The organism is Arthrobacter glycogeni (assembly GCF_054510815.1).
On record NZ_JBTNDV010000010.1, the window covers coordinates 114723 to 157919 of the forward strand.

The 43197-nt window shown below is 64.2% G+C and carries 43 protein-coding genes, 2 tRNA genes and 1 riboswitch (1 of these 46 cut by a window edge); of the genes, 30 read left to right on the top strand and 15 right to left on the bottom strand.

The window, feature by feature from the left end:
- On the bottom strand, positions 1-734 hold the 5' portion of the coding sequence (locus ACX80G_RS12000; protein WP_459307871.1) for an extracellular solute-binding protein. 514 nt of this gene lie to the left of the window's left edge; the window shows 734 of its 1248 coding nt (coding positions 1-734); the start codon lies at positions 732-734; its stop codon lies off the left edge, out of view.
- A gap of 298 nt (positions 735-1032) precedes the next feature.
- Here ACX80G_RS12000 and ACX80G_RS12005 point away from each other — a divergent pair, with 298 nt between their 5' ends.
- Genes ACX80G_RS12005 through ACX80G_RS12030 form a run of 6 tightly spaced genes read left to right on the top strand, consistent with a single transcriptional unit; the run spans position 1033 to position 6439 of the window.
- Positions 1033-1962 carry an SIS domain-containing protein gene (locus ACX80G_RS12005; RefSeq protein ID WP_459307872.1) on the top strand — a complete coding sequence of 310 codons (930 nt, stop codon included), beginning with the start codon at positions 1033-1035 and terminating at the stop codon, positions 1960-1962.
- Positions 1963-1969: 7 nt separating this feature from the next.
- Positions 1970-2932, top strand: a complete 963-nt coding sequence (locus ACX80G_RS12010; RefSeq protein WP_459307873.1) for an ROK family protein — start codon at positions 1970-1972, stop codon at positions 2930-2932.
- The gene (locus tag ACX80G_RS12015; protein WP_459307874.1) at positions 2929-3930 is read left to right on the top strand and encodes a 1-phosphofructokinase family hexose kinase; all 1002 of its coding nucleotides are present in this window, start codon (positions 2929-2931) and stop codon (positions 3928-3930) included. The genes ACX80G_RS12010 and ACX80G_RS12015 overlap by 4 nt, the downstream gene beginning before the upstream one ends.
- Positions 3927-4811, top strand: coding sequence for a class II fructose-bisphosphate aldolase (locus ACX80G_RS12020; protein WP_459307875.1), 885 nt, complete (start codon positions 3927-3929; stop codon positions 4809-4811). Before ACX80G_RS12015 ends, ACX80G_RS12020 begins: the two co-directional genes overlap by 4 nt.
- Complete coding sequence (locus ACX80G_RS12025; protein WP_459307876.1) at positions 4808-5608, top strand: DeoR/GlpR family DNA-binding transcription regulator; 801 nt, start codon at positions 4808-4810, stop codon at positions 5606-5608. Before ACX80G_RS12020 ends, ACX80G_RS12025 begins: the two co-directional genes overlap by 4 nt.
- Before the next feature lie 30 nt (positions 5609-5638).
- On the top strand, positions 5639-6439 hold the full coding sequence (locus tag ACX80G_RS12030) for a CPBP family intramembrane glutamic endopeptidase (protein WP_459307877.1): 801 nt from the start codon (positions 5639-5641) through the stop codon (positions 6437-6439).
- A gap of 45 nt (positions 6440-6484) precedes the next feature.
- Here the strand turns inward: ACX80G_RS12030 and ACX80G_RS12035 are convergent, their stop codons facing one another.
- Positions 6485-7126 carry a VOC family protein gene (locus tag ACX80G_RS12035; RefSeq protein ID WP_459307878.1) on the bottom strand — a complete coding sequence of 214 codons (642 nt, stop codon included), beginning with the start codon at positions 7124-7126 and terminating at the stop codon, positions 6485-6487.
- A gap of 118 nt (positions 7127-7244) precedes the next feature.
- A riboswitch (SAM riboswitch) is annotated at positions 7245-7379 on the top strand.
- Between the two features lie 81 nt (positions 7380-7460).
- Between ACX80G_RS12035 and metX the strand changes: the two genes are divergently transcribed.
- The gene (gene metX, locus ACX80G_RS12040; protein ID WP_459307916.1) at positions 7461-8564 is read left to right on the top strand and encodes a homoserine O-acetyltransferase MetX; all 1104 of its coding nucleotides are present in this window, start codon (positions 7461-7463) and stop codon (positions 8562-8564) included.
- A gap of 47 nt (positions 8565-8611) precedes the next feature.
- On the opposite strand, the gene ACX80G_RS12045 is transcribed toward metX, so the two are convergent.
- Entirely contained in the window at positions 8612-9457 is an 846-nt protein-coding gene (locus ACX80G_RS12045) for an SGNH/GDSL hydrolase family protein (RefSeq protein ID WP_459307879.1), read from the bottom strand.
- Positions 9458-9548: 91 nt separating this feature from the next.
- Here ACX80G_RS12045 and ACX80G_RS12050 point away from each other — a divergent pair, with 91 nt between their 5' ends.
- Positions 9549-10259 carry an alpha/beta hydrolase gene (locus ACX80G_RS12050; protein ID WP_459307880.1) on the top strand — a complete coding sequence of 237 codons (711 nt, stop codon included), beginning with the start codon at positions 9549-9551 and terminating at the stop codon, positions 10257-10259.
- Here ACX80G_RS12050 and ACX80G_RS12055 read toward each other — a convergent pair.
- Positions 10246-10491, bottom strand: coding sequence for an RNA-binding S4 domain-containing protein (locus ACX80G_RS12055; protein WP_459307881.1), 246 nt, complete (start codon positions 10489-10491; stop codon positions 10246-10248). The genes ACX80G_RS12050 and ACX80G_RS12055 overlap by 14 nt on opposite strands.
- A 106-nt stretch (positions 10492-10597) precedes the next feature.
- Here ACX80G_RS12055 and ACX80G_RS12060 point away from each other — a divergent pair, with 106 nt between their 5' ends.
- From ACX80G_RS12060 to ACX80G_RS12070, 3 genes are all read left to right on the top strand, one after another.
- Positions 10598-11566, top strand: coding sequence for a DMT family transporter (locus ACX80G_RS12060; RefSeq protein ID WP_459307882.1), 969 nt, complete (start codon positions 10598-10600; stop codon positions 11564-11566).
- A 207-nt stretch (positions 11567-11773) separates the two neighbouring features.
- On the top strand, positions 11774-13162 hold the full coding sequence (locus ACX80G_RS12065; protein WP_459307883.1) for a glycine--tRNA ligase: 1389 nt from the start codon (positions 11774-11776) through the stop codon (positions 13160-13162).
- On the top strand, positions 13162-14085 hold the full coding sequence (locus ACX80G_RS12070) for a GNAT family N-acetyltransferase (RefSeq protein WP_459307884.1): 924 nt from the start codon (positions 13162-13164) through the stop codon (positions 14083-14085). The genes ACX80G_RS12065 and ACX80G_RS12070 overlap by 1 nt, the downstream gene beginning before the upstream one ends.
- A gap of 253 nt (positions 14086-14338) precedes the next feature.
- On the opposite strand, the gene ACX80G_RS12075 is transcribed toward ACX80G_RS12070, so the two are convergent.
- The 3 genes from ACX80G_RS12075 to ACX80G_RS12085 are packed head-to-tail and all read right to left on the bottom strand — an operon-like array spanning position 14339 to position 16791.
- Positions 14339-15178 (bottom strand): lysophospholipid acyltransferase family protein, encoded by an 840-nt coding sequence (locus tag ACX80G_RS12075; RefSeq protein WP_459307917.1) that lies wholly within the window; start codon positions 15176-15178, stop codon positions 14339-14341.
- On the bottom strand, positions 15178-16005 hold the full coding sequence (locus tag ACX80G_RS12080; RefSeq protein WP_459307885.1) for a DUF1295 domain-containing protein: 828 nt from the start codon (positions 16003-16005) through the stop codon (positions 15178-15180). Before ACX80G_RS12080 ends, ACX80G_RS12075 begins: the two co-directional genes overlap by 1 nt.
- Before the next feature lie 33 nt (positions 16006-16038).
- Positions 16039-16791 carry an alpha/beta hydrolase gene (locus ACX80G_RS12085; protein WP_459307886.1) on the bottom strand — a complete coding sequence of 251 codons (753 nt, stop codon included), beginning with the start codon at positions 16789-16791 and terminating at the stop codon, positions 16039-16041.
- A gap of 159 nt (positions 16792-16950) precedes the next feature.
- On the opposite strand from ACX80G_RS12085, the gene ACX80G_RS12090 reads away from it, so the two are divergent.
- From ACX80G_RS12090 to ACX80G_RS12115, 6 genes are all read left to right on the top strand, one after another.
- Complete coding sequence (locus tag ACX80G_RS12090) at positions 16951-18315, top strand: YibE/F family protein (RefSeq protein WP_459307887.1); 1365 nt, start codon at positions 16951-16953, stop codon at positions 18313-18315.
- A 74-nt stretch (positions 18316-18389) separates the two neighbouring features.
- Positions 18390-19571 (top strand): tRNA dihydrouridine synthase DusB, encoded by a 1182-nt coding sequence (gene dusB / locus ACX80G_RS12095; protein ID WP_459307888.1) that lies wholly within the window; start codon positions 18390-18392, stop codon positions 19569-19571.
- A complete protein-coding gene (locus ACX80G_RS12100) occupies positions 19555-20862 on the top strand; it encodes a deoxyguanosinetriphosphate triphosphohydrolase (protein WP_459307889.1) in 1308 nt (435 codons plus the stop codon). The genes dusB and ACX80G_RS12100 overlap by 17 nt, the downstream gene beginning before the upstream one ends.
- A gap of 97 nt (positions 20863-20959) precedes the next feature.
- Positions 20960-22906, top strand: coding sequence for a DNA primase (dnaG, locus tag ACX80G_RS12105; RefSeq protein ID WP_459307890.1), 1947 nt, complete (start codon positions 20960-20962; stop codon positions 22904-22906).
- Between the two features lie 55 nt (positions 22907-22961).
- A tRNA-Asn gene (locus ACX80G_RS12110) sits at positions 22962-23037 on the top strand.
- Positions 23038-23120: 83 nt separating this feature from the next.
- A complete protein-coding gene (locus ACX80G_RS12115) occupies positions 23121-24590 on the top strand; it encodes an SDR family oxidoreductase (protein WP_459307891.1) in 1470 nt (489 codons plus the stop codon).
- A gap of 30 nt (positions 24591-24620) precedes the next feature.
- Here the strand turns inward: ACX80G_RS12115 and ACX80G_RS12120 are convergent, their stop codons facing one another.
- The gene (locus tag ACX80G_RS12120) at positions 24621-25841 is read right to left on the bottom strand and encodes a multidrug effflux MFS transporter (RefSeq protein WP_459307892.1); all 1221 of its coding nucleotides are present in this window, start codon (positions 25839-25841) and stop codon (positions 24621-24623) included.
- A 309-nt stretch (positions 25842-26150) separates the two neighbouring features.
- Between ACX80G_RS12120 and ACX80G_RS12125 the strand changes: the two genes are divergently transcribed.
- From ACX80G_RS12125 to ACX80G_RS12145, 5 genes are all read left to right on the top strand, one after another.
- Positions 26151-26957 carry a phage holin family protein gene (locus ACX80G_RS12125; RefSeq protein WP_459307893.1) on the top strand — a complete coding sequence of 269 codons (807 nt, stop codon included), beginning with the start codon at positions 26151-26153 and terminating at the stop codon, positions 26955-26957.
- Between the two features lie 75 nt (positions 26958-27032).
- Positions 27033-27677, top strand: a complete 645-nt coding sequence (locus ACX80G_RS12130) for a CDP-alcohol phosphatidyltransferase family protein (RefSeq protein ID WP_459307894.1) — start codon at positions 27033-27035, stop codon at positions 27675-27677.
- Positions 27678-27710: 33 nt separating this feature from the next.
- Positions 27711-28604, top strand: a complete 894-nt coding sequence (locus ACX80G_RS12135; RefSeq protein ID WP_459307895.1) for a DMT family transporter — start codon at positions 27711-27713, stop codon at positions 28602-28604.
- A 57-nt stretch (positions 28605-28661) separates the two neighbouring features.
- A complete protein-coding gene (locus ACX80G_RS12140) occupies positions 28662-29858 on the top strand; it encodes a glycosyltransferase (RefSeq protein ID WP_459307896.1) in 1197 nt (398 codons plus the stop codon).
- 135 nt (positions 29859-29993) lie between these two features.
- Positions 29994-30067: transfer RNA gene (locus tag ACX80G_RS12145), tRNA-Ile, on the top strand.
- A gap of 90 nt (positions 30068-30157) precedes the next feature.
- Here ACX80G_RS12145 and ACX80G_RS12150 read toward each other — a convergent pair.
- The 3 genes from ACX80G_RS12150 to merA form a co-directional block, all read right to left on the bottom strand.
- Positions 30158-31045 (bottom strand): tyrosine-type recombinase/integrase, encoded by an 888-nt coding sequence (locus ACX80G_RS12150; RefSeq protein ID WP_459307897.1) that lies wholly within the window; start codon positions 31043-31045, stop codon positions 30158-30160.
- A 456-nt stretch (positions 31046-31501) separates the two neighbouring features.
- Positions 31502-32677 (bottom strand): MFS transporter, encoded by a 1176-nt coding sequence (locus ACX80G_RS12155; RefSeq protein ID WP_459307898.1) that lies wholly within the window; start codon positions 32675-32677, stop codon positions 31502-31504.
- Between the two features lie 51 nt (positions 32678-32728).
- A complete protein-coding gene (merA, locus tag ACX80G_RS12160; protein WP_459307899.1) occupies positions 32729-34117 on the bottom strand; it encodes a mercury(II) reductase in 1389 nt (462 codons plus the stop codon).
- Between the two features lie 99 nt (positions 34118-34216).
- Between merA and ACX80G_RS12165 the strand changes: the two genes are divergently transcribed.
- The gene (locus tag ACX80G_RS12165) at positions 34217-34606 is read left to right on the top strand and encodes a heavy metal-responsive transcriptional regulator (protein ID WP_459307918.1); all 390 of its coding nucleotides are present in this window, start codon (positions 34217-34219) and stop codon (positions 34604-34606) included.
- A gap of 15 nt (positions 34607-34621) precedes the next feature.
- Here ACX80G_RS12165 and ACX80G_RS12170 read toward each other — a convergent pair whose 3' ends face one another.
- The 4 genes from ACX80G_RS12170 to ACX80G_RS12185 form a co-directional block, all read right to left on the bottom strand.
- The gene (locus tag ACX80G_RS12170) at positions 34622-35371 is read right to left on the bottom strand and encodes a cytochrome c biogenesis CcdA family protein (RefSeq protein WP_459307900.1); all 750 of its coding nucleotides are present in this window, start codon (positions 35369-35371) and stop codon (positions 34622-34624) included.
- Positions 35372-35440: 69 nt separating this feature from the next.
- Positions 35441-36355 (bottom strand): F510_1955 family glycosylhydrolase, encoded by a 915-nt coding sequence (locus tag ACX80G_RS12175; protein ID WP_459307901.1) that lies wholly within the window; start codon positions 36353-36355, stop codon positions 35441-35443.
- Positions 36356-36510: 155 nt separating this feature from the next.
- A complete protein-coding gene (locus ACX80G_RS12180) occupies positions 36511-38511 on the bottom strand; it encodes a bifunctional copper resistance protein CopD/cytochrome c oxidase assembly protein (RefSeq protein ID WP_459307902.1) in 2001 nt (666 codons plus the stop codon).
- Complete coding sequence (locus ACX80G_RS12185) at positions 38508-39137, bottom strand: copper resistance CopC family protein (RefSeq protein ID WP_459307903.1); 630 nt, start codon at positions 39135-39137, stop codon at positions 38508-38510. The genes ACX80G_RS12180 and ACX80G_RS12185 overlap by 4 nt, the downstream gene beginning before the upstream one ends.
- Positions 39138-39414: 277 nt before the next feature.
- On the opposite strand from ACX80G_RS12185, the gene ACX80G_RS12190 reads away from it, so the two are divergent.
- From ACX80G_RS12190 to ACX80G_RS12220, 7 genes are all read left to right on the top strand, one after another.
- Positions 39415-39768 (top strand): hypothetical protein, encoded by a 354-nt coding sequence (locus ACX80G_RS12190; protein WP_459307904.1) that lies wholly within the window; start codon positions 39415-39417, stop codon positions 39766-39768.
- Positions 39768-40010, top strand: coding sequence for a hypothetical protein (locus ACX80G_RS12195; protein ID WP_459307905.1), 243 nt, complete (start codon positions 39768-39770; stop codon positions 40008-40010). The genes ACX80G_RS12190 and ACX80G_RS12195 overlap by 1 nt, the downstream gene beginning before the upstream one ends.
- A gap of 403 nt (positions 40011-40413) precedes the next feature.
- Complete coding sequence (locus ACX80G_RS12200; RefSeq protein ID WP_459307906.1) at positions 40414-41442, top strand: cytochrome c biogenesis CcdA family protein; 1029 nt, start codon at positions 40414-40416, stop codon at positions 41440-41442.
- Positions 41442-42104, top strand: a complete 663-nt coding sequence (locus ACX80G_RS12205) for a peroxiredoxin family protein (protein WP_459307907.1) — start codon at positions 41442-41444, stop codon at positions 42102-42104. Before ACX80G_RS12200 ends, ACX80G_RS12205 begins: the two co-directional genes overlap by 1 nt.
- A 92-nt stretch (positions 42105-42196) precedes the next feature.
- Positions 42197-42352, top strand: coding sequence for a hypothetical protein (locus ACX80G_RS12210; RefSeq protein WP_459307908.1), 156 nt, complete (start codon positions 42197-42199; stop codon positions 42350-42352).
- Positions 42353-42439: 87 nt separating this feature from the next.
- Positions 42440-42823 (top strand): BlaI/MecI/CopY family transcriptional regulator, encoded by a 384-nt coding sequence (locus tag ACX80G_RS12215; RefSeq protein WP_459307909.1) that lies wholly within the window; start codon positions 42440-42442, stop codon positions 42821-42823.
- Positions 42820-43197 (top strand): hypothetical protein (locus ACX80G_RS12220; protein ID WP_459307910.1); only part of this gene is annotated, 378 nt, incomplete at its 3' end. The genes ACX80G_RS12215 and ACX80G_RS12220, both read left to right, overlap by 4 nt.

Sequence of the window (43197 nt, forward strand, 5' to 3'; positions counted from 1 at the left end):
GCCTGGGTCAGCCCGTCGTCGATCATGCGTTTCATGAACTCGGCTGCCTCGAGGTTCTCGGGGGTGTTCACGGTGATTTCCTCGGCGTCCCCGAACCCGCCGCCGTTGCCGGCCATCCAGATCAAGGCCTCGCCCTGGGCTTCTTCCGACCCGAGCGGCATGCCATAGCCGGGAGTGCCGGTTGCGGTGATGGCTTCGGCGGCGTCGTACAGCTCGTCCCAGGTGGTGGGGGGCCCGTCAACTCCGGCTTCCTCGAACAGGTCCTCGTTGTAGAAGAGTGCCCGCGCCGAGGCGAGCAGCGGCAGAGCATACTGGGTGCCGTCGACCTGTTCGTTGGCTGCGAAGGATTCCTGGAAGTCACTGAGCGTTTCGGGCGAAGCGATTTCCTCGGCCGAGTACAGCAATCCCTCGGTCGCGAAGGCAGAGAAGGCGCCGCCGTTGTAGATGTCGGGAGCTTCGCCAGCCTGGATCTGGGTGTTCAGCACCGACTCAAGATTTTCCCACGATTCGACCTGAAGATTGACGGTAATGCCCTCGTTGGCTGCCTCGAATTCCTCGATCACGCCTTCCCACAGGGCCTTGCTGCCGTCCGAATAGCTGGGGACCAGGAGGTCAAGGGTGGTGCCGCCCTCGGCATCTCCGCCGGATTCTCCGCCGCCAAAGCCGCAGGAGGTGAGCAAAAGGCCGGCCGCCGCAACACTTGCGACTACTCCGGTCCGAATGGATTTCTTCATGGTTTCCTCGTTTTCCCAAAGGTGGTGCAGCTGCTCCAGCTGACACAGGAATACTTGCAACAAGTTGACGGTATTGCGCCTCGAATGAGCAATACTGTTCATGCGTAGTGGAATGATACTTGCGTGATCCACGTCTCACGTCAAGCTGCCGCGCTGATCGATACCTGAGCGTTATAGCGCCCGACCTGCCGAAATCGCGTGGACAATGGTTAGATTGATGCTGATTGCTTTACCCCTGTAAACGTCATCCCTAATCAGTCGCGGATCAAGCTGCGGTTATACCGTGAAGGAGCGCTCGATGTCCCAGCCCATTCCCCAGGTACCTGGATCCTCAGTTTCTGCCGGGTTGTACATGGACAGCGAGCTGCAGTCACAGCCTGCTGTCTGGCGCCAGGCGATCGATCAGGCGAGCGCGGAGGACATCCTGCCCGCGGCTGGTGAGCGGGTTGCCGTCGTCGGCTGCGGCACCTCCTGGTTCATGGCGCAGAGCTACGCTGCCGCCCGCGAAAGCGCTGGCAAAGGTCTCACCGATGCGTTTGCCGCCTCTGAAGCATCGGTCGTCGCCAGCCGCGGCTACGACGCAGTGGTTGCCATCTCCCGCTCGGGCACCACCACCGAGGTACTCGACCTGATGATAACGCTCAAGGGCACCCTCCGGGTGATTGCTGTGATCGGCGACGTCGATTCGCCCGCCACCGGGTTGGCCGACGACGTCGTCGCCCTCCCCTACGCTGACGAGCAGTCTGTGGTGCAGACCCGTTTCGCCACCGCGGCCCTCGCCTACCTCCTGACTTCCGTGGGCGTCGACCTGGAGCAGGCGGTGACGGACGCCGAGGCCGTCCTGGCGGAAGAGGTCACCGCTGCACTGCTCGACGCCGAACAATTCACCTTCCTCGGCACCGGCTGGACCGTGGGACTAGCCCACGAGGCCGGTTTGAAAATGCGCGAGGGAGTGCAGGGGTGGACCGAGTCCTATCCCGCCATGGAATACCGGCACGGACCCATCTCGATCGCCGCCCCAGGCCGGGTGGTGTGGCTCTTCGGTGACGACGTCCCGGGACTGGCCGACGACGTCGCCCCCACCGGAGCAGACTATGTCCACACCGGGCGCCACCCGCTCGCAGATCTTGCCCAGATCCACAAGATCACTCTGGCGAGGGCCCGGGCACGCGGGCTGGACCCCGATCTGCCGCGCAACCTGACCCGCTCAGTCATTCTTGGCCCGTAACCCGACCATGACGTCACCGAGGGCGGAGGCAACGCCGGACCCCACTCCGGACCTTCCGCCGCGCCTGGTGCTCGCCATTGACGTGGGTGGCACCGACATGAAATCGGCGCTGGCGGACCCGACCGGAGCCCTGCTCGACGTCCGCCGCACACCAACTCCCGCCAGGACTGAAGTTCCGGGGGAGAGCATTGTGCGGCAATCCGCTGAGCTCCTCGCCCAGTATCGGGCGGCCTGGCCGGACCACGACATCGGGGCCATCGGACTGATTGCGCCGGGCCTCGTCGATGAGGTCAACGGCGTCGGGATCTACTCGGCGAACCTGGGGTGGCGTGACTTTCCCTTCGTCGATCGGCTGCAGCGTGCGGCCGGGTTGCCGGTCACGTACGGGCACGACGTCGGGGCCGCCGGCGACGCCGAGATGCGCTTCGGCGCGGCCCGCGGGTTTGCCGATGTGGTGGTGATGATCATCGGCACCGGCATTGCCGGCGCCGTGTTCACCGGCGGGGAGCGGGTGCTCGCCGGTGGGTACGCCGGTGAACTCGGGCACGCCCTCGTGCCGGGCGGCTTCGATTGCACCTGCGGCCTGCACGGGTGCCTGGAAACCGTCGGCTCCGCCGGGGCGATCGCCCGCCGCCACTCCGAACTCAGTGGCCGGACGGCCAACGGGGCGCGCAGCGTGTTTGCTGCCGCAGCGGCCGGGGAGACCATCGCCCGGCAGGTGATCGACGACGCCGTCGCCGCCCTCGCCTTCAACGTTGCGCAGCTGACGGCGATCCTCGGCACCGAAGCGGTGGTGATCGGTGGCGGCCTGGCCCAGGCCGGCGAGGCGCTGTTCGGCCCGCTACGGCTGCAGGTTGAGAAGAACCTTTCCTTCCACCGTCGACCGATACTCCTTGAAGCCCGGATGGGCCAGGATGCCGGGCTGATCGGTGCCTCCCTGCGGGCCCGCCGCCTGCTGGACGCGCGGTGAACGCGCCGGGGCTCCCCGAGTCGGAGCTGCGGGTCAGCGGACCGATCCTTACTGTGACAGCCAACCCCGCCGTCGACCTGACCTACGGCATCCCGCGGCTCATCCCCGGTACGTCCCACCGGGTCTCCGCTCCGCTGCTGCGGGCCGGTGGTAAGGGCGTCAACGTCGCGCGGGTCGTGCATCAGACGGGACGACCGGCGATCGCCGTCGCACCGGTCGGGGGTGCGGTGGGGGCCGAGTTCAGGGCCGAGTTGGCCGCCTCAGGCGTCCCGCATGCACTGACCGGGGTCGCCGCAGCCACCCGCCGCAGTATGGCCTTCGCCGACCGTGATGCCGGCCAGACAAGTATTTTCAACGAGACCGGACTGCCCCTCACCCCCGCGGAGTGGGAGGACCTGTTCCGTCTGGTGGACGCACACCTCGCGGGGGCCGGTGTACTGGTGGGCTCGGGAAGCCTTCCCAACGGTGCACCGCCCCACTTCTACGCTGACCTGGTGCGCCGCGCCAAGGCTCATGGCATCCCCAGCATCATCGACACTTCGGGCGAGGCGCTGCTCGCCGCAGCCGAGGCCGGCGCCGACGTGGTCAAGCCCAACCACCACGAACTCCTGGCCGCCACCGGCGCACCCACCGTCGACGGCGGCGCCCGGCTGTTGCTTGACCGTGGTGCCCGGATTGTGGTGGTCAGCTGCGGGGAGCACGGCATGTACCTCTACCGGCTGGAGGAACCACCCCTGAGGGCAACCCTGCCGCGATTCGACGGGAACCCGACAGGAGCCGGGGACGCAGCGGTAGCCGCGATCGCCGTCGCGCTGGCCGCCGGCATCACCAGCGCGGAAACCCTGCTTCGGCTGGCGACCGCCTGGTCGGCGGCTGCTGTCCTGATGCCAGCGGCCGGCGAACTCGACGCCAGTTACCGGACCCTCGAACCAGCAGTAACTCTCAGCCAGACTCGATTACCGACCACCGACCCACCACGGCAGGAGACCGGCTCATGACCCTTACCCCGACACGTGATCTGATGGCGGCGGCGGCGGCGGCAGGCACAGGCATCGGCGCCTTCAACGTCGTCCAGCTGGAAACCGCCGAGGCCCTGGTCGCCGGCGCCGAGACCGCCGGACTGCCGGTGATCCTCCAGATTTCCGAAAACTGCGTCAAATACCACCGAGGGCTGGAACCCCTCGCGCTTGCCACCCTCGCGATCGCCCGGTCGGCCCGGGTCCCGGTCGCCGTGCACCTTGACCACGCCGAGGACCCCGAGCTGGCCTTCGCCGCCATTGACCTGGGGTTCGGGTCGGTGATGTACGACGGTGCCGCCCTGGACTACGACAATAACCTCGCCGCCACTACCCGGGTGGCCGCCTACGCGCGCGAACGCGGCGTGTTTGTTGAAGCGGAGTTGGGCAAAGTCGGGGGAAAGGACGGCGCCCACGCGCCCGGCGTCAGGACCAACCCGGTGGAGGCGGCAGCGTTTGTGGCGGCCACAGGTGTCGACGCGCTCGCCGTCGCCGTCGGCTCCTCCCATGCCATGACGCAGCGCAGCGCCGAACTGGACCTGAATCTTATTGCCGCGCTCAAGTCGGCGCTGGACGTGCCGCTGGTGCTGCACGGATCCTCCGGGGTTTCCGATCACACGCTTGCCGCGGCGATCCGGTCCGGAATGACCAAGATCAACGTCTCAACCCACCTGAACAGCCTCTCCACGCGGGCCGTTCGCCTCTACCTCGAGCACAACCCCTCGGTCGTCGACCCACGGAAATACCTGGGTGCCGGGCGTGCTGCTATCGAATCGGAAACGGCCCGCCTGCTGACCCTGTTCGCCGCCGGGGGGCGGGCCGCGACGCCGGCCCCGATAATGGGGAACGGACCGGCGGGATGAAACGCGCAGAACGGCTGGGCGCCATCCTCGACCTCCTCTCCGAAGTCAGCCAGGTGGACGTCGAGGAGATTGTCACCAAGCTCAAGGTCTCACCGGCCACCGCACGGCGGGACCTCGACAGCCTTGCGGAGCAGCGGCTGCTCACCAGAACCCACGGTGGGGCCACCATTGAGACCGTCGCCTATGACCTGCCGGGACGCTACAACCGGGATGTGCACGCCGAGCAGAAGCGGGCGATTGCCCGGGCCGCCAGCGATTTGATTCCGAAGGGGGCGGTAATCGGGCTGTGCGGCGGAACCACCAGCACGGCTATTGCCTCGGCCCTGAGCAAGCGCAGCGACCTGATGGAACCTTCGAACAAGCCCACCCTCACAGTGGTGACCAACGCGATCAACATCGCTGCCCAGTTGGCTGTTCGACCGAACTTCAAGATCATGGTCACCGGTGGGATCGTCAACCCCCGCTCCTACGAACTGGTGGGATCATACGCTGATGCGGTGCTGCAGCGGGTGGCCCTGGACTTTGCCTTCGTGGGAGTCAACGGACTGGATCCGGTGGTAGGGCCCACGATCAGCGACGAAGGCGAGGCTGCGGTCAACGCGATGGTCGCGAGGCGGGCGTCCACCGCGTACGTGGTCGCCGATTCGTCGAAGATCGGCACCCGGCGCTTCGCCACCATGACCGGCTACACCTTCAGCAATCTGATCACCGATTCGGGGATTACCGCTGGGCAGTTGCAGGCCTTCGAGGAGCACGGTACAGCGGTGATCGTGGCGCCCGCGGTGGGGGCCGACTAGCCCCAAGGTACGCCCACTAGGATGGCTGGCATGCCCACCGAACTACCCAAAGCGTCAGCCACTCCCGCCGGCGACCGCTCCGCACCCGTTCAGCGCCGGCGGATCACCGCCGAGATCGCCATCGTCCTGGGACTGTCCCTCGGACAGTCCGCCGTGTACGCCGTGGTGAACCTGCTGGACAAACTGAGCCAGGCACCGCTCGCGGCGCAGACCACCCGGCTGAACCCGGTCCTCAATGACCGCCAGTATCTTGATTTGACCTACCAACTGCTGGGCATCTTCTTCGCCCTGATCCCGGTCTTTCTGGTTCTGTTCCTGCTCACTGAGCCCGGCAAATCGGCGTTCCGCACCCTGGGATTCACCTTCAGCAAACCAAAGGTCGACTTCGGATTGGGCTTCGGTCTTGCGACTGTGATCGGCGCCGGAACGCTGGGTGTGTATGCGGCGGGACGTGCGCTGGGAATCACGACGGCGATTGAACCCGCTGCGCTCGACGCCTACTGGTGGACGGTGCCCGTCCTGATCCTTTCAGCGGTGCGCTACGCGGTGCTTGAAGAAGTCATTGTAGTGGGCTACCTGTTCCACCGGCTGCAGCACCTCGGCTGGTCGACTCCGGTGATCATCGTCACGAGCGCCGTACTTCGAGGAAGCTATCACCTGTACCAGGGCTTCGGGCCGTTCATCGGTAACTTCATCATGGGTGTGGTGTTCGGCTACGCCTACACGAAGACCAAACGGGTGATGCCATTGGTGATAGCCCACGCTGTCCTCGATATTGCCGGGTTTGTGGGCTTCGCCCTCTTCGGCCCGGCGATTGGAATCGGCGCGTAGCACCATACCCCGCGGCACCCTCGACGGGCCGATAAAAACAGCTGGCTAGATTTCCACCAGGCCATTGTCCGTCTGGAAGGTTACCGACATGATGCCGGGGGTACCATTCGGCGCCACCCAGTGCACTGCAACGCCATCAAGAGGCTCGGTGGCGGGGGTGCCCAGCCACTCGGCGATCCGATCGGGGGAGCCTGCGATCGTCAGTGAATCGAGACGGGCCGACGCCGGTTTCGCCTGCGACGGATGAAGTGCCTCGGTACCGTCATCCCACCGCAGCATATAGGGGACCTGGGGGTCGGCGATGAGCCCCTTGATCCCAATCTGCTGCCAGGTCAGTTCTTGCCCATCAGGGAACTTGCGGTTACCTGGCACGGCGCTCCGCCCCAGCCGCTGCTCAAACGGGGCCAGATCGTCTACCGCGACGCACCAGCCCATCCATCCGCCACCGGCTTCGGAACGGGCTCGAACCGCCTGCCCGAAGGGAGCTTTGTCGGAGGCGGGGTGATTCAGCACTTCAACCACTTCCAGGTACTGGCCATTGAGCATCGGGAAGATCATGTTCCTGGTGCCGAAGCGGGGGTGCACACCGCCCTTTACGGGATCCACGCCGAGGGCATCAGAAATCCTCCCAGCAGTCGCTACGAGGCCGTCGGGTTCACAGGCATATGAGACATGGTCCAAGCGCATGGCCCTAGTTTGGCACTTTGTGATCTGTGTCTCGACTTAGGGTACCCTTACCTTATCTTCGGGCCACAGAGGTTCACATATTTGCGCCCGAAGGTTCTTTTCGGGTTATCTAGGAACAGGTCACGAGTGCCAGCACGGAGCGGAACGCCCGCTCCACCAAGCCCCGGCTTGCTGGACGGCAACCCTCCTTCGCGGCGGGGTGCCCCGGGTGACGACCGGGCGGCGGGCAAGGTGTCAGGCGCAAGCGCTAACTCCGAGGCGGGCAATACCAGTGGCAACTATTCACACGACGCAGCAGGACCCCGGCCCAGGGGCACTTCATGCCGTCCAGTCAATCCCTGGAGAGTGTCCCGACGGCGTCCTCCGCACTCTCAGCCTCGGGGCCTTCACCTGCGAAACCGGGGGACACCTCCCCAACCTGACGCTCGCCTACGAGACCTGGGGCGCCCTCAACGACGACGGATCCAACGCCGTCCTGATCCAGCACGCGCTAACCGGCAGCACTCACGTCGCCCGGGGCGATTCGACCGAGGACGGCTGGTGGGACCAGCTGGTCGGCCCCGGAAAAACCATCGACACCACCCGGTATTTTGCCGTGTCCATCAATATGCTCGGCGGGTGCTATGGGTCCACCGGTCCGGCCACCGCCGATCCCGACGGCATCCCCTGGGGCTCACGGTTCCCCTACCTCACGGTCAGGGACTCGGTCCGCGCTGAGGCGCTCCTCGCCGATGCCCTGGGTATCGGGCAGTGGCATTCGGTAGTCGGCGGATCACTCGGCGGGGCCAGGGCACTGGAGTGGGCCCTCCAGTACCCAGACCGGGTCCAGCGCTGCGCGGTGATTGCCTGCACCGCGGCCAGCTCGGCCGAGCAAATTGCCTTTGCCCAGGCGCAGCTTCGATCCATCCGGTTGGATCCCGGCTTCGCTGGCGGTGACTATTACCCGGGCCCCGGGCCGGTCGACGGACTGGGTCTGGCGCGACGCATCGCCCACATCACCTACCGGTCCGAACCCGAATTGGAGCACCGGTTCGGCCGGGCCGCCCAGGGCAGGGAGACGCCTTTCGGCTCGCCGGATCCTGCGGCCCGCGGTCGCTACCAGGTGGAAAGCTACCTGGATCACCAGGCCGACAAGCTCGCGGAACGGTTCGACGCCAACAGCTACGTCCTGCTCACCGAAGCCCTCATGGGTCACGACGCCAGCCGCGACCGGGGCACCCTGCAGGACGCCCTCGGCCAAGCCAGCGCCGAGTTCTTCATCGCCGCAGTGGATTCGGACCGGTTGTATTACCCCAGCCAGTCCCATGTCCTGGCGGCGGCGCTGCCGGGTGAGGTACCCGTGCATATGATCAGCTCACCGATCGGCCATGACGCTTTCCTGACCGAGATCCAGCAACTCGGCGGACGGCTGCGGGAGGCCTTCTATCCCGCGCCCTGACGCGAGGTCGCCATCGTCGTGGCCGGTGATCCAGGCAGGGTAGGAGCCTAGCCCCCGATGCCCGGCGGTATCCCCGGACCAAAAATGGGGGCAGCGTCGGGGCGTTTGGCCAGGATCCCGTCCCCGGAGGACTGGCGCCGCAACCGGCGCAGTACCCAGGGTACGAAATAAACCTTGGCCCACACCAGATCCTCCGTCCGGGCCGCGCGCCACCTCTTGGGGGGGAGCGGCTGCGGCTCAAGGGGCATCAGGGAGTGGGGCACGGCGAGGGTTTCCAGCACCATCATGGCGATGGTGTGGTGTCCCAGCGGCGAGAAGTGCAGCCGGTCGCCGTCCCACATCTGCGGGTTCACCAACTGGCGCAGGGCCCACATATCGGCGATCAGCGCGTCGTGGTGAGCGGCAATGATCCTGAGGTTCTCGTTATAAATGGCGGTCCTGGACCGGAAGTTGCCGAGCACGGACTCGCGGGCGTCCGGGCCGGCGAACAGCACCACGGTCGCGTGATCGGCACGCAATGCCCCGACGGCATCATCCAGGCGCGCCGCCAACAGGTCCGGGTCGCCGCCCGGGCGGATCAGGTCGTTGCCGCCAGCCGAGATGGTGATCAGATCCGGTTTCAACGCGAGCGCCGGCCCCACCTGCTGAGCCACAATTTCGTGCAGCAACCGGCCGCGGACGGCGAGGTTGGCGTAGGCGAAATCCTCATGGCCCCTGCTGAGTTCTTCGGCCACCCGGTCGGCCCACCCCCGGTTGCCGCCCACGCTCCCGGGATTCGGGTCCCCGATGCCCTCGGTAAAGGAGTCGCCCAACGCCACATACCGCGTCCAGGGGTGGGGAGTGGTGTTCTGCGCAGGATGGGACTCCGCGGGTGGGGATAGGTTCCGGCTCATCCCCCTATCCTGTAACAGACGGTCACCGAACGCGACCCCCGACCGCTACCCCCGCTGGGTGCCGCCGGCCGGTGCGTGCCAGAATACTCCAATGACCCTTTCGGAAACGCCCCACCCACCAGCCGCCGAGCAGCCCACCGCGACGGCCTGGGATCCAGTGGTCCTCTGGTCGCGCCCCGAAGCGGAACGGCAGGGCACAGCCCTGCTGGTGATGTTCCACGGGCACCTCGCCAACGAGGAGGACCTGATGGGCCTGGCGGACCATCTGCCATCCGATCTCACGGTGGCGTCGGTCAGGGCGCCGCACGTACAGGGGCCGGGGTTTACCTGGTTTCCCCTGTCGCACGACACCGGATATTCGGTGGACCTCGTGACCGACTCCGTCGCCCGGGTGGTGACCTGGCTGGACTCGGTCAAGGGCGCGCATACCAGCGTGTCGTTGCTGGGGTTCTCCATGGGAATGGCCGTTGCGACCAGCCTGCTGCGCCACCGCCCGCGGGACTTTACCGCCGTCGTCGGCCTCTCAGGGTTCGCGGTTCCCGCGGAGGGGAGCCCGTTCTTCAACGACGAGGACGCCGCTGCCCACCCGGTGCCGCTGTTCTGGGGCCGCGACCAGGAGGACCCGGTCATCACCGCCGACCGAATTGAGTTCACCCACCGCTGGGCGGTCGGCCACACCACCCTCACCAAGGTGCTCTACGCCGGGATCGGCCACAGCATCAGCATGCGGGAACTGGCGCACGTGAAGGAATTCATCGAGCTCACCGTGTTTGGGATCGAGCCGCAGCCTAGCCGCGGGTAATCCGCACCGACGCACCATTGACTGTGACCACATCGCCGGGATGGAGCTGGGCGCCGCGCCGCTCCTCGATCGCACCATTGACCTTCACGAGCCCGTTATCCACGAGTTCCTTGGCCTGGGCGCCGTCCTCGGCCAGGTGGGCCAACTTCAACAGTTGGCCCAGCCGGATCATGTCATCGGTGATCTGGACGGTGTCGCCTACGGTCGGGTCAACTTCGTGGGATTTGCTCATGGGACCATTCTGCCCGACTGGGACCATCCTGCCCGAACCGCTGGCTGACAGGACATCAAGCCCTGCCAGTACCAGGCCGTTGATCAAGCTGCCATAGGATCAATGGGTGTCACACCACCCCCGGCTTCCCCTGGTCCTCGGCCTGCTGCTCGCCGTCACAGCCGGAGTAGCCATCCCCCTGCAAGGCCGAATCAACGGCGCCCTGGGCACCCACCTCAACGACGGCGCCGGCGCCGCCCTGGTCAGTTTCACCACCGGGCTGGTGGTGATGGTGCTGATCACCTGCGTGTTGCCCGGGGGGCGGGCCGGTTTACGGCAGATCCTCCCCTCCGTGCGGGAACGACGCTTCCCACCCATCTATTTGGCAGCCGGAACCATCGGAGCCTTCTTCGTGTTCTCCCAGTCCCTGACCATCGGGGTGCTGGGCGTGGCACTTTTCACCGTGGCGGCAGTGATGGGGCAGACCCTCAGCGGGCTGCTGGCCGACCGTGCGGGAATCGGTCCGGCCGGCAAACGACCCCTGACCACGATGCGGCTAATCGGGACAGCGCTCGCCGTCGCCTCGGTGGTGTGGGCCGTGTCGCCACGGTTTGGTGCCACCGGCGACCTGCAGTCCTGGCTGATACCCGTCCTGCTCCCGGTGCTCGCCGGGTTCCTGATCAGCTTCCAGCAGGCCATGAACGGCACCGCGGCGGTCCACTACGGGACCCCCATCATCGCCACTTTGGTCAACTTCATTTCCGGAGCCTCGGTACTGCTGGTGGCGTGGCTGATCAAGACACTCATCGCCGGGCCGGGCGAGGCGCTGCCCACCGAGTGGTGGTACTACCTCGGCGGCCCCCTGGGGTGTGTCTTCATCGGGCTCGGCGCGGTGCTGGTGCGTAGCATGGGGGTACTGCTTACGGGACTGGGCATGATCGCCGGACAGTTGGTGGGTTCGCTGGTCCTCGACCTCGCGTTCCCCACCCCGGGCACGGTGGTGGAACTAGCCACAGTGGCAGGACCCATCCTCACCCTCGTCGCCATTGTGCTGACCACCCTGCCTTGGCCCAGACGTGCCCTGCGTTTCCGCTAGGACGACGGTCCCCGGCCCAGCGGCGACGGCTCCCGACGGGCCCCGCGCGACCGCGGCGGGGGCTCCTCGGTAGGCTAGGGTTGTACCTTCGATTCGAGCAGGCATCGGCCCATCACCGGACCCGTGCCCTGGCTCATTCCCTGAGCCAGTTCCTGCCGGACACCACCACGGACCGCACCCAGCGGCCTGTAGAAATGGAGAACCACAGTGGCCAAGAACCAGTCCGCACTCGACCCCATCATTTCCCTCGCGAAACGCCGGGGCTTTGTCTTTCAGGCGGGGGAAATCTACGGTGGCTCACGGTCGGCCTGGGACTATGGTCCCCTCGGCGCCGAGCTGAAGGAAAACATCAAGCGCCAGTGGTGGCAGTCAGTGGTGCGGGGGCGCGACGACGTCGTCGGCCTCGACTCCTCGGTGATCCTCCCGCGCAAGGTGTGGGAAGCCTCCGGTCACGTCGACGTGTTCAGCGACCCCCTGGTGGAATGCCTCAGCTGCCACAAGCGGTTCCGTGCCGACCACCTCGAGGAAGAATACGAGGAGAAGAAGGGCCGTCCCGCCGAGAATGGTCTGAAGGACATTGCCTGCGCCAATTGCGGTACCCGCGGCGAGTGGACCGAGCCGCAGGAATTCTCCGGCCTGCTCAAGACCTACCTGGGTCCTGTCGCCAGCGAGGAGGGCATGCACTACCTGCGGCCCGAAACCGCCCAGGGCATTTTCGTGAACTTCAACAACGTCCTCAACACTTCCCGGAAAAAGCCGCCATTCGGCATCGGCCAGATCGGCAAGAGCTTCCGCAACGAAATCACCCCGGGCAACTTCATTTTCCGGACCCGCGAGTTCGAGCAGATGGAGATGGAATTTTTCGTCGAGCCCGGCACCGACGACGAATGGCACGAGTACTGGATCAAGACCCGCCTCGACTGGTACACCGACCTCGGCATCAAGGCCGACAACCTGCGCCTGTTCGTGCACCCGCTGGAAAAGCTCAGCCACTATTCCAAGGGCACCACTGACATCGAATACCGGTTCGGGTTCCAGGGGTCGGAGTGGGGCGAGCTGGAAGGCATCGCCAACCGCACCGATTTCGACCTGTCGACCCACTCGAAGCATTCGGGCACCGACCTGAGCTACTTCAATCAGGGCACCAACGAGCGGTACACGCCGTACGTGATCGAACCCGCCGCCGGCCTGACCCGGTCCTTCATGGCCTTCCTGGTGGATTCCTATACCGAGGATGAGGCACCCAACGCCAAGGGCGGTGTCGACAAGCGCACCGTCCTGAAACTGGACCCGCGCCTGGCCCCGGTCAAGGCTGCCGTCCTGCCGCTGAGCCGCAACGAGGACCTGTCGCCGAAGGCCAAGGATCTCGCCGCCCAGCTGCGCCGGACCTGGAACATCGACTTCGACGACGCCGGTGCCATCGGCCGACGCTACCGTCGCCAGGATGAGATTGGCACCCCGTTCTGCATCACCGTTGATTTCGACACCCTCGACGACCAGGCGGTGACCATCCGCGAACGGGACACCATGGCCCAGGAGCGGGTATCACTGGACAAGGTTGAGGGCTACCTCGCCGCCAGGCTGATCGGCTCCTGATGGCGTTGCACTACCGTGAATGGCGCGACGGCGACGACCTGGAGCTCATCCAACTATGGGGTGGACCCGAAAACGCCCAGGTAGAGCAGGCCAGGGCATTGTTCCGTCCGTCCTCCAACCACCCGTGGCTGCGCTGCATCGTGGCCGAGGACATTGTCGGTACCGATGCGGGGGTTCCCGTCGCGGCGGCGTACGTCTTCGAGCCGAAGCTCCACAATCAGAGGCTGTGGGCCTACGTCGAGGTGGCAGCCGACCACCGGCGCTCGGGCGTCGGGTCAACCCTGTTGGGAATGCTTCGCAACGAGGCCAGCGGCTCGCCGTCGGGCGCTACGAACCTGCGGGCGAAGGTGATCCCGGGCAGTACCGGCGGGGACTTTGCTGCCGCGTCGGGGTTCGGACAGATTCAGCGGTCGCGCATCGTGAAGGTGGAGCCCGGTGCGCTGTCCCTGCCGGTCTTTGACGACGCCGGTGGTCCGCAGCTCGATGAGGCGGCGACCGGTTCGGTGGAACTGACCACCGCCGTCGTCGCCTGGTACAACTCGGTCCATGGCTGGGATCCGGCGGACATGACCCTCGGTCAGGCCCAGCAGTACCTGCTCGCCGACAGCACGGGGGCCGGGGGAGCGGTGGTGCTCAGGGACAAGCCCGGTGCCGAGGGCGGCACGATCGCCGCGTTCGCGATCAGCTACACCCAGGCCCGGACCGACGATCCGGCCGACGTGCTGGTGGGCTATAACCCCGAGCTGGCGCCGGCCGAGCAGGAAGCCGCTGTGGCGTCCCTGCTCGCGATGCTGGTGCACGAGTTTCCGGTGCTCCTGGAGGTGGACGATTCGATGACCGCACTGGTCAACGTCGTCGAGCCGCTGCTGGCCATGGGGTCGGCTACGGTGAGCGCCCCCGAGACCCAGGTCATCAGCGACTAGCTCGCCCCTGGTATCTCTCGAAGAACGGGGACGCTGCCTCAATATTGTGCAGTTATGGCGGGTGGCCCCAAAGAAGTGTGCAGGTCTGGCGGGTTGGCGCGATCCTCACCCGCCAGACCTGCACACTTGCTTCCGGCGGCGGGGCGCCTGGAGGAGATTACCCGCCATACCTGCGCATAAGTTCGCCGGCGATCGGGGGGGGAGTGAAGCGTGCAGTCCGTGCCTGCCCGGCTACTGTCCGTGCCTGGCCCGGCTACTGCCGCTGGTACCGGCCCGTTGCTGCGTCGTGGGCGTCCGCAGCGATGCGTTCCTCCTCGGTCATCGCGCCACCACCGAGGTGGGCGGGCTGCCACCAGGCATCAGCCTCGGGTACCAGCGGGAAGTCGGCGATGCCCCGGTCAATGCCGTCCTGGAGTTCGGCCCGCAGTTGCTCGGTCTCATGGACGACGTCGGCATCCGCTCCATGCCAGATCGGCTCACTGACGTGGACCCGGACCGGCGCCCGGAAGACCGTCGCGAGGGACAGCTTGTGGCCCCGGCTCATGAGACGGTGTGACCCCCACACCGACACGGGGATGATCGGCACTCCAGCCTCCGCCGCCAGACGGACGGCACCCGTTTTCAGTTCCCGGACGGTGTAGCTGCGGCTGACACCGGCCTCGGGCAGGATCGCCACGTACTCGCCGGCCTGCAGCTTCTCCAGCGCACGCTGATAGGCGGCACCCCCGGCGCTACGGTCGACGATCACGTGGCCCGCAGCCCGGATTGCTGGCCCGGCAAACCAATGCGACCCGGCGCCCTTGGTGATGAGGAACCGCATCTGGGCGCGCGTGTGGTGCCAGAGCACCAGCTCCGCGAACGCGAAGTCCAGATACCCGAAGTGGGTGATCGCGACGACGGCGCCCTCGCCCGGCACGGGGCGCCGGGACTGCCCGTTCCGGGGTCCGGGAGGCAGCAGGTTCTCCTGGCCGGTGACGATCACCCGGATGCGAAACACCAATCGCAGCGCCTGGCCGGTGCGGACGATCATGCGGTAGAAACGATCGTTGGGGCGGGGCTGCCAGCCGCCAATTTTCTGAGTGAGCCGACTCATCATGATGCACCTCGTCCGGGTTTGGGTGGGAGCGGAAAGAAGCCGCTGGTGTTCTCGATGTACTCCCGGTAGCCGGGCCGCGTGCTGAGGCGCTTCTCGGTCAGCGGCTTCCCGGTTTTGTTGGACAGGGTCCAGAACATCAGGGCGGGGGAGAGGATGGTGAGGACACCCGGCCAGGAATCCGCTGCCACCAGGAACAGGCCCACCCAGACGGCGGCGTCACCGAAATAGTTGGGATGGCGGGTATAGCGCCACAAGCCGCGGTCCATCACGGTGCCCTTATTGGCCGGATCATTCCGGAACGCCGCCATCTGGTAGTCGCCGACCGTCTCAAAGAAGAAGCCAACCAACCAGATGAAGGCTCCCACCCAGGCCAGCCAGCCGAGCGGGCCCGTCGCGTACATCGCCACCTGGATGGGGAGGGACACAAAGAGCATCACCACCCCCTGCGTCAGGTAAATTTTCCGCAGCGCAAACATATTTCGAGAGCCGGGCGCCTCGCCGAGCATATCCTCGTAGCGCGGGTCTTCGGCTCCGTCACGGGCCCGCCACCCGATGAAGCCCGCAAGTCGCAGCCCCCACGCAGCGGTAAGAACCAGCATCAGCCAGCGGCGGGCGTCGTCGCCCCCTGACTCTCCCGAAGTCTCGGCGGAGGTGACGAAGGTGACCGCAGCGATCACCACAAAACCAAGCCCCCACGCCGTATCGATGACGGAATGGCGCTTCTGGACCTGCGCGAGGGCGAAGGTGGCAGCGAGGAGCACGACGACGCCTAGCGCCGCCCAGCCGAAGCCCTCAACAAAGCGAAGAAACGGAAAATCAGGCATCGCGCACCTTTGATGGTTAGTTAAAGCCGGTTGTTAGACGGTGATGGACAGGGGTTGATCACTGGCCAGCAGTTCCCGGGCGGGCAGGGTGCCGTCGGGATCCACCGCGGCTCCCGTGTCCGCCGCGAAGGACTGGAGCACAAACGAGGCGGTGAGTTCATGCCAGAGGCTGGCCTTCTTGACCATGAAGTGTCCGGCGTTCGTGACGGTGACATAGTGCAGTTCGGTGGCCAGCACGCGGGCACGGTGGGCATAGCGCAGCGATTGCCGGTGCGAGGTCCAGCGGTCCGAATCGCCATGCAGGATCAGGACACGCCGACCGGTCACTGGCTCTGCGGGGGTGGTCTCGCTCAGCCACGGCGCGAGGGAGACCACAGCACGGACCTGGGAATCGTCGGCGACGCAGAGCGCAACGAGCCCGCCCATTGAATGGCCGACCAGGTAGATAGGGACGCCGGGATGGCGTTCCCCGATTGCTGCCAGGGCCCAGCGGGCATCGTGGAGCGGCGACATTTCCTGACCGTTCCAGCCGCGCACCCGGTTGCGCAGTGACCACACTTCAAGGCCGTGGCTGGCGCCGCGGCGGTGGATCAGCGCGGCGAAGGGGACCATCCGCGCCGGGCTGAGGTGACGTGCGCGCACCGGTTCGAAGCTATTGGCGCGGCCGCCATGAAGTACCAGTACCACCCCCCGGACCGGTCCCGACGCTCCCCGGACGGAGATCTCCGGCGCATGCGCGACCGTCCCGGCGGGAACCTCGTCCGATTCACTGAACCGCTCTTTCATCTGCTCTTTTCCGCCTACTGCGTTGTCTCCGATAAACCGTGGTTATAGCTTATGTCCCGAGGAGGGCGCGGCCCGACCCCGCGTAGGGTCCGCCCCCGTAGAATTCCGTACAGCGCCGAACCGGTGCGGAGGAACCGACCAAGGACAGCTGGGAATCTCGTGGGCCACAGCCACACTCATCACACAGTCAATTCGGAGCCGAGCGCAGCGACGATTGGCGCTCGGCAACGGGCCAACCTTTTGCTCGCCGCTATCCTGGTCCCGGTAGGAATCCTGACGGTCATCGGCATGATCCTGCTCTGGCCCAGCGGCGACCGCAGCAGTGTCACCATTGCCAACCCGTATGCCACGGCCGATGGGGTGTCCATTGAGGTGGGGCAGGTGGAACGGGTGTCGCTTGAGGACTGTCCCTCGTCCCAGCCCACCGTCGACGCCGGCGGCGAAGCGCTCCAGTGCCAGGTGGCATACACCGTGCCCGACGCCGGTGGCGCGCCGATCCCCGTGGAGGTCACCCCCGAACTGGCGCGTGCCGGCGCCGTCGAGGTGGGGGCCAAGATCCGCTACCTCAATCTCGACGGCGTCATCCAGGGCGGCAGCGCACCGTATATTTTCATTGACTTTGTCAGGACCGTGCCGATGATGTGGCTCGCCGTTCTTTACGCGGTGGTGGTGGTCGCCGTCGCGCGCTGGCGTGGACTACGCGCGATGATCGGCCTGGTCGGTGCCCTGGTGGTGCTGGCCCAGTTCATCCTGCCGGGCCTGGTGGAGGGCAAGCCGCCGTTGTTGCTGGCCCTGGTGGGATCGGTGGTGATCATGATCGGGGTGCTTTATTTTGCCCACGGATTCTCCGCCCGCACCTCAACAGCGCTGCTCGGCACCCTTTTCGGCCTGTCGATCACGGCGCTGCTGGCCGCCTGGGCCACCGAGTCCATCTACCTGTTCGGGGTGGGCGACGAAAACGCGTACGTGCTGGTCAACGCCTCGGGGGAGGTATCGATCTCCGGGATCATCATGTGCGGCCTGATCATTTCCGGGCTGGGCGTCCTCAATGACGTGACCATCACCCAGTCGTCGGCTGTCTGGGAGCTGTACGAACTGGCTCCCAACACCTCGGCCCGCCGGTTGTTCACCGGGGCCATGCGGATCGGGCGGGACCACATTGCGTCCACGGTCTACACGATCGCCTTCGCCTACGCCGGCGCTGCGCTGCCGTTACTGATCCTGGTCTCCCTGTACGACCGGACAGTGCTGGAGAACCTCACAAGCGGCGAGCTGGCCGAGGAAGTGGTGCGCACCCTGGTGGGTTCGATCGGCCTGGTGCTCGCCATCCCCGCCACCACCCTGATCGCCGTCCTCGTGGTCAAGTCGGTGGGCCTCCGCCCGCAGGCAGCGCCCGACGACGGCGTCCCGACTCCCGGAGTCCTGACCGCCGAAAGTGCCGCGCCCCGGCCGCCGGCTGAACTGGTCGCTGTCGCCCTGACCCGCCGGGCCCGCCGGGACGACGCAGACCGCAGCGACGGCTAACCACCCGCCGGGGGAGAACACGCCGCAAACCTGTTGCCCCTTCCCGATTTGCCTCAGCTTGCGACAATGGACAGGTGACTGTTGTATCGACCCTGCCCGCCGACACGCGCCTTGACCTGCCACCACTGCAGCTCGGCGGAATCACCGTCAAAACACCGGTGGTCCTCGCGCCGATGGCCGGCATTACCAACACCGCGTTCCGCCGCCTCTGCCGCGAATACGGTGGCGGCCTGTACGTCTCGGAGATGGTGACCTCCCGCGCGTTGGTCGAACGAAACCCCGAGTCCCTGCGGATCATCTCGCACGACGACGACGAAGCGGTCCGCTCGGTGCAGCTCTACGGCGTCGACCCGGTCACTGTGGGTGCCGCCATCAGGATTCTCGTCGAAGAGGACCACGCTGACCACATTGACCTCAATTTCGGCTGCCCTGTCCCGAAAGTCACCCGCAAGGGCGGCGGCGCGGCGCTGCCCTGGAAACTCGACCTGTTTACCGGAATCGTGCAGACCGCCGTCCGGGAAGCGTCGAAGGGCGGGATTCCCCTCACCATCAAAATGCGCAAGGGGATCGACGAGGATCACCTGACCTTCCGCGAAGCCGGGAAGATCGCCCGGGACAGCGGCGTCGCAGCCGTCGCCTTGCACGGGCGCACCGCTTCACAGTTCTACTCGGGCAAAGCCGACTGGAACGCGATCGCTGAACTCCGCGAAGCCTTGCCCGACATTCCGGTCCTGGGCAACGGCGACATCTGGTCGGCGGAGGACGCCATCAGGATGGTGCGCGAGACAGGCGTCGACGGCGTCGTCATCGGCCGCGGTTGCCAGGGCAGGCCGTGGCTGTTCGGTGACCTGATGAACGCGTTCGAGGGAGACAGCACCAGGCACCAGCCCGGCCTCGGCCAGGTGGCTGCGACCGTGTACCGCCACGCCGAGCTGTTGGTGGATACCTTCGGCAACGAGATGATGGCGCTGCGGGACATCCGCAAGCACATGGCCTGGTACTTCAAGGGTTACGTGGTGGGCGGGGAGTTGCGCGCCAAACTTGCCGCCGTCCCCACCCTTGAGGTGCTGCGTGAGCTGCTGGCCGAGCTCGACGCCGACTCCCCGTACCCGGGGGTCGACGCGGAAGGCCCGCGCGGCCGTGCCGGCAGCCCCAAGAAGACCTCCCTACCGCAGGACTGGCTGAACTCACGAGCCCTCAACGATGCACAGCAGGCGGACATCTCCGCCGCGGAAGTGGATGTCTCAGGTGGCTGAATCTCCCATGAGCTTCCCACATGCGCCGGTGACCGCCGGGTACACCGACGCCGACAGGCAGCGGTGGGTCGACGAACCCGCGAAGAGCACCCATCGGTCCCATTTTGAGCGCGACCGTGCCCGGGTACTGCACTCCTCCGCGCTCCGGCGCCTCGGAGCCAAAACCCAGGTGGTGGCCCCGGACACCGACGACTTCGTCCGGACCCGCCTCACCCACAGCCTTGAGGTCGCCCAGGTGGGCCGCGAACTGGGGCGTGCGCTCGGCTGCGATCCGGACATTGTCGACGCCGCCTGCCTGGCCCACGATCTCGGCCATCCGCCCTTCGGCCATAACGGCGAATCAACGCTGAACGATCTGGCGCATTCGGTCGGCGGTTTTGAAGGCAACGCCCAGACCCTACGCCTGCTGACCAGGTTGGAACCGAAGGTGATCCGCGGCGACGGCACCCCGGCCGGCCTGAACCTTACCCGGGCGAGCCTTGACGCCGCCTCGAAGTATCCGTGGACCGCGACCAACGCGCCGGTGCGTCACGGGCAGCGAACCTCCAAGTTCGGCGCCTACGAGGACGACCTGCCGGTCTTCGAGTGGCTCCGCGAGGGCGCCCCTGCCAGCCAATCCTGCCTGGAAGCCCAGGTGATGGACCTCGCCGACGACATTTCCTACTCCGTTCACGACGTGGAAGACGCCATCGTCGCCGGCCACTTCCAGCTCAAACAGCTCGATAGCTCCGACCAGCGCGCCCGGGTGGTCGGCTACACCCAGCAGTGGTATCTGCCGGACAGCGACCCCGCAGCGGTGGAAGCGGCCCTCGCCCGCCTCGAGGCGACCGATATCTGGGTGCGCGGCGCCGACGGCAGCAGGCGGTCCATGGCCGCCCTGAAGAACATGACCAGCCAGCTGATCGGCCGGTTCTGCCTCAGCGCGCTCGCCGCCACCCGCGCCCGCTACGGCCACGACCCGCTCACCCGGTACCACGCGGAAATGGTGGTGCCCGAGGACACTGAACTGGAAATCGCCGTCATGAAGGGCCTGGCCACCACCTTTGTGATGACCACCGAGCGGCGCCAGCCCGTCTACGAACGCCAGCGGGAGGTACTCAGCTCGCTGGTCGCCCAGATGGCAGCGGCGGGAGACAGGTTCCTCGAACCCACCTTCGCCGGGGACTGGAAAGACGCGCCCGACGACGACGCCCGGCTGCGGGTTATCATCGACCAGGTCGCCTCCCTTACCGATGCCTCGGCCCTGGCCCTGCACCGACGGGCGGTCGGGCCGGTCCCGTCCCTCTGGTAGCTGGTAGCTGGTAGCCGGCCGTCCCGCGTGGGGCACTTCTCCTGCACAAGGGGTCCCGGCGGAACCTCAGGGCAGCGGCGCCGCATAGACTGTTTTCATGGCCGGACTCATCAAGCGCGAAGACATCGATGAGGTACGCCAACGCACTGACATCAAGGAAATCGTCGACGGGTACGTCACGCTGAAATCCGCTGGCGTGGGCTCCTACAAGGGGCTGTGCCCGTTCCACGACGAGCGCTCGCCGTCGTTCCACGTCCGTCCGCAGCTGGGCTCCTACCATTGCTTCGGCTGCGGCGAGGGTGGGGACGTGATCTCGTTTGTCCAGAAAATGGACCACACCTCGTTTTCCGAGACGGTCGAGAAACTTGCTTCAAGGATCGGCTTCGAGCTCAGGTATGAAGACGGCGGGACTGGCCCACGCCGGGAGGACATCGGCAAACGCCAACGCATGCTCGACGCGCACAAGATCGCCGCCGAGTTCTATCGCGATCAGCTCCTCACCCAGGGTGCCGCCGCGGGCCGCCGGTTCCTGCAGGAGCGCGGCTTCGACCGGGGCGCCGCCGAACTGTTCGGGGTGGGCTACGCCCCGCAAGGTTGGGACGGCCTCCTGACCCACCTCACCGGCAAGGGTTTCACCCAGGACGAACTCAAGCTCACAGGCATGTTCAGCGTCTCCTCCAATAACGCCCAGCGGATCTACGACCGGTTCCGTGGCCGGCTGATCTGGCCAATCCGTGACATTACCGGCGACACCGTCGGGTTCGGGGCGCGGAAGCTATACGAGGAAGACCAGGGACCCAAGTACCTTAACACCCCCGAAACCTCCCTGTACCGCAAATCCCAGGTCCTGTACGGCATCGACCTGGCCAAACGGGAGATCGCCAAATCGCGTCAGCTGGTAGTGGTCGAGGGCTACACCGACGTAATGGCCTGCCACCTCGCCGGGGTGGGCACCGCCGTCGCCACCTGCGGCACCGCTTTCGGGGCCGACCACATCAAGATTGCGCGCCGGCTTCTGTCCGACGACGGGTCCGGCGGGGAAGTGGTCTTTACCTTCGACGGCGATGCCGCCGGCCAGAAGGCGGCCCTGCGTGCCTTCGAGGAGGACCAGCGGTTCGTGGCGCAGACCTACGTCGCCGTAGAGCCCAGCGGCGCCGACCCGTGCGAGCTACGCCAGGCCAAGGGCGACGATGCCGTCCGCGGCCTGATCTCGTCCCGCAGGCCACTGTTCGAGTTTGCCATCAAGGCATCCTTCGGCAACTACGACCTCACCACCGGCGAAGGGCAGGTCAACGCGCTCCGGCATGCCGCGCCGATCGTCGCCCGCATCCGCGACGTGTCACTACGGTCCATCTACACCCGCGAGCTGTCTCGCTGGCTGGGCATGCAGTTCGTCGGCGAGGATCAGGTGGCCCGGGCGGTGTCCACTGCTGCCCGGAAGGGCACCGGGGTGAGCGGTGGCCAGGGAGCCGGATCGGGTATCGGATCCCGCGAGCACGATGCGTCGTCGTTTTCCTCCTCCGGCGCGGCATCACCCGCTGGATCGGAGCACGGCGGCGAGGTGCAGCAGTTTCCGCGGCCGGACCCCAAGGACCCGATCGGCAGGATGGAGCGCGAAGTCCTTGAGGTGGTCCTGCAATACCCGAACCTGCTGGAGCCGGTGCACTGGGAACGTTTTACCGAGTCGGAATTCTCGGAGCGCGTCTACGGCGTGTTGAAGGACGCTGTACAGGCGGCCGGTGCCGCCGGGGTGGATCCGGCCCAGTGGGTGGAACGGGTCCGCCAGGAGGTCCCTGAGGTGTTGCGGGGGCTGGTGACCGAATTGGCTGTCACGCCGCTGCCGTCGAAAGCCGAGGACGCCCTCGCCCTCTACTGCCGGGACATCCTGAACCGGCTCTACGAGCTGCGCATCACCCGGCTCAAGGCCGAGATGCAGGGTCGGCTGCAGCGGGTCGATGCCGCCGCCGACCCCGAGCAATACGTGCAGTTACAACGGGATCTTCTGGAACTGGAAATGCGCCGTCGGCAGTTGCGCTCGGACTAGTTGCCGGCCAATTTCACTTCCCCGCTCTTGGTATGTAAAGTTGGATTTGCTGCTTTCCTCCGTAGCTCAATTGGCAGAGCATTCGACTGTTAATCGAAGGGTTACTGGTTCAAGTCCAGTCGGAGGAGCCACCAAACCCCTTCCCATCAGCTTCGTACTGGCGGGAAGGGGTTTTTTGTCCCTCGGATGCCGGGGTAAAGCGTAGGCTGAGGAAATGGAACAAGACAGCAAACTGATCTTAGTCACCGGTGCGACCGGATACATTGGCGGCCGGCTGGTGTCCCGCCTCGTCGCTGAGGGTCACACAGTGCGTGTGCTGGTGCGGTCGCCGCAGAAGCTCAAGGACGTCCCCTGGGCGTCGTCGGTGGAGGTAGTGAAGGGCGACCTCGAGGACGAGGCATCTCTCACCGAAGCCTGCGCAGGGGTGGACACGTTGTATTACCTCGTCCACTCGATGGGTACCGGCAAAGGCTTCGAAACCAAGGAATCGAAGATCGCGTCGATGGTGTCGAAGGCAGCCACCACCGCCAGAGTGACGCGGATGGTCTATCTAGGCGGCCTGCACCCGGAAAATGTAAAGCTGTCCACCCATATGCGCTCCCGCGAGGAAGTGGGAAGGATTCTCCTGGAATCCGGAACTCCGACCATCGCCTATCAGGCCGGTGTGGTTATCGGGTCCGGGTCGGCGTCGTTCGAGATGATCAGGCATCTCTCCGATGTGCTCCCGGTGATGCCGGCACCGAAGTGGGTCCTGAACCGGATTGAGCCGATCGCCGTCCGGGACGTGCTCCACTACCTGATTGGCGCACTCACCCTGCCGACCGACCTGAACCGGACCTTCGACATCGGCTCACGGAATGTGCTGTCCTACGCCGAGATGATGAACCAGTACGCCGTCGGGGCCGGACTGCCGCGCCGCAAGATCCTCGCCCTGCCGGTGCTGACGCCCCGGCTCGCCGGCCACTGGGTCAACCTCGTCACACCCATCCCACGGGTGATGGCGATGCCACTGATCGAGTCGCTGCAGCACGACGCGATCACCGCGGAACACGACATTGATGGTTATCTGCCAGTGCCCGACGGCGGGCTCACCAACTACCGCACAGCAGTCGACCTTGCGCTGGGCAAGGAACGCGGGGGAGAGGTGGAAACCAGCTGGGCGGGAGCCTCACGCGTTGACACGGCAGCCGATCCGCTGCCCACCGACCCCGAATGGGCCGGACACACCGTGTTCACCGATCTGCAGGTCTACCAATCCAAGGCCACCCCCGAGCGGCTGTGGAAGGTTATTGAGGGCATCGGCGGGGACAACGGCTGGTACTCGCTGCCGGTTGCGTGGGCCGCCCGCGGCTGGATGGACAAACTGGCTGGCGGGGTAGGGCTCCGACGGGGACGGCGCCACGCCGACCAACTGCTGACCGGCGATCCGCTGGACTTCTGGCGGGTTGAGGAAATTGTCAGAGGCGAACGGCTCCGGCTGCGCGCCGAGATGAAACTTCCGGGTCGCGCCTGGCTCGAAATGTCGGTGAGCCCCGACGGCGCTGGCAGCGAGTACACCCAGCGTGCAGTGTTCTTCCCCAAGGGTCTCGCCGGGCGGCTGTACTGGCTGGGAGTGCTCCCGTTCCACGGAATCATCTTCAAGTCGATGGCCCGCAACATCTCCAGCAAGGCCGAACGGAACTGAGTACCGCCCCCAGCTGGGCCGCCGTGCTGGCTAGCGCAGGGGCGGGACGGTCCGTGGCCTGACCACGGTCCACAAGAAAACTACTCCGGCGCCGATGCAGGCGGCCATCACGCCGCCCATGGTGGTCGCGGAGACGCCCAACAGGCCGACCACGGGAGAGATCGCCCCGGCCAGGCCAAACGTGACAGCCCCCAGTAGCGACGCCGCGGTGCCCGCCTGGGCACCGTGGTTGGTCAGTGCGAGCACCTGCACGCAGGGGAAGGTGAACCCAGCCGACATAATGTAGAACCAGAGCGGCACAATGATCCCCCACAGCCCGAGTCCCAGTTGCGCGAAGAGGACAATGAGCAGGGACATCAGCAGCATCGACGCAGTGGAGAAGACCATCACCCACTGAGGGCCGATCCGGCGCAGTACTCGCGAGCTGATCTGCACGCCCGCCACAATGCCCAACGAATTCACGGCGAACAGCAGCCCGTACTGCTGTTCGCTGAAGTCGTAGGTGCCCTGGAACAGGAACGGTGACGCCGAGAGGTAGGAGAACAGTCCGGAGAAGTTCATGCCACCCACCAGCAGCACGCCGATGAAGATCCGGTCGGTGAGGACCGCCCGGTACCGTTGCAGGGCGGTGGCGCCGGAGGTTCCCCGCCGCTCCGCGGGGAGCGTCTCCACAAGGAACACCGATACGGCAATGATGACGAGCAACCCGTAGGCGGCAAGGAACCAGAAGATGCCCGGCCACGGCATGACGAGCAGCAGCTGCGATCCGATGACTGGCGCGAAAATCGGGGCCAGCCCATTGACCAAAGCCATATAGGACAGCATCCTGACCAGCGGATACCCGCTGAACAGGTCGCGCAGCATCGCCATTGCGACGACGCCACCGCCGGCCGCCCCAACGCCCTGGAGCACGCGGAAGACCATCAGCGTGGTGATGTCGGTCGCCATCGCGGCACCCAGCGATGCGAGGATATGGACGCTTGTCGCGAGAATCAGGGGGACTCTGCGGCCCACCTTGTCGCTGAGCGGACCGACAATCAACTGTCCGACGGCAAACCCGACGATAGTGCCGGTGAGCGTTAGCTGCACAGCTGCCTCGGTCACCCCGAGATCGCTCTGTAGTGATGGGAACGCCGGGAGGTATAGATCGATAGTGAACGGACCGAGTGCGGTGAGGGAGCCGAGGATCACCACGTAGATCAGCTTCTGACGCCGGGACAGTGAAGCGCCGGGGTGAATTACTGTGCTCAACTGGTGCCTATCCGACCAAGGTTTTTCCCTGTGTCACGGGGCCCCTGAGGCCTCAAAGAATGGATAAATGACTACTGGTGCCTGGCGCGCTGAATCTCATCCGGGATTGGGGGAGGGACAACGCACCACGCTGCCGTCGAGATCCATCTTAGGCGGCTTCGCCAACCGGCGGGCGATAAGTGTGCTTGCTATTGAAGTAGGCTTTACACAGAATCGGCATTAGCCACTCAATGGTAATTTTAGAAAAACATTAACGCAGCTTGCAGGTCCGCTCACGCGGCTTGTTAGACGAGGGATGGAGGCAGGGCTATGGACAGCTCCGCTAGCACACGTGGCACAAGGACTTCCAGCAAGCCATCAGTCCTCGGACTGGTCAAGCTTCTAGCCAGGCTCACGCCTCGCCAGTTCGGCGACGAGTTCTCGATGGCACTCGAGCAGATGAAGCAGAAGGGCATCAAGGCGGGCATCGCTGCCGCATTCCTTGTTGTCGCGGTTGTCTTCCTCGCCTTTCTCGCTGTTGCATTGATCGTCGCCGCGATTCTCGGCTTGGCTACCATCATGGACGGCTGGCTGGCAGCGCTGCTGGTGGCGGTTCTGTTCCTGATCGTCATTGCCATCACGGCGCTGATCGGTGTTTCCAGGTTCAAGAAAACCCTCCCGCTGCTGCCCGAGGATGCGATTCGTGGCATTCGCTACGACATCGGCGTCCTGCGTGAAGGCCGAAGCTTTGATCCAGCGACCCTCGATGTCAAAAAGCCCAAGGAAGAAAAGCCCGACGACAAGCCGGAGGATTCCAAGCCCAAGGAGCCGACGCCGTCGTACGGCGAATTGCGCAGTCGGTCCGGGTCGCGTCGGGACCACCTGGCGGATCTGCGCGACGATCTGGGGCGCGGACTCGACGTCAAGTCACGTTGGAACCACGCCAAGGCCTCGACCAAGACCAGTGCCAACCGGCTCGCCGAGCAGGCACGGTCAATCATCCCGGAGCGCAGCCCCGCCGGACCGCGGGAACACGTGCACAATGTCACTCTGGCCGACCGGTGGAAGCCGCTCTCAGTGGTAGCCGGCTCGGTAGCGGCGATTGTTGTCATGGTGAAGAAACTGGTCTCACGCTAGGAAACGCCCCGACTCGATCGGACCCGACGTCCGGGCGATTCCGCCCTGCCTGCATAATGGTGGGGGGAGGGGAAAATGATCAGACTGATTGGGGCCGGTGCCAGACCGGGACACGAGAACGACGAACTGGCGACCTTCTGGACCCTGCCCAACATCATCACGGTCATCAGGTTCCTCGGGGTCCCGCTATTCGTTTACCTGATCGTCGCCAACGAGGACGCCCTCGCGGTCCTCACCCTCGTCGTCCTCGGTTCCACCGACTGGATTGATGGATATATTGCCCGGCGGTTCAACCAGGTGTCGTCGGTCGGCAAGTGGCTCGATCCCATTGCAGACCGCACCGCGCTGATCGTCATTGCAGTGGTTTTTGTGGTGGATGGCATCGCACCAGCCTGGTTGGTCTGGACTATCGTCATCCCGGACACGATCCTCATCCTTAACGCGCTGATCCTGTTCCGCGGACCGTTGCACCTTCCTGTCACCAACGTGGGGAAAATCCGCACGGCGCTGCTACTCACCGGGTCGCCAATGCTCCTGCTGCACCGCGTGCCCGGATTCGACCTGCAGTGGCTGCTCGTCACAGCGAATATTCTCCTTATCCTGGGCTGTATCGGTCACCTGATAGCGTTCTACGGGTATTTCACCGCAGCCCATCGGAAGTTCCGTTCGGACGGCAGATCCCGCGGATCTGCCCAGCCCGGGGCTGTTGATGCAGGCTAACTGCCTTCGCTCCCGTTGCGCGAAGGGCGGCGCATGGTCTGGCTAGCGATCTTGCTGGCTCTGGTCGGTGCCTGTTTCCTTGCCGTGGGAGCCCAGCGCCAAGGCAGCGCGGTGCGGTCCAACACCGGCGGCCTCTCACTAAACTCGAAGGGCTTCGTCCGGCTGCTGCGCAACCCGCGGTGGGTGCTCGGGCTGATCCTGCTGGTGGTCGGCATGGCGCTGAACGTCGTCGCGCTCAGCATGGCAAGCCTCACCGTGGTGCAACCGATCGGTGCGATCGCTTTGGTGATCACTACCGTCGTGAACTCCAAGGATCAGGGCATCCGGATCAACCGGGCCACCGTCGTCGCGATCGCTGCGTGCGTCAGCGGCAGCGCCTTGTTCGTGTTGCTGGCGGTCAACGTTACCCGTGAGAACCACGCGGTGCTTCCGGAACAGGAACTGGTCACAGTCCTGCTGCTGGCGGCCGCAGTTGCCCTGTTCGGATCCCTGGCGGTGCTTTTCCGGCGCCGGCTCAGCGCCTTCGCCTACATTCTGGGTGCTGGAGTGCTGTTCGGCTTCGTTGCAGTGCTGACGAAGATTATCGCCACCCACCTGTTGGACCCCAATGGGCGGTTTCTCCTGAATGTTCCGCTTTATACGCTGGTGGCGATTACCGTGGCAGCGGCTCTCGGCTCCTGGTTTGTGCAGAGTGCCTACGCGACCGGTCCGCCGGACCTGGTGATCGCCGGCCTGACGGTCATTGATCCGATAGTGGGGATCGCGGTGGGCATTGTGATCCTGGGGGAGCTGGAATCCGACGTGAAATCGGTGATCGCCATTGCCATGGGAATGGCAGCGTTGGTTGCTATTGTGGGGGTCATTGCGCTGTCCCGCCATCACCCCGATGTAGTGCAGCGTCAAAAAGATGTACGACGTCGGCGCTAGCTGAGACCCAGTCTGTCCAGCAGCCGCATCCGCCAGTAACCCACAGAGGAATCCACCGTGAGCCACCCGGCCGATAAATTGCCGTTGACCATCCTGATAGCCGCGGAAACCTACCCGCCCAACATCAATGGGGCGGCCCAGTTCGGCTACCGGCTGGCCAAGGGAATGCACTCTCGCGGGCACAATGTCCACGTCCTGGCGCCAGGCACGCAGAACGGCAAGAGCTTCACCGAGGCCGACGGCGAGTGGCCTGTGTACCGGTTGAAGTCCCACGGTGTCCCTACCCATGACTACTGGCGAATTTGTCTGCCGTGGGAGATTAAACGGGACATCAGCATGCTCTTTGACCGGGTGCAGCCCGATGTGGTGCACATTCAGTGCCACTACATGGTGGGCGAGTATACCCTCTATGAGGCGGTGAAGCGTGGCATCCGCGTGGTGGCCACCAACCACTTCATGCCCGAGAACCTGAACCCGTTCCTGCCTTTCCCCGAGTGGTTCAAGAAAATTGTTGCGAAGAATTCCTGGCGTGACATGGGCAAAGTCATGGGTAAGGCGGCCGTGGTCACCACGCCCACTCCGCTGGCCGCGAAGGCGATGCATGAGCATGCGTTCCTGCGGAAGGTGCTGCCGCTGTCCAACGGTATCGATTCCTCCGCCTACGAACTGCAACCCGGTGAAGCACTTGAGCCCGAGAACCACCCCACTGTGCTCTTCGTCGGACGCCTCGCCGAGGAAAAGCATGTTGATGTCCTGATTGACGCTGTCGCCAAAACCTCTCCAGCGCTCAACGTCCATCTCGAGATTGTGGGCGGTGGCGAGGTGAAGGCGGCACTCCAGGCACAGGTTACCCGGTTGGGTCTGGATGGGCGGGTGGTGTTCCGCGGGATGATCACCGATGAGGAGCTCCGGCGGACCTATCTGAGGGCAGCGCTGTTCTGCCAACCAGGGACCGCCGAGCTGCAATCCCTGGTGACCCTTGAGGCAATGTCGGCTTCCACCCCGGTGCTGCTCGCCAACGCGATGGCGCTGCCCCACCTGGTGGACCATGGCGTCAACGGGTACCTGTTCACGCCGCACGACAGCACAGAGCTGGCGGACCGGATCACTCAGCTGCTGAGCCTTCCTGCTGCTGATCTTGACCGGATGGGAAAAGCAAGCCGATCCATGGTGGACGTGCATTCTCTCACCGCTACCCTCGCCACGTTCGAGGGTCTTTACTACGGCGACTCGCGGGACTCCGAAGCTGTGTAGGCGGGTCGTCTGGCGGGGCTTCCCGCCCCTCAAATATCGGCAGCCGGGCGATGATGGAAGGACGTCTGAGGAGTGGCGTCTTCGGAATAACCTGGGTGTCGTTAGAATAAGCAGTGCGCTTCGGCGTCATGGTGCGGGGCTGTAGCTCAGCTGGTTAGAGCAGCGGACTCATAATCCGTTTGTCCTGGGTTCAAGCCCCAGCAGCCCTACGACAAAGAGCCCCTGGCCTGTGGAAACGCGGATCAGGGGCTCTTTGCTTTGGGCGTCTGAGGTAGGCATCCACCGGAAACCCACCGAATTCAATCCAGACGCTGACCAAACGCTTCGAGCAGAACGGTGTTGTCAGGCGCCACATGGGTCTTCTGCACGTAGTGCTTCCGGGTGACGTTCTCGCTGGAATGGCCAAGCTGTGCTGATGCCGACGCCATGCCTGAGGAGGCCTCCAGCATGGTTCCCACAGTCTTCCGAAAGGTGTGGGGGGTAACCCACTGGAACCCGAGCTCGTCCCGCGCAACGCGCCATTGCTTACGGAAGTTGTTCGGATCCCGGAGAGAACCGACCGCGGATGGGAAGACGACGTCCCAGGGGTTGGCCTCGAGGCGGCCCAGTTGCCGCTTCAGAAGCATTTCCACCGCGAAAGGGGGAAGTGAGTACCTTTGCCGGGAATTGGTGCTCTTCGGGTGGTCCTGGATGGTCAGGCCTTGTCCCGGCATATAGACGATGGTCCCGTTGACGGTGACCGTCGGCCGCTCTACCTTCAGGTCAATGTCCTGCCAGCGAATCGCTAAAGCCTCGCCGATGCGGGCACCGGTGGCCAGCATGAGGTCGACGACGTCGAGCAAGTCGACGGTGGGGTAGGGGCCTGCCTGCGTCCTGTTGGCTTCCCATTGTCGAAGGCCGGCACGGAGCGCTCCGACCTCGGGTACTGTCAGCGCCCGGACCTCCTTATGGTTCGTCGGGATCGTGGCGACGTCGCGGAGCGGATTACCGTCCAGGGCGCCGTGGCGGGCTGCGAGGCCCAGCATGCCTGACAGGACGGTTCTGCAAAGCTTCGCCGTGGCGTTGCCGTGCTTGGTCCTCATGGTCTTCAGGAAACGGTCCAGGGTGGAAACGTCATTCTTTGACCTAGCTGTAGCCCGCACCTCGACTTTCCGGGTAACGCCGTCGAAGTCACGAAACCTGGCCATGGAGTGGGCCTAGGCATAACGGCCGCCGTTTTTAGGGAGGGTGTCTGGCGGAGGGGTATGCGAGACCACTAACCTGACCTGAACCTGCCGACAGGGTGCCATCTATGGTTCCAGTCTTGTCGACAACCAGGACTCAAAGTCCTGGCGGCCGATGCGCAGATGCTCACCGATCCGATGAGCTTTCGGTCTGACGTGTTTCACCCGCCGTTGATAGAACGTCTGTTCGGGGATCTGGGGTTGGGTGCAGATCTAAGTAGCGCGCTCGCACCGGCGCAAGGAGGCCCTGGTCGTTGCCGCGAAGTCATGCCGCCGAGTCTACTGGCGTCCATGGACTGGGAACACCGCCGGCAGCACGTACCGGGAGCGATGCCGACACGCAGAAGAATCTCTCATGACTATCGCGCCAGAACGCCGCGACGGACCGTCGTTCCCCTTTCAAGGAACTGAAACACTCTGTCAATCGGTCGCGGGTGCGTTTCTGAGTCCATGCCAGCCGGTCCAGGCGGCGGCCAGGAGGAGGACGCCGCCGAGGTAGAAGACGGCTCTGATGCCGAAAAGGTCGGCGGCGATGCCGCCGAGCAGTAGTGAAATGAGGCGCCCGGATTGCCAGAGCATGTCGAAGGTCGCGAAGATACGCCCACGCAGTTTTTCGGGTATTTCTGCCTGCAGAAGTGAGTTGAAGGTGACGGCTCCAGTGGAGGTCCCCAGCCCGTAGACAATGAGGGCGGCCATGGCGGAATACAGACCGGTGATCGTCGCGAGGGCAGCGTCGACCAGGCCGCGCAGGACAAACGGCCCCAGCACAAACCTTGCGCGGCGAGGGTTGTTAGTGATTCTGGTGAGGACGAGGGGACCGAGTGCGGCGCCCACGCCGATGGCTCCGATGAGCAGACCGAAGCTGGCTTCGTCGAGGCGGAGGTGGTCCTGTGCCAGGACCACGAGGAGTGCGCCGCTCGCTCCGGCTGAAAGGGCGGCGAGAAACTGGGTGGCCGCCAGTGCGCGCAGCAGTCGGTGTCCGGCAAGTTCGGAGAGGCCTTCACGGGCGTCCCGGTACCAGGAGGATCGATGGTTGCGTACTGGTTGTGCCGACACTTTCAGGCGTAACAGGGCTGCGGCCGAGGCGAGGTAGCTTGCGGCGTTGATCCAGAACGCCCAGTCGTAGCCGAAGACTGCGACCACCAGCCCGGCCAGCGGTGCGAGCACGACCTGGGAGATGACGGCGGCGGTCCAGAGTCCGCTGTTCGCAGCCACCAGGTCCCGTTCCATGACGATGGAGGGTAAGACTGATTGCGCTGCCGGGTTGAAGAACACGGCCGCGGCCGAGAGGCCGACAGCGATGAGGTAGACGTTGAAGACGTTGCCATCCACGAAGGGCAGGGCGAAGGCGAGCCCGGCCCGGATGAGGTCCGCAGCGATCATGACTTTCACGCGTGGCAGTCGGTCCACCAGTGCCCCGGCTAAGGGAGCCAAAATCAGGACCGGGATGATTTCGGCGATGACCACCCCAGAGACTCCGAGGCCGGAACCGGTGAGTGAGTAGACCAACAGAACCAGGGCGACCGTGTTGAACGCATCCCCCCACTGGGAAATGGTCCGGGCGGTCCACAGCCGTCGGTATTGCTGTTGCCGCATGAGAGTGGCTAAGGAAGTCGGTTTATCCATGAGAGCAGTCCTCATGCCTCGTTAGGCGCAGCACGAGGTGGGCATTTCGTTGTGGAATAGTCCGGCGACGAGGCGGAGGCTTTCGGACATGGTCAGGTATGGCGCCCAGGTGTCGGCGATGTGCCGGGTTGTCATGCCGGCCTGGATAGCGTAAGTGGCGGCCAACATTATTTCTCCTACCCCGTCGCCGGCCGCACTGAGTCCGAGAATTTGGCCAGTGTTGGCACTGGCGACCATTTTGATGGCACCGTTGGTGTCATGGTTGACCAGCGCCCGGGGTAGATCTTTGAAGCCCAGTACGCGGCATTCACATTGGTATCCGCTGGCGATGGCTTCCGCTTCGGTAAGGCCCGCTGTGGCCAACTGTGGTTGGGTGAAGATGACCGCGGGAAGTCCGGTGTAATCCACCCGTGCCGGTTCAGTCTCCTTAACGTTTTGGAGTGCGTTGTGTGCTGCGGCCTTTCCGGCTGCGGCGGCAACGTAGACGTACTGCGGTCCTCCGGTTACATCGCCCGCGGCGAAGACACGCGGGTTGCTGGTCCGCTGCTGGTCATCGACCGTTATAAACCCCCGTTCGTCGGTGGCGACACCCGCGGCGTCGAGATTCAGTCCGTCCGTTCGCGCGGCCCGGCCTGTGGCGATCAACAGTTTCTCTGCCGGGAGCGCGCGGCCGGAGCTGGTGCTGACGGTGATGCCTTTGTTTGCGGCGGAGACGGACACCGCATGTTCCTCGACAATACTTATCCCCGCATCAGTCAATGCGGCACGGAGGATAGTCGCCATTTCAGGTTCGGCGGCCGGGGCGATTCGCCCGATGATGGTCACCGTTGACCCCAACTGCGCGAACAGCTGGCCCTGCTCCAGGCCCACGTAGCCACCGCCAATGACGATCAGTGATTGGGGAAGGCTGGTTAGTTCCATAGCACTGGTGGAGGTGAGGTATTCCACTTCATCGAGTCCGGTCATTTCCGGTAGGACGGGTCGGGCTCCCGTCGCGACAATAAACGATCGCGCGGACAAGGGCACGCCATCAACTGCCAGAGTCGCTTCGTCGATGAAGGAAGCTTCACCGGCACGGATTTCGAATCCGTAGGCAGCGGCCACATCGGCGTACTTCGCACCACGTAGGTGCTCAATCAGTTTATCCTTTTGCGTTATCAAAGATTTCAGGTTGATAGGGTCGGCGGAGGTCGGCGCTCCGGGGAAGGGGTTGTTCATCGCCGTATGACGCATTCCGGCTGCGGCCAGCAGGGTCTTTGAGGGAACGCACCCCACGTTCACGCATGTTCCTCCCAACACCCCGCGCTCAACGAGCACTACCGTCTTCCCGGACTGCCGCGCTGTGATCGCTGCAGCCATGGCCGCACCACCGGAACCCACTACAGCTAGATCGAAATCGTGCTCAACCATGATCATCTATCTCCTCCTGCAACCGGACACATTAGAACCCATCATCAACGTTCCAGTAAGGTGGAAGGTCAAGTTGCGGGAGACAGTGGAGGAATGACTGTGCGGATCGGTGAACTGGCAAGTGCCACTGGGGCCACCACCAAAACCCTGCGGTTTTACGAGTCGGAAGGCCTACTGCCGATACCGCCGCGAACCTCAAGCGGCTACCGGGACTACCCGAGACATACTGTCCAGCGAATTGACTTCATCAAACGGGGACAACGCGCGGGCCTGACACTGGCCCAGATCGGCGAGATTCTCCACATCCGGGACCGAGGCAACGCGCCCTGCGCCCATGTCCAGTCCCTACTGTCCGGACGACTGAAGGAACTTGATGACCAGGTAGCGGATCTGCTAGTTCTCCGCGAAACGGTAGAAAGCCTCCATTCGGCCAGCCTCACAGTCGACCCCACCGCCTGCGCGCCCGACCAGGTCTGCCAATACCTCTAAACCGGCACTTATCGATCAGACCGGGGTGAGGTAGCTTCCGGCGAGGTTTTGGAGTTGGTAGATCCATAGGGTCCAGACTCCTGAGACCATGAGCAGCCCGACCAGGATGAGCAGGGAGCCGCCTGCGATGTTGAAGATGCGGATGTGTCGTCGGACAAACGCCAGGGTCCGTGTCACCCAGCCGATCCCGAGTGCTACGAGGACGAAGGGGATGCCCAGTCCGAGGCAGTACATGAATCCTAGGAGCGCTCCGCGCCACGGGCTTCCGGTGGTTGTGCTCAGGGCCAGGACCGCGCTCAGGGTTGGCCCCATGCAGGGGGTCCAACCTAGACCGAACACCACCCCTAGTAGCGGCGCACCGGCTACCCCGGTCTTCGGCTTCCAGCTAAGTTTCTTGCTCTGTTGGAAGAAGGAAAGGCGTCCTACCAGGACGAGTCCCATGAGGATGACGAAGAGGCCCAGGATGCGGATGAGTAGGTCTTGCCAACGCAGCATCCACCCTCCGATGAGACCGAAAGCCGCCCCGTAAAAAGTGAAGACCAGGGCAAAGCCGAGGATGAATAACCCGACGCCGGTGAGGACTTTGCGGCGGTTCCCTGGGGAGTTCGGGTCGGTGAGTCCGGAAACATATCCCATGTAGCCTGGCACCAGTGGGAGAATGCACGGCGATATGAAAGAGACGATTCCGGCGATCAGGGCCAGCGGAATGGCCAGCAGGAGCGCCCCGGATTGTACGGATTGCGCGAAGAACTCACCGATCGTCACAGGAGATCCCGACCGGCCTCGGCTGGCCGCTGGTGCTCCCGTGGTACCGAAGTGGTGTGCACGAGAACGTTATTGTCCGGCCTGCACGGTCGTCGTGAAGGACGCACCATTGTCATCGGAGAACTCAATGCCTTTCTCTGTTGACACCCAGATCCGCAGCTCATCTTCTTCGACGGCCGCAGCGATGGCGGACGGTTGGGCTGTTGATCCGCCGGTTTCTTCCCAGGTCTGTCCCGCGTCCTGACTGATGTGAACAACACCGTCGGGGGTGGCGCCTACGACGGTATCCGTATCAGCGAACGTTGTCTGCAGCAGTATTGGGGACTCAGGCGGTAGTGTCCACGTCATGCCACCATCGGTAGAGCGTTGGACGCCATCCTCGGTGGTAGCCAGAACAATCGGGCCGTCGAGGGACGCCGCGAGGTTCGCCGGTTGGATTTGGGTCTCGGCCTCGGACCATTCTTTCCCATCTGTGCTCAGCCGCAGGGTTCCGTCGAATCCAATGACGCCGGCCTCTGACACGGTCAGTGTGTGAAAGTCCGATTCGCCTTGACGGGAAAGTTCCTGCCAGGTTTCTCCGCCGTCGGTTGATTCGATCAGGCCCATGGGGTTGGGAAGATCGGATCCAGGTCCGGGGTGCCCTGACGCGTAGTAGAGGTCCGGACCCGCGCCGGCGAATCCCATCAAATCAAGGGCGGAACCCAGTTTTTCGATGGAATCAGCAGCAACGTCGAACAACCCGTTGTGGGTGGCCAGCAGGAGCTGTTCAGTGTCTTCGTTGAAAGTAAGCCCGTGCACGTGGCCGAACGGGTTTTCCGTACCGTGCGGCGTTTCATCACTGTGCGGTGTTTCGTCGTTGTGAGGGGTTTCTTCAGCCTGGCTGGATGCCTGTTGCCCACAGGCCGCCAGGAGAAACACGGTTGTAAGTCCGAGGGCTGCGGTGCGCACTTTTTGGCTGTTACCGGGAAGGGTTTTCAGGAGCATTGGGATTACTTTCTGTCGAACGGTGGCGGAATGAGCGTTTCCGTCGCTGTGAGTTAGCCGGGGCCGGCTGTTGTCGGGCAGTCTGCTGTTCCAGGAGGTCGCATCAGCCCGAGGTTACTAACAAGAATAGTAGTCACCGATCCGGGAGGCCTAATTTATTGTTCCGCCAGGCTGCGAGCCTGCTCCCGGAGCTCCTGCCCCGCAGAGCCAAGTTCTGCACAGTCAAGTTCTGCACAGTCAAGTTCTGCACAGTCAAGTCCGGCAGAGCCGAGTCCGGCCGGGTGAGTTTCTGTTGGACGTGGGTGTCCGATGGCGAGGGCCAGCAGGGGTGGCAGTGCTGCACCCCAAAGGATCAGGCCAGCGATGGGCTGGTCGGTGGTGACCGGGATGTTCCATAGTTCACTGACGAGGAGGTACCAGTCACCGCCGATAAGGTTATCTCGTGTTGCGAGCGAGAGCCCGGCTGCTAGATGAAAACCCAACACGGTCAAGAGCGCTGCTAATTTGACCTTTGCTGCGTTGGGTGAGGGGGGATGGGTGATTAGCGTGTGGGAGAGCAAATACCCGATTGCCAGTGCTGCGCCGGTGGAGGCGAGCCGTCCGGCGTTGCTGCTGACCAGCGGGCCGAGCAGTGGGGTGAAGTACAGGGTCCCGTGGAAGCCCAGATAGACGAGGGTCGCGGGTACCGGGTGCGCCAGTTTGCGTGTAACGGTCAGTTCTGCGGTGCAGGTAAGCCACTCTCTGACTCCTCTGCTTCCATCGGTTCGCGGGGCAAGGGTGTGCCGGGCGAGCAGGAACGGGCGACTGAGAGCGAAGAGGATGGGCACTATCAGCCCAATGAGGACTTGGCTGGTGACGAACATGCTGGGCAACAATCTTGCGTAGACAGCCGGGGCTCCGCTCGTTGCCCACAGCAGAAGGGCACACCCCAAGGCCCAGGTGACGGTTCTGAAGACAGGCCAGTGCTGCCCGAGTTTCACGGCCTTCCGCTGGGAGCTGACGTACCAACCCAGGAGCAGCACTGTGATGGGTGCCCAGATGACGTCAAATTGCCATTGCGTTAACCAATCCAGGGCGCCGGGCGCCGGTGGCAGTGCAGCTCCGAGGAAGGATTCCGCGGCTGACTCGACGGCGGACTCGGCAAACGGAGACGTCCGGCCCAAAGCGACGGACAGGCCAAATGTGAACGCCATGATGAGAATTTCGAAGCCCGCGAACCGGGCGAAGGTTTTTCCTGCCATGGGCCGGGATGCGAGCACGGTGAGGATACGGCGCCGTTGATACCATCCCGCCGCGCCGAGCATGACGACGGCCACCGTCTTGGCGATGAGCAGGATCCCGTACGTTCCTTCCAGACCCGCAGTGGAAGCCAGGCGCAGGAACGCCCCGGCGACGCCGGACACGAGCACCAGCACATAGCTTGCTCCAGCAATTCTTGAATACCTTCGCGCCAGCACAGGGAAATCGGCTCCTATTGTTCGCCGTAGGATCACTAGCGCGGCCAACCCTCCCGTCCAAATCGTCACCCCAATCAGGTGAAGGCCGAGCAGGTTGACCGCCGCTTCGTGGTTTGACGCCCCGTGAGCGGTAACAGTCAGCGGTGTCAGGGCAACCAGGCTGAGCAGTGTGAGGAGTCCAACAGTAAAAGTCCGTGTGGTCATCCAGCAGCCGGTGGCAACAATCAGTGCCAGAAAGGCACTCAACCCTAGCGACCGCCCGAGGTCGAAACCGGTCAGGAACTGGACCATGTCCGCACCGTTAATGTCCGAAGGGCTGGACCCTGCCACGTCCGAATAGGCGAAGGTCACTACGGCGGCACCGGCAACCGCCCAAACCGATGCCGCAACCGCTGCGAATAACACAGCCCTGGCTGCGGCTGAGCCGAGGACCGGCCGGCCCTGGTTTTCGTCTTGGGTTTGGTGGGGGAGGACGACCGCCGCTGTTACGAGGAAACCAATAGTCAGGGCTGCTGCGGCGTCGTGCAGGGCGCGGGCTACCGGGGCCCCCCATCGAGTGATCGCACCGGGGTCCGGGAGGCCCGGACCGGGAGGGCCCGCAGTGCCTGATACGACAAGAACCGCGACGGCAGTAAGAGGTACCAAAATCACCAAGATTGCCGCCCACCCGATCCGGCACGCCCTGTCGTCGAGGTTCATCCTCGTGCCCTGCGGGACTGTCCGCGGACGACCAGCACAGACGCCAGAACGACCGCAACAGTTACCGAGCCAAGGCCCAGCATCGCCCATCCGGGAACCTGCCGAGAACGGGCTGCGGAAGCCCACGCCCCGGAACCAACACCGTCCACCGGTCCAGCGACCGATTCCGCGGCAGTCGGGGCGGAGGAACCCGGCGAGACAGTGAATGAGAAGGACTCGTTCACCGGATGCCCGTCACCGGCGGTGACTCTATACGCAATCTCCCAAATGGCAGGCCCACTCCCAGGCTGACTGTCGGCCGCCCCGGGAGGTATTGGTGCTACCAACGATTTCCCTTCGGTCTCGGTCAACGCGCCGTAAGCCGGACCGCCCGCTACCGAGACAGTGACATCGGCAAAATCCAGCTCAACCTGCTCCGTAAATACAAGCGTCACCTGCCCCGGAACCACACCCACAGTCACACCGTCGGTTGGATCCGAGGACACGAGATAGGTATGAGCCGAGGCCGGGCCGACCGGAATAGACATCACCAACAACAAGCCCGCAACAACGCCTGCCGGCACCCCACGGAGCAACCGGCTTTTTCGGGGGCGTCTACTCATGTCGCGCAAAGATGCCCTACCCATCAGATGCCTCTCGCTTTCCTTTTGCAGTGTTCCCTCCACCGGCTTGCCGCCTGGTACTGCTAAACCCCGTAAATACTAGCAGGGCTAGTAGATCGATAGGAGACGCGGTCCGCGCCCCTAGGTTGTGAGTCGCGAAAGGAGTGGGTTCTGCCGAATAGCTAGTGACACTGATAGCTAGTGACACTGACTTGATCCACCACTACTATTATGTCTAGTATGTGTCTACTATCTTCTTTAGTATCTGATAGTGACCGATCAAGGAAAGGACCAAACAACGATGGCTAAGAACATCTGGATACCCACCATGGCAGCTACGGGGCTTCTGGCCCTGGCGGTGGCTGCTCCGTCCGTGGCCGCCGCACCCCCGTCCGTCCCTGACGGAGCTAGGAGTGAAGCCGCGGCCGAGAATCATCACGGGATGGACGATCAAGACCCGGTCCTTGGCATGGCGAAAATGCACGAACAAATGACGAACGACAACCCGGGCATGGCCCGCCTGCACGAACAGATGATCACGGACAACCCGGGCATGGTGCGCATGCACGAACAGATGATGGACGCGGATACCGAGATGGATCCGACCAAAATGATGTCCTCACACCCCACCCCCGAAAGTGAAGGAAAACTCTGATGAGTGAAACCCTGTACGCACTTGCCCTCCTCGCCTGCCCGGTGGGTATGGGATTAATGATGTGGCTCATGATGCGCGGCAACAAATCATCCCCCGCGCAGGAGAAACCCCTCGATGAGGCGGAGCTGGTCAAGTTGCGCGCCGAAGTCGACCAGCTGCGTGCCAGTCAGGGCGACGCAAGCGCCGACCCATCCCGTCTCGACCCCTCCCGTCCCGATCCAGCCAGGGCGACCCTGCGATGACTGAATGGGCATTGCCGGTAGCGGTCCTCATAGCCTCCCTGACAGCAACCTATTTCTTTTGCCTCCGCCCGATGCGGACGGGGCAACTGCGCCATGGGTCAACGGGTGTCCAACCCGGGAGTTTCTACTGTATCTTCGGCGCAAACAGCTGAGTTGTCACAACTGCGGGAGCAAGTTGCGGCCCTGAAGCAGCAGAACGCGCCCTCCCGACACTGAGGTAATCCCCGCGGCGATCCGCAACGCCCATCTGATAGGCACGCGGGCGACAGATGGGGGCGATACCCCGGGCTCCCTTTTCCTAGGGGATCGCTGATCAGTTGTCACCTCGTTTCACCCGGTCACAGCGCTATGCCGCAGTAGCACCGGACCACCTCATGAGCATCATCATCAAAAGGACGGGCGCGTGGAGGAAATACTCCTATCCACCACCATATTGGCGGCATTTCTTGGTGGCATGGTCGCGCTCCTCGCGCCGTGCTGCGTCTCAGTGATGCTGCCAGCCTTCTTCGCCACGACATTCAGGCGAAAGACACAAATCCTGGCCATGACCCTGGTCTTCGCCGCCGGCGTCGGCACCATCATCCTGCCAATAGCGTTCGGCGCCGCGGTGCTGAGCCGACTGCTGATCGACTATCACACCCCGGTCTTCACCGTTGGCGGGCTGGCGATGATGCTGATGGGCGGACTCATCCTGGCGGGGAAGAAGATCATGCTCCCCATGTTCGTCCGTGGCGGATCCGGTGGAAGCTCAATACGTTCCGTCTACGCTCTTGGCGCTTTCTCCGGCGCAGCCAGCGCATGCTGCGCGCCGGCGCTGGCAGGAGTTGCAGCAGTATCCGGAGCGGCTTCGTCGTTCCCGGCAGCCCTCGCGGTCGGCGTCGCCTACGTGTTCGGCATGGTCGCACCGCTATGTGTGATGGCCCTGGTGTGGGACCGGCACCGGATTGGGGAAAGAAAATTCCTCACCGGTCGGACACTGCCGCTGATTCCCGGAACCTCCTACCGTGTCCCGGTCGCCACCTTCCTTTCCGGGACGCTCATGGTTGCCATGGGCGCACTCACGATTGCCCTTGCGGCGCGCGGTCCGGGAATGGCGACCGATGGTTGGGAAGTGCGTTTCTCCGCCGAACTCACCCATTTCGTCTCGAACGTCCAGGACCTTCTTGGCTTCATTCCGGGGTGGATTCCTACCTTGCTGATCTTCGGAGCGTTGCTGTGGCTGATTACCACCGCCGTCCGACGCAAGCCAGCTGATGGGATCGACGCCGCAGCCCACCCAGCACCGCCTGATTCCTCAGGACTGCCGATGGAAGCCAGCACCGTGACAGCTCCGCCCCGCAACCAGGGCGACCCGAGTCCACGCACTGACACTGCCGGCGACCACCCGCAACCCGAAATCGACCGTACCGTCCCCCGAAAGGATTCCCTCTAATGGGATCAACAAAGCCGTCCGCATCACCCAAGAAGAGCACCACGCCGGTAGAGCGATTCTTGGTTCTGGCCGCCGCCGCGGTAGCCGCCATGGTTGGCCTGTTCCTGGTCTATCAGGGCTCCATCAACCCTGACCCCGACGCTTCCCAAGCGCGAGCGAACGGCGTAAATTACGACGTCGGATCCCCCGGGACCGGATCCCAAGCCCCCGCTTTCACCCTGCCGTCCGTCGACGGAGGCACCGTGGACTTAGGCGACTACAGCGGTCAATCCACGCTGCTCTACTTTCATGAGGGTTTGGGGTGCCAGCCCTGCTGGGACCAGATCAGGGATCTGGAGGAAACCCCTTCGGTGCTGCAGGACGCCGGGATCGATGCTCTGGTTACCATCACCAGTGGGCCAGCGGATCTCATCGAACGCAAAATGACCGACGACGGGCTGGAATCGGTGGCGTTGGCCGACACCGACCTGAGAGTGTCCCGCCAATACGAGGCCAACAAATTCGGAATGATGGGAGATTCACGCAACGGCCACACCTTCATCCTCGTCGGGCCCGACGGAACGATCCAGTGGCGCGCCGACTACGGCGGGGCACCGGACTACACCATGTATGTGCCCGTGACCCAACTCGTGAACGACCTCACAGTAGGGCGGGTCGCCTGATGCACACCGTGACACTGCTAACCCAAGAGGATTGCTCATGGTGTGAGCAGGCAAAAAACACTCTGCAGAACATATCAGCCACGCACCCCCTGGTGATTCAAGAAGTCGAACTGACCAGCACCCAGGGCCGCGATCTCGCGGTGCACCATGGCGTCGCGTTCGCTCCCGGAATCCTGGTCAATGGGCCGATGTTCAGCTACGGGCGATTGTCAGAGAAGAAACTCCGGCGGCGGCTCGCTCAGACCTAACGGGCGGTATGCGGGATCTACTATGCACGGTAGGATTGGATCCTAACGGTACGGTTTCGGTTTACTGCAAGAAGAAAGGGTCCGGGCATGCATCGTCTTGGCCAGCTTGAATCCACCATCATGGACCGGATGTGGTCCTTTCAGGGGGCGGCCGCCGTGCGCGACATTCTGGAAGACATTCAGCGGGACCGCGAAATCGCCTATATGACTGTTAAAACCGTGATGGACACTTTGCAGCGCAAGGGTCTACTGGTGCGGGAGCCGGATGGACGGGCGTTCCGCTATCGTCCCACGCAGACCCGAGAGCAGTACGCCGCAGCGCATATGGGCGAAGTCCTCGCCGGTGGCAGTGACCGCACGGCGACCCTGTTGCATTTCCTGGAGCAGATCCCTGCCGATGAGGTGGCACAGCTACGGGCTGCGTTGGACCAGGCCGCGCAGTCGCAGCACCGGGCCCGGGTTAGCGAGTGAGTGTCCCGCTCTTTTTACTCGCGTACGCTGTGGCTGCTGCCGGGGTGGCGCCGTTGTTGGCCAGGGGCACTTGGTCCGACCGGTCGCCTAAGATCGGGATCTTCGTCTGGCAAGCATTGTCGGTCACTGTTGTCGCGGGCGTCGTCCTTGCAGGGGTGGCTCTGGCGGTGCCCGCCATGCCGTTCACCTCGAACCTGGCGGATTTCCTGCGGGCGTGTGTCATGACTTTGCAGGAGCAGTATTCCACCCCGGGCGGCGCCATGGTCACGACAGCCGGTGCCCTCACCGCAGTGGCTGTCGTATTGCGGACGGGTTTTTGCCTGATCGCCGAGCTGCTCTCAGCACGCAGGGCACGCGGGCGACAGTTGCAATCA

Coding starts and splice junctions, on each gene's coding strand:
- ACX80G_RS12185 (WP_459307903.1), bottom strand. CDS start 39,137: ATGGGTAGGGCATCTTTGCGCGACATGAGTAGACGCCCCCGAAAAAGC.
- ACX80G_RS12030 (WP_459307877.1), top strand. CDS start 5,639: ATGCCCACCGAACTACCCAAAGCGTCAGCCACTCCCGCCGGCGACCGC.
- ACX80G_RS12205 (WP_459307907.1), top strand. CDS start 41,442: ATGGGATCAACAAAGCCGTCCGCATCACCCAAGAAGAGCACCACGCCG.
- ACX80G_RS12005 (WP_459307872.1), top strand. CDS start 1,033: ATGTCCCAGCCCATTCCCCAGGTACCTGGATCCTCAGTTTCTGCCGGG.
- ACX80G_RS12020 (WP_459307875.1), top strand. CDS start 3,927: ATGACCCTTACCCCGACACGTGATCTGATGGCGGCGGCGGCGGCGGCA.
- ACX80G_RS12100 (WP_459307889.1), top strand. CDS start 19,555: ATGTCTCAGGTGGCTGAATCTCCCATGAGCTTCCCACATGCGCCGGTG.
- ACX80G_RS12130 (WP_459307894.1), top strand. CDS start 27,033: ATGATCAGACTGATTGGGGCCGGTGCCAGACCGGGACACGAGAACGAC.
- ACX80G_RS12195 (WP_459307905.1), top strand. CDS start 39,768: ATGAGTGAAACCCTGTACGCACTTGCCCTCCTCGCCTGCCCGGTGGGT.
- ACX80G_RS12050 (WP_459307880.1), top strand. CDS start 9,549: ATGACCCTTTCGGAAACGCCCCACCCACCAGCCGCCGAGCAGCCCACC.
- ACX80G_RS12055 (WP_459307881.1), bottom strand. CDS start 10,491: ATGAGCAAATCCCACGAAGTTGACCCGACCGTAGGCGACACCGTCCAG.
- ACX80G_RS12115 (WP_459307891.1), top strand. CDS start 23,121: ATGGAACAAGACAGCAAACTGATCTTAGTCACCGGTGCGACCGGATAC.
- ACX80G_RS12155 (WP_459307898.1), bottom strand. CDS start 32,677: ATGCGGCAACAGCAATACCGACGGCTGTGGACCGCCCGGACCATTTCC.
- ACX80G_RS12215 (WP_459307909.1), top strand. CDS start 42,440: ATGCATCGTCTTGGCCAGCTTGAATCCACCATCATGGACCGGATGTGG.
- ACX80G_RS12075 (WP_459307917.1), bottom strand. CDS start 15,178: ATGAGTCGGCTCACTCAGAAAATTGGCGGCTGGCAGCCCCGCCCCAAC.
- ACX80G_RS12010 (WP_459307873.1), top strand. CDS start 1,970: ATGACGTCACCGAGGGCGGAGGCAACGCCGGACCCCACTCCGGACCTT.
- ACX80G_RS12085 (WP_459307886.1), bottom strand. CDS start 16,791: ATGAAAGAGCGGTTCAGTGAATCGGACGAGGTTCCCGCCGGGACGGTC.
- ACX80G_RS12125 (WP_459307893.1), top strand. CDS start 26,151: ATGGACAGCTCCGCTAGCACACGTGGCACAAGGACTTCCAGCAAGCCA.
- ACX80G_RS12035 (WP_459307878.1), bottom strand. CDS start 7,126: ATGCGCTTGGACCATGTCTCATATGCCTGTGAACCCGACGGCCTCGTA.
- ACX80G_RS12135 (WP_459307895.1), top strand. CDS start 27,711: ATGGTCTGGCTAGCGATCTTGCTGGCTCTGGTCGGTGCCTGTTTCCTT.
- ACX80G_RS12025 (WP_459307876.1), top strand. CDS start 4,808: ATGAAACGCGCAGAACGGCTGGGCGCCATCCTCGACCTCCTCTCCGAA.
- dnaG (WP_459307890.1), top strand. CDS start 20,960: ATGGCCGGACTCATCAAGCGCGAAGACATCGATGAGGTACGCCAACGC.
- ACX80G_RS12045 (WP_459307879.1), bottom strand. CDS start 9,457: ATGAGCCGGAACCTATCCCCACCCGCGGAGTCCCATCCTGCGCAGAAC.
- ACX80G_RS12080 (WP_459307885.1), bottom strand. CDS start 16,005: ATGCCTGATTTTCCGTTTCTTCGCTTTGTTGAGGGCTTCGGCTGGGCG.
- ACX80G_RS12180 (WP_459307902.1), bottom strand. CDS start 38,511: ATGAACCTCGACGACAGGGCGTGCCGGATCGGGTGGGCGGCAATCTTG.
- ACX80G_RS12175 (WP_459307901.1), bottom strand. CDS start 36,355: ATGCTCCTGAAAACCCTTCCCGGTAACAGCCAAAAAGTGCGCACCGCA.
- merA (WP_459307899.1), bottom strand. CDS start 34,117: ATGGTTGAGCACGATTTCGATCTAGCTGTAGTGGGTTCCGGTGGTGCG.
- ACX80G_RS12190 (WP_459307904.1), top strand. CDS start 39,415: ATGGCTAAGAACATCTGGATACCCACCATGGCAGCTACGGGGCTTCTG.
- ACX80G_RS12070 (WP_459307884.1), top strand. CDS start 13,162: ATGGCGTTGCACTACCGTGAATGGCGCGACGGCGACGACCTGGAGCTC.
- ACX80G_RS12150 (WP_459307897.1), bottom strand. CDS start 31,045: ATGGCCAGGTTTCGTGACTTCGACGGCGTTACCCGGAAAGTCGAGGTG.